The sequence below is a fragment of the Chryseobacterium sp. CFS2 genome, assembly GCF_036543225.1.
Classification (GTDB): Bacteria; Bacteroidota; Bacteroidia; order Flavobacteriales; family Weeksellaceae; genus Chryseobacterium; species Chryseobacterium culicis_A.
In genome coordinates this window covers 115,343-173,013 of the sequence record NZ_JAZHQU010000008.1, presented here as the reverse complement: position 1 = coordinate 173,013, position 57,671 = coordinate 115,343, and the positions used below count along the sequence as shown (strand labels likewise).

The window sequence follows — 57,671 nt, the reverse complement described above, 5'->3', positions numbered from 1 at the left end:
GGAACAAGTAGTGGAAGAAGATATTTCCCAAGCTTTCCACTAGTTATGAATGGAATTCTTACGAACAAAACTGATGCAGCAAATAATCCAAATCCAAATTGGGAGACTGTATCTTATATTCCTAGAACTCTAAGTTATGCTGTAACGGTCAGAGACCAAAATGCACAAAGACCAATGTTGTCTTCTTCAGAAGTTAATACAGTCATTGGAAACGACGGACCTTTTAAATTTAATGGTCTTACTACATCATCAGTTCTGTATAAAAATGCCAATAACATTATTCAGTGGGAAGTAGCCAATACTAATACAGCTCCTTATAACTCACCTAATGTAAAGATTGATTATACTTCAGATAATGGAGCAACCTGGACAGATTTAGTTGCTTCTACACCTAATACAGGGAGCTACACAGTACAAATGCCAAATACAATTACGACACCAATTAAGTTGAGAGTATCAGCAATTGGTAACGTTTTCTATGCTGTTTCTCCTCAAGTTACTGTTGCAGATGCACCTACATCTACAACTGCGGCTCCAACCGGACTTACAACAATAAGCACAGAAGTGTTCAAGACAACAGCCAGAGCATCATGGAATAGCGTAACCGGAGCAACATATTCTGTTAACTATAGAAAACAAGGGACATCAAACTGGTCAAATACAACAAGTACAACAAATTCAGTGGTATTAACAGGTCTTGAAGATGAAACAAATTATGAAGTGCAGGTTGCAGCTGTTGTAAACAGTGTTCCTGGTGCATTCTCCAATAATTATGTATTTAAAACAAACGGCTTAAAGACCGGAATTGATTACTGTATAATGAATTCAGGAACATCTTATGTTGGAGCTATTAGAAAAGTAACAGTTTCAAATCTTGTTTATGATGATCCTTCATTAAGATCATATAAAGATTTATCTGAAGATCCTAGTAAGATTGTCAATTTGGTTCAGGGAACTACGTACGCTATTACACCTGTAGTAAGACAAGCATTTAGCAGTTCCAACGTTCCTTTAAATCTTTCTGTTTGGATTGATTATAATAGAAATGGGGTATTTGAGATATCTGAAAGAATAATTAGCCTTTCCGGAGGTGTTCCTGCAGGAAGTGTAAGTTTTGGAGCACAAAACTTTACAGTACCTTCAACTACATATGCTGGAGATAAGCTTCTAAGAATGAGAATTGTTACGAAGTATAATACGGCTGCTTTAGCAAGTGCATGTGGAGACATCACAACAGGAGGAGGTTCAGTAATGGATCTGCCTGTAAAAATTACAAGTACTCTTGCTGTAAACGAAACAAAAGATGTAAAATCATCTGAAATTTCAATTTATCCGAACCCTGCAGATACTTTCGTAGAAGTGAAAAATCTGAAAGGAAAAGCAGACTATAAAATCTATACTGCTGATGGAAGATTAGCTCAGGAAGGACATATTGACGGACAAAGAATTAATGTAGCTTCATTAATCAAAGGTATGTATGTAATCACGATAAAAGATGACAAAAATACTTACAATACGAAGCTTATCAAAAAATAAGCATACTATTTACTAATAGGAAAGGCCGGGCATTTGCCCGGCCTTTTTCTTTTCATAAATTTAAGGAAAACAGAACGTTAACAGAAGTTTCGTGTTTCGCTCAAAAAAATTAACTTTACGGGGACAAAAATAATTGGAATGCGAAAGACAATTTCTGTGAAAAAACCGGATTTTAATGTATCAGCTCAGGAAAGAGAGATTTACAATTTTGAAAAAGACGGACTTGAACTCAAATCATCCTATGAAAAAAAAGATGTAAAAGATGAATCATTAACGCAGACTTCTCCAGGAATTGCACCCTATCTTAGAGGTCCGTATTCCACCATGTATGTTCAAAAACCATGGACAATCCGTCAGTATGCCGGATTTTCTACAGCTGAAGAATCCAATGCATTTTACAGAAGAAACCTTGCTGCAGGCCAGAAAGGACTTTCAGTAGCATTTGACTTAGCAACACACAGAGGATATGACTCTGACCACTCAAGAGTAGTAGGAGATGTAGGAAAAGCAGGAGTGGCTATCGACTCTGTGGAAGATATGAAAATCCTTTTCAATGAAATTCCCCTGGATCAGATTTCAGTATCTATGACTATGAATGGAGCAGTACTTCCTATTTTGTCTTTCTACATCGTAGCGGCAGAAGAGCAGGGAGTAAAGCAGGATCAGCTTTCAGGAACGATTCAGAATGATATCTTGAAAGAATTCATGGTAAGAAATACCTACATTTATCCGCCGGCACCTTCCATGAAGATCATCGCAGATATTTTTGAATACACTTCGCAAAACATTCCAAAATTTAACTCCATTTCTATTTCCGGGTACCACATGCAGGAAGCAGGGGCTACACCAGTACTGGAAATGGCTTACACCCTGGCAGACGGTCTTGAATATGTAAGAACAGGAATAAAAGCAGGAATGAACGTAGACGATTTCGCTCCAAGACTCTCTTTCTTCTGGGCAATCGGGATGAATCATTTCATGGAAATTGCTAAAATGCGTGCCGCAAGATATATCTGGGCAACCCTTTTAAAACAGTTTAATCCTCAGAATCCAAAATCTCTGGCATTAAGAACCCATTCACAGACTTCCGGATGGTCTCTGACGGAGCAGGAACCTTTCAATAATATCACAAGAACAGCTATAGAAGCTTTGTCTTCAGCATTAGGAGGAACGCAGTCTCTTCACACCAATGCGCTGGATGAAGCCATTGCCCTGCCTACAGACTATTCAGCAAAAATTGCAAGGAATACACAGATCATTCTTCAGCAGGAAAGCGGAATATGCGATGTTGTAGATCCAATGGGTGGAAGTAATCTTGTGGAAAGCCTTACTCAACAAATGATCGAAGAAGCGATGAGATACATTGATGAGGTAGAGCAGGAAGGTGGAATGACCAAAGCTATCGAAGCCGGAATTCCGAAAATGAGAATTGAAGAAGCTGCAGCTAAAAAACAAGCTAAGATCGACAGTGGAGAAGAATTCATTATTGGAGTGAATTCCTTCAAATCCTCATTAAAACAGGATCAGATAGAAATATTAGACATTGATAATACAGAAGTTCGCAGAAAGCAGATCGAAAGGCTGAATACCATTAAAGCAGAACGAAATGCTGACGCTGTAGAACAAATCCTGAATGAAATCCGCAAAAGTGCTCAGACAGGGAAAGGAAATCTTCTGGCATTATGCATCGAAGCAGCAAGAAGAAGAGTTACCCTTGGAGAGATGAGTGATGCCATGGAAGAAACCTTTGGAAGATATAAAGCAAATATTAAAACAATCTCTGGTGTATACGCTATGAATGCCGGTAAAAACGAATACTTTGAAAAAGCCCTTAATCTGACTCAGAAATTTGAAGAAGAAGAAGGACGCCGCCCAAGACTTATGGTCGCCAAAATGGGACAGGACGGTCATGACAGAGGTGCAAAAGTAGTGGCAACAGCATTTGCTGATATGGGATTTGATGTGGATGTAGCTCCTTTATTCCAGACACCTGAAGAAGTGGCTAAACAAGCTGTAGAAAACGATATTCATATTTTAGGAGTATCATCATTGGCTGCCGGACACAAAACATTAGTTCCTCAGGTAGTAGAAGAATTATCCAAACTGGGAGCCGATGATATTACCATCGTTGTGGGGGGAGTAATTCCTCAGCAGGATTATGAATTCCTTTATGCCAATGGTGCAGACTTTATTTTCGGGCCTGGAACCAACCTTCCGAAATGTGCAGTAGAAATTCTGGAAAGATTTTTAGAAAAATAAAAAGAAAAGTTTTAATTTCATCACAGAGATTAAAACATACCCCATGAATCTAAAAAATATAATAAAGCCTACGAGGAAAAAAATGTTTCTTCTCGTAGGCTTATTTGTTATTACAGGTGTCTTCTTGCTGGGTTCAGGGAAGAACAATAGATCAATGCAAAGCTCGAAGGTTGTTGCAGATACTGCTTTGGTTAAAAAGCATTTGACCGCAATGACTCAAACCCCACAATTTAGAAACCATAAAAATATAGACCAGCTGAATGCGGTTGCAGACTATATCCATCAGACTTTTAGTACTTATGGTGACAGCACTGCTTACCAGGAATACAAAGTTGATGGAAAAATATATAAAAACGTTATTTCATCCTTTGGAACAGAAAATAAGAAGCGGATCATTATAGGTGCTCATTACGATGTTTGTGGAGATCAGCAGGGAGCAGACGACAATGCTACAGGAGTTACTGCTCTTCTGGAGCTCGCAAGAATGCTTAAAGGACAGAAACTGAATTACAGAGTAGATCTTGTTGCCTATACCTTGGAAGAACCTCCTTATTTCAGGACTGAAAATATGGGAAGCTATGTCCATGCAAAATATTTAAAAGACAACAAGATCGATGTCTATGGAATGGTCAGTGTAGAAATGATCGGTTACTTCAAAGATGAAAAAGATTCCCAGAGTTTTCCTGTAAGTATTCTTTCCTGGATATATGGTGATCAGGGAGATTTCATTACATTGGCGAAAAAAATCAGTGGAGCAGGTCCTTTCGTAAGAAATTTCATAGGTAATTTTAAAGATTCAGGACAGATAAAAACAGAAACGTTCTCAGCCCCAAAATTTGTAGCAGGAATAGACTATTCCGACCATCTGAACTATTGGAATTTTGACTTTCCCGCGCTCATGATCACGGATACTTCCTTCTTCAGAAATAAAAATTATCACGAACCCTCGGATACGCTGGAAACGCTCGATACAAAGAGAATGACAAAAGTTATTGACGCCATTTTTCTCAGCATTATTCACCTTAAGTGAAAAAAATATTTTGATTCTCAGAAAAATTTATATATTTGCACCTGAAAATCAAGTTTAACCAAATAAAAACAACGAAGCAATGTTCAGAACTAAACAGAATTCTACAGTTGGATTACCCCTTATGGTGGTAAGGCTTCGCGGTTTGGTACATTCTTAGAATAACAGTACAATGAAATATCAAAACCCGAAGTCGTAGAGATTTCGGGTTTTTTATTGCGCAATATTTCAAACTCCCAAGTTTACCCGAAATCTTTTTAGTGTCATTACAGACATGACAGGAAGAGGTATATTCCTCAGAACTGTTACGGTCTACTATTAATCCATTCAACTAGTATTTTAGTTGATTAAAAGTTGCGTGAGATAAAATAAATAAACTTTTACGATCTCACATCATACTTCTGTTAACAATGGAAAATGATAACCTTCTGTTTTCCCGCCTGAGAAGTGCAAGAAGCAGAAAAAGAACAATTAGAAAAGATGTAGAAAAACAGATCAGAAAAAAATATCGACGTAGTGATAAACTTAGGGATATCAGACGAAATACCCCATGGATTCCTTTGGATAAGCCTTATCAAAGAGGATTTGTAAGATTCTTTGTAGTAAGAGAAGATGTAATGAGATCTAAATACGGAGAGTTCTTTGAAGGAATTCTGAAGAAAATCAATACTTACATGTATTCTGAAAGCAGAAAATTTCTTAAAAAGAAAAGAAAATCCGGAAGAAGAATCTATGTGGAAAGAGAACAGAAGCTCAATAGAGTTTCAACATATGCCTGGAATGATCCGAAATTCGGACTTACACCAATGGAAAGGCAGTATTTTTTGCAAAAAGAGGAATATTGCCCTTTAAGGAAGAGGTATGATATTTACTACGAATTCATTGAACCATGGAGGTTTATCCTTAGAATAAGACCCAATATGATTACCCATTATAAGCCTGTAGATTTCGAACTTGAAAAAGAATATGCAGAGCTGGAGTCCTATTTGAGACAACATAAGGTTGCTGGGATTATCCATAAAACAATATATGGAAAGCCAAGTTCATGGAAGATGAAATACAAATCTGATCAAAATGAAAGTACAAAATATTTTCACTATAAAATGTCTGCAACAGAGATTGCAGAAAGCTTACAGGACGTATAAGTAAGTCCAACTGTTATTTAAAACAAAAACAATGGGAAATTTAAAACTAAAAGGAAAAGATATATTAAAACTGGGCTATCCAAATAATCAAAGCGTAAACGTAGCATTGGAAGTCATGAAAAGAAATTTTGCAACAAAGAATATTCACCACGTAAAATCTCTTTTAAAGGAAATCCTGCTGAATCCAGAAGAATTTGAAAAAGATCTCACCTTCGGACAAATTGCAGAAACCCTGCTTTCATCCAAAAAGACAGAAAAAAGAATGCTGAATTCACAGCGTGCTTCATTTCAGATTTTTGGTAACAATATCTCTGAAGAGGCGAAAAATCAGTTGTATACTGCTTTGAAGCTGCCTGTTTCTACTCAGGGAGCATTAATGCCCGATGCGCACAGCGGTTACGGACTTCCGATAGGAGGAGTTCTGGCAGTGGAAAATGCTGTAATCCCTTACGGCGTAGGAATGGATATTGGCTGCAGAATGAGCCTTAGTATTTTGGATACACCGGTTTCATATCTTGAAGGAGCAAGAGATAAATATGAAAAAGCGCTTGCTGAACATACAAAATTCGGAATGTATGAAACGCATAAGTCTCACATTGATCATGAGATTTTCGAAAGAGATACATTCGATATGATCCCGATCTTAAGAAGATTAAAGGGAAAAGCAATCAAACAGATGGGTTCCTCAGGCGGAGGAAATCACTTTGTGGAATTCGGAGAAGTGGAAATCACTGAAGAAGATGAGCAAATTGGTCTGCCAAAAGGAAAATATCTGGGAATCCTTTCTCATAGCGGCTCAAGAGGTCTGGGAGCGGAGATTGCCCAGTATTACTCAAGAGTGGCAACAGAACAATGTCCATTACCAAAAGAAGCTCAAAACTTTGCCTGGCTGGATCTTAGTACCCACTTGGGATTGGAATATTGGACAGCAATGAATCTTGCCGGAGATTATGCCTCTGCCTGTCATGATGATATTCACAGAAGGCTGGTAAAAGCTGTTGGCGGAAGGGTAAAAGCCAGAATTGAAAACCATCACAACTTTGCCTGGAAAGAAATCCATAACGGTAAAGAAGTGATTGTTCACCGAAAAGGAGCAACACCTGCCAATGAAAATGAACTGGGGATGATTCCCGGATCCATGACGGAAAAAGGATTTATCGTCCGCGGAAAAGGAAATCCTGAATCCCTGAATTCAGCATCACACGGCGCAGGAAGAGCGCATTCAAGAGGAGAATGCAGAAGCCTTTTCACTCAGCATGATATCAAAAAAGAACTGAAATTGAAAAATGTAACCCTGATGGGCGGAAATGCAGAAGAAGCCCCTATGGCTTACAAAGACATTAATGAAGTGATGAATGCACAGAGCGAACTGGTAGATATTCTGGGAACTTTTCAGCCGAGAATTGTGAGAATGGACAGATAATTGGGTTGATGGTTTGTAGTTGTCAGTTGAAACACCGGCTGTCAACTATAAACTCTCAACTTTTAATTTTAAAAAACAAAAAAATGGGAGCACCACATAACATAAAAAGATATGGTGAAGTCTGGCCGGAATTCAGAATCCGGTTAGGACTCGAAATTTTAAATAGATTAAAAGATAAAATCATTATATCAGGAGGCTGGGCATGGCATTTTATGTCGGAAAAAGGACATAGAGAATACAAACATGCCCACGATCATAAGGATATTGATGTTTTTGTAAAGAAAGAGAATGTTGCAGACGTGGTTATCATTCTTCAGCAGGAAGGATTTCAGAAAGTCTGGACCCGATATGACCATCTGCCGAGTGAGGAAAACTTTCGCAGGTACGAGAAAACGGTGGAGTTGGAAAATGAAAAGGTCTGCAGAATTACCATTGACTTCTTTGAGAAAGATGATCTTGAGACTATTGAAGCCAATGGTTTTACCGTTGTGAAACCTGAAATTTTACTTTCTTTTTACAGAAATATCCACTCCAGCGACAAATGCTGGGCAGTAATGGCTGCAAAAAATTTATTAGAAAAAGGAATAGATCCGGTAGGACATCCTTTATTAAGCAAAATGCCAACATAAAATGGAAAAATTAATACAGATCACTTCAGGAAGAGGGCCTTTAGAATGCCAATGGGTAGCAGCCAAGGTTCTGAAGACCTTTCTTGAAGAGGCAAAACAAAATACAATAGAATACGAAATCATTCATCGTGAGAACGGTGATGAGAACCTGACATTAAAATCAGTGACCTTGCTTTTAAAAGGGAAAGATCTAATCCCGTTTTTAAAAAACTGGCTGGGAAGTGTTTGCTGGACAGGGAAAAGCACATTCAGGAAACTGCATAAAAGAAACAATTGGTTTATCGGAATCTTTGAACTTGAAAATATAAAAATGATTGATTTCAATGAAAAAGATATCCGGTTTCAGACCGCCAGAAGCCAGGGAAGCGGAGGGCAAAACGTAAACAAGGTGAATACCGCGGTACGGGCTACCCATATTCCTACTAACGAGACTGTTTTTGTACAGGATTCCCGTTCACAGCTGGAAAATAAAAAACTATCCATTATCAGATTAAAAGAAAAAGTAATGACGGTTTATATCCGGCAGCTGGAAAGAAAGCTGAAAGATACCTGGTATCTTCAGATGCAGGTAGAACGCGGAAATCCGGTTCGGACATTTTCAGGAACAGATTTTAAAAAGAATTATGAAGACAAGACATTCAAAAAACAGAGGAATGCCTTGAAAAATGAATTAAAAAACTACAACAATGACCTTAACTAAAAATAAATATTATTTTGAGGCCTTAGATAATTATCCATACAGCCTTCCCTCATGCTTAGAGGCATTAAACTATGCTTTGTCATATGATCCGGAAGATGCAGACAGTTTGTGTCTGATGGGAAGAATTTATAGTGAAATGCTGTTTGATTATGAAAAAGCTAAACTGTATTTCGAAGAAGCGATGCAATGCAATATTTCTAATCTGAATACACCACAATATCATATCAAGTGCCTTTTAGACAATGAAGACCTGGATGATGCAGAAAAACTGATTGACTATTCTTTAAAGATAAAAGGAATAGATAAAAGCAGAATCCTTATCCATCAGTCTTTACTGTTTGAAATCAGATTAGAATATAAACAAGCTTTGAAACCTTTAAAGCTTGCCCGAACATTTGCCTATGATCAATGCATGCTTGATTTCTTAAAAAGCAGAGAAAAATTTATAAAAAGTAAAATGTCACAGAAAAAGAAGAAAAAAATAATTGAAAAAATTAAAAAACATTAATTAATTTCACTTTTTGATAAAAAAATCTAAATTAATATTTTAATATCGCAAATAATTTATAGTTTTGTTGTATAAAAACCAATCTTATGAACAAAAAATTATTTTTATTACCTGTATCTGTAGTGTTTCTTTTCTGTTTTGGGAAAATAAATGGCCAGAACTCCAACAGGATTATTCAGGATTATTATCAAAAAAGTGGAAAGCTAAACCAAAATAAAGTGGGGGTTATCATTCTGAACGAAGATATGTCCAATAGTTTAGGTGCAAATATTGTGAATGTACAGCAGACTTATAATGGGCTGAGAGTATATAATGCATTGGGAAAAGTCATCATTAAAGGGGATCAGATACTCTCTGAAAATAACGACTTTAACAGAAATATTGTTGCTGCCAGTACAGCAAAAGTACATGAGAGATTTTCAGATGACCTTCTTAAGCAAAAACTGGGATTAAGTGCTATTTCGGATACAGACTATTTACCTGATGTCTATTTTGAGAAGAATGGTAAGTATATTCTGGCTAAAGAACTGTTTGTTTCAGATCAAAATTCTTCAGATGTGTGGCATGTACTTGCTGATGCTGAAAGTGGAGAAATACTCAGTAAAGATAATATGACACTAAACTGCAGCTTTGAAGATCACGGTCGTTCTCATGAAGCAGTATCCAATGAATGGGAGAAAACATCAGCAGGGGAGAATCAAAGTAAGCTGTTAAATGCCATGTGGGCACCTACAAATGCATCTTATAATGTTTTTCCATTGCCAGTGGAAGCTCCTACGTTTGGGGCTCGCGCATTGGTAAATAATCCATGGGACTTAGTTGCATCACCGGAAGGCTGGCATTCTGATGGAACGAACAGCTATACCAATACAAGAGGAAATAATGTATATGCATATTCAGATCAGGATAATACGAATAATCCGGGATATTCCCCGGACGGAGGAAGTTCCCTCACTTTCAATTTTCCTTTTGCCGATGGGAGATATGATAATCCTATAACCTATAGAGATGCTGCGATTACCAATCTGTTTTACATGAATAATAAGATGCATGATATCTTTTATAAATTCGGATTTACAGAAGCCGCCAGAAACTTTCAAACGAATAATTTTGGAAAAGGAGGTATACAGGGAGATGCTGTAAGAGCTGAGGCTTTTGACGGAAGCGGTCTTAATAATGCCAATTTCGCTGCAGGCTATGAAGCGGTCATTAGTGGAACTACTTATCTTTCTGTACCAAGAATGCAAATGTATCTTTGGGACAGAACACAGCCAGCCAATGATCCTATCTTACGATATCAGTATAATGCTCCGGCTGCTATTGTAAACCGACCTAAAGTGGCAACCGGAGGGGCGAGTTTTGGCCCTCTTCTGTTAGGTGGCCAAACGGTAACAGGAGATCTGAAAATTGCTACACCGGATGATGCCTGTACAGCTCTTGCAGCAGGAAGTATGACAGGAAAAATAGGAATTGCCAAAAGAGGAACCTGCAGTTTTGCCACCAAGGTTAAAAATATGCAGCTTGCAGGAGCTTTGGGAGGAATTATCTATGATCCTAATAATGTGGATCCTATTTCAATGGGGGGAGATAATGCCGTGACAGGAATTACCATTCCTTCCATTATGATGGGGAAAACAGAAGGCGAGTATATTGTAAATCAAATTAATACAGGAGAAACTGTCAATACAACATTAAATTTCGACTATAATGGCTTTAAACATTCCAGTCTGGATAATGGAATCGTTGCCCATGAATATGGACATGGCATTTCAAACAGATTAACAGGGCAGGGATATAGCTGTCTTCAAAGTGCTGAGCAGATGGGTGAAGGATGGTCAGATTATTTTGCTTTAATGCTTACAACAAGACCTGGAGATACATCAGCGCTGGCGAGAGGAATTGGAACCTATACAAGTAGCCAGCCTATTACAGGAGGTGGTATCAGACCTGCCAAATATTCACCAGACTTTAGTGTAAACAATTATACGTATGGCAAAACCAATACTGTTTCAGGACCACATGCCATTGGGTTTATCTGGGCAACAATGTTGTGGGATCTTACCTGGAAGTACATTGAAAAATATGGATATAACAGTGATGTCATGGCAAGCAGTACTTCCGGAAATGCTAAAGTGCTGCAAATAGTAATGGACGGACTGAAATTACAGGCTTGTAACCCTTCATTTATTGATGGAAGAAATGCAATTCTTCAGGCTGATGCTGTAGGTAATGCAGGTTTGGATAAATGTATGATCTGGAACACCTTTGCTAAAAGAGGTCTAGGGGTAAATGCTTCAGCAGGAAGTAGTTCTGCGGCTAATGATCAGGTGGAAGACTTTACGGTACCGCAAGAATGTATTACGGCACTGGCCACTCAGGATGTTAAACTTTCAGATCAGAAATTTATTATTTTTCCTAATCCTACTTATGATGAATTCTTTGTAGGAAATATAGACAAATCTTCTAAAGAAGTTAAGATCAGAATGTTTGATATGTCAGGAAAACTGATATTCTCTGATACCAGAGAATCAGGTTCTAAAAAAGCCATTTCTACTCAGGGATTCCAGAAAGGAGTTTATATGGTTCATATCCAGCAGGGAGAGAAAGTTCAGGTTGAAAAACTAATGGTAAGATAAGTTGTTAAGTACTATTTTCAACAAAAAATACCCTTGATATATTACAAAAGAAGGCCTCATTTTTGAGGCCTTCTTTTATTTCTTATTTACAGAGATCAGATAATCATACACCATTTGATGCTGGTCATCAGTTAACTTAGCCTTTGGAGCCATTCTGCTTAACGTGTTGATCCATCCCTGGTTGTCATGCTTGGTAGGTTCTGGCAGCTTATGACATTTTGCACAGGAATTTTCAAAAATGGTTTTTCCTTGTGCCAACTGCTCAGATGAGGTATACTTTGGCCCTGTAACAGCCACACTTTTTGGCCCGCAGGACACCAGAAATGCTGATGCTGCGATACCGGTTAAGATGAGTTTTTTCATACCATATTTTTGTTTGATGATTACTTTTTCACAGAAACAATATAATCATACACCCATTGGTGCTGTTCGTCCGTCAGTTTTGCTTTTGGAGCCATAGAATTCATGATTCCTACCCATTGTACAGGATTGTGTGAAGCAGGATCAGGTAATTTATGACATCTTCCACAAGAGTTTTCAAAAATAGTTTTCCCCTGAGCAATCTGTTCTGCAGTAGATGTAGATGTTCCTGCAGTAGTGGCGGATGTAGAAGCTTTCGGCGTACAGGAAACCAGCAAAATAGCAGTAAACGAAGCCGCAGCGATGAGTTTTTTCATGTTTCTTCTTTTTGATATATAACAAATGTAATAAATTCCTTAAGCCTTTGATACAGGGCGTTCTAGTTTTAATTTAGAAGAAATAAAAATTGAATTCATGAAAAATCGTTAATTTCCAATGAAAACAATTTAGATCTTTTGTCTTATCATTATGAGCGGGCTATTGACCATTCGCATTTTAATTGTTAATTTTGAATTAATGAAATTTACTACAGAAGAGTTAATAGAAGGAATACAGTCAGGAAATAAACGCCTGATTGCAAAAGCTATTACATTGGTTGAAAGTAAAAAAGCAGAACACAGAGTACAGGCAGAAGATCTATTGAAGAAAATTATGCCTCTTACCGGAAACTCTGTGAGAGTAGGAGTAACAGGAGTTCCCGGAGCGGGAAAATCCACTTTTATAGAAAACTTTGGCCGCTTGGTTATTGCTCAAGGTAAAAAAGTAGCTGTTTTAGCAATTGATCCCAGTTCGGCAATCAACAAAGGAAGTATTTTAGGGGATAAAACCAGAATGGAAGAACTTGCCAAAGAAGAGAATGCATTCATACGTCCTTCTCCTAGTTCGGGTTTTTTGGGTGGAGTAGCCAATACTACCTTTGAAACCATGATGATTTGTGAGGCTGCAGGGTATGATTATATTTTGATAGAAACCGTTGGCGTAGGGCAGTCAGAAGTATTGGTTGCCGATATTACCGATGTTTTTCTATTCCTTAAAATCATTGGTGGTGGAGACGAACTTCAGGGTATAAAAAGGGGAATCATGGAAATGGTAGATCTTATTTTCATCAACAAAGTAGATCAGGACAATCTTCAGAAAGCCAAAAATACAAGACTTGAATTAAAAAGAGCGCTGGATTTTATTCCACCTAAAGAAAAAGGATGGAAAATCCCAGTTTTATTAGGCTCTGCCCTTTACAATGAGGGATTACAGGAAGTTTATGATACAATTTTCGAATTTATTGATCTGAAAAAGAAAAGCGGACGTTTTGAAGAAATTCGTGTTCAGCAGGCTGAAAAACGCTTCGAATACTGGGTTCAGGAATATATTTTATCACTGATGAAAAAGAGCGATGCAGTAGAGGAAGCTTACCATATGCATAAAAAAAATGCTTCAGCTATGGTTTCGAATCCAAGTACTGAAGCAAAATTATTTGTTGAAAAATTTTTATCTAACGAAAAAAGAGATTAAAGTTTCTCTTTTTCCTGTTTTACCTCTGTTTTAGAAATATATCCGTCATAAGTAATGGGCTGTCTGTCGCTACTTCTTACAGAAACGAAAGCTTTACCGTTTTTAAAGACTTCAATATTAAGTTCATCAACATTTCTTGCATCTTTAGGCTTGAACTTTAAAGTCCAGGTTCCTTTTTTATTTTGAGTTTTAGTTACTGTAAAATCTTTGGAAGTAAATCGGTAACTGTTATCACTTGCTCCTCCATAAGTTGGATTGAACATCCTTCCAAAATAAGGAAGCACTACATCCAAAGTGTTTTTGCTTACATCAATGGTATACTCTCCATTGAGATTAAGTACTCTCGTCGCAGTAGAATTAGGCATTGAGTTCAACACATTAATAACATCATAATTCGTCGGGTTGGCTCTTTGTGCATAAAAAGTAAACTCCTGAGAATCTATCAAATTATCCACTGTTTTCGGATCTAATGATCCTTGTGAAGCACAACTCTGAAAGAAGAACAGGAATCCAAAAATCGTCAGTAAAGAAATATACTTTTTCATAATGAGATAATTATTAAATTTAGACAGCAAAATGTATGCAAATATATTCTTTCTGGAATATTTTGGAATAAAAATTGTTAAGGTTGAATTATTAACACTCAAACTATGAAAGTTACACATCTATTTGGAATAGGAGCTATTGCTCTGTCGGCTGTTGCCTGTACTACGAACCCAATTACTGGAAGATCGTCTTTACAGCTGGCCAATAACTCGGAAATTTTAACAATGTCTTCACAGGAATATAGAACGACATTGTCTAAAGGTAAAGTAATTACCGGTACGGCAGATGCAAAGAGAGTGGTAAATGTAGGGAACAGAATTAAAAGCGCTGCAGAAAGATATTATCAAAGTATCGGTAGATCAGCAGATCTTGCCAGCTACAGCTGGGAATTCAATCTTCTGCAAAGCAGTGAGCTGAATGCCTGGTGTATGCCTGGTGGTAAAGTAGCCGTTTATACCGGAATATTACCGATCACAAAAGACGATAACGGTCTTGCGGTGGTAATGGGACATGAAGTTTCCCACGCGCTGGCAGGCCACGGAAATGAAAGAATTTCTCAGGCAATGGTAGCTCAGTATGGAGGTGCAATCCTGGGAGGAACCATCTCAAATTCACAATGGGCAAGTGTTTTCCAGAAGGTATATCCTATTGGTTCACAAGTGGCTTTATTGAAATATGGAAGAGGTCAGGAATCTGAGGCAGATGAAATGGGTCTTTACCTGATGTCTATGGCTGGATATGATCCAAGAGCGGCTATCCCTTTCTGGAATAGAATGGAAGCTGCATCTTCAGGAGCAAGACAGCCGGAATTCTTATCTACCCACCCAAGTCCGGAAACCAGAATTTCAGATATCAATAAAGATCTTCCGAAAGCTTTAGAATACTATAAGGCTGCGGGAGGAAAAATATAATTAGAATTTTAATCTTGAGTAAGGCCTTATTAAATTTTTAGTAAATTTGGTAAGGCTTTTTTATAAAATCACCTAAACACAATATTATGAAGAGTTTATCAATTACCGGACTTATACTTTTAGCTGTTTCAGCATTACTTTTCTATTTAACGACTGATTTTGCCGTAGAACAAATAAAAATCTCTCATATTATGGGAATCATGGCAGGAGTTGGGATAGGGCTTATCATTGGAGGAATGGTAGGGTATTTAAGTAAGGGAAGCGCTATCAAAGAAGAACAGAAGAAAAAAGAATTTAAGCAGCTACAGAAAGATAAAGAAGAGCTTGAAAAGCAGGCTGCAGAAATTGCAAAACGTCAGGCTGAACTTGAAAATCAAAATAAAAACCCTCAAATTTAAATTTGAGGGTTTAAAGTTGTTATTTTCGATAATTCATTAGAATTTATATCCTAAACCTACCATAAACAGGTTAGGTCTGTTGTCATACCTGATTTCAGAACCGGAAACTTTATTGATGAAATTTCTTTCGTCTTTACTGAAAGCTCCTTCATATCTTGCATTTACAATAAGCTTTTTAATTTCAAGCTGCGCACCAAACTGGTAGCCTACTGTAAAGTCATTCTTAGCATTTTCTTTGAAATCATTGTAAGTATTGTCTTTGTTTAAGTTAAAACTTCCAACGGGTCCTACAAAAACTCCCAGCATATTCCCCAAAAGATTATATCCTAAAAGAACGGGAACATCAATACGGTTGCTTTTTACATCAAAAGTAGTGTTCTCTGTAGTAAACTCATTTTTGAAGTGAGTATAATAGATTTCAGGCATCACGAACAATGAAGTAGGAAGTCCTACTTTTAATGAAAGTCCTACGTTAAAACCTACATTATTTTTACCTGTTCCATCAATGGCATCATTCACTGTTCCTTTGATATTGGACCATGAAGGCGAGCCTGTTGGAAAAATTAAGTTAGCCTTACCTGCCAGTGAAATCTGTGCAGAAGCCCACATTGAAAACCCTAATAACGCTATACTAAGTACCTTTTTCATTATCGTCTATTTTTGTATTTGTAGTTTCAATCGTTTTATTATTCTCAAGTAAATAGTCTCTCAGCTCTTTAAATAGTTCTGAAGAATAAACGAAATCAATCAGATTTTTATTGCCTGCAGTAATCAGAATGTCTTTGTTGCCTTCCCATTCTTTGATTCCCAGTCTTAGGTATACAATTTTCTCGCCAATCGTCATTACAGAGTTCATATCGTGGGTATTGATGATGGTTGTAGTATTGTATTCTTTTGTGATTTCATAAAGAAGATCGTCAATGATCTTTGAGGTATACGGATCGAGTCCGGAATTGGGCTCATCACAGAACAGGTATTTGGGATTATTTACAATAGCTCTGGCAATAGCCACCCTTTTTTGCATTCCTCCTGAAATCTCGGACGGATATTTTCTTTCCGCTTTGTCAAGATGTACTCGTCCTATTACTTCAAAAACTCTTTTCTTTTTTTCTCTGTAGGTAAGGTTGGTAAACATATCCAGAGGAAACATAATATTTTCTTCCACAGTTAAGGAATCAAATAAGGCACTTCCCTGGAATACGGTTCCGATTTCTGAACGAAGATGCTGTTTTTCATCTCTCGTCATGGTATTGATATCCTTACCATCAAAAAGGATTTCTCCTGAGGAAGGCATATAAACATTCAATAAACTCTTTAAAAAAACAGTTTTTCCGGAACCACTCTGCCCAATGATTAAGTTTACTTTTCCTTTATCAAATGAAGTTGAGATTCCCTTCAATACTTCAACATCATCAAAACTTTTCTTAAGATCTTTTACCTCAATCATCAGCTTAATATTAATTGGGTTAAAATTAGTTCAGAAATGATAATGAATACCATTGTCCATACCACGGCCTGCGTACTTGCTCTACCAACTTCCAGCGATCCTCCTTTTACATTGTATCCGAAATAAGAAGGAACTGTTGCAATGATAAAGGCGAAAACGATTGTTTTGGTAAATGCATAGTAAATAAATAAATTCGGCATATACATTTGAATACCAACGATATAATCGTTTTCTGTCCAGTTTCCTGTTAAAATCCCGGCAATATATCCACCACCAATACCAAATACGATACTGATAGCAATAAGAAGGGGATTAAACAGCATACAGGCGATAATTTTAGGAAATATCAGAAAATTGGGTGAGTTTACTCCCATGATATCCAATGCATCAATCTGTTCGGAAACTCTCATAGTTCCAATACTTGAAGCAATATAAGAACCTACTTTACCCGCCAGAATAAGACTGATAATGGTGGGTGCAAATTCCAGAACCAAAACCGCTTTCGTAGCATATCCTACAAATGAAGGCGGAATAGGAAAAGAAGAAGCATCAAAGTTGTTGAACATCTGAATAGCCACTACAGCTCCAACAAATATGGATGTGAAGATGACAAGTCCGAAAGAATTTACTCCCAAATCATTAATTTCTCTCATGAACAGCTTCCAGAAAACCCTCATTTTCTGAGGTTTCTGCAGGGATTTTCCCAAGAGGATAATGTATTCCCCTACTGCTGTGAAAAACTTTTTTAACATACTGCTAAATTAGACTTTTTTATTTAATTGGGCTACAGTCAAGAATAAGACTAAAGCCTGGTTTTGTGTTAAATTATTTCAATATAAACCTTATTCGGTTTATTATTTTGCATTTTTATCTCCTCCTATCACCAATAAAACGGTTTTCAAAATAATAACCAGATCGAGTACAAAACTCCAGTTTCTTACATAGAAAGCATCGGCCAGAACCCTTTTTTTCATCTCTACTTCCACGTCTCCGAAGTCACCACGCAATCCATTCACCTGAGCTAATCCCGTAATACCAGGATTGACCATGCTTCTTAAGCTGTATCTTCCGATTTTGGGTTTATAATAATTATCAACAGCCAGCATATGCGGACGCGGACCTACCACAGACATTTCACCCTTCAATACATTAATGAATTGGGGAAGCTCATCAAGACTGGTTTTTCTTAAAAATCTACCCACTTTGGTAATCCTGGAGTCGTTTACTGATGTGGTTTTAGTTGTAGATTCATCATTAACAACCATGGTTCGGAATTTAAAACAATGAAAGACTTCTTCATGAAAACCATATCTTTTTTGAAGGAAAAAAACCGGACCTTTGGAAGTGGTTTTGATTAATATGGCAATGATTGGAAATACCCATGAGCAAATTAAAACCAATATAATGACAGAAAAGAAAATGTCGAACGTTCTTTTCATCAGGAAATTAGAATAATAATCTAAGGGATATCTAGCCTGATTCAGTACTGGCTGAGTCTGTATATATCCAAGATCATACAAGAAAAAATCACTTTGTGTGATACTTGGAATAAGTGAAATATGAATCTTATTATCTTCTGCCAGTTTGAAAAGTTCATTCTGAATCCATTCATCATAAGAGTTTTCCAGAGATAAAAACAGGGTATGAATCCCGTTCTTTTTCCAGAAAGCAACCAGTTCATTAATATTGATATCAGAATTTTCGTATTCAAATATTCTGTATCCATAATCTTTACGTTCTGTGAAGATATTCTTAAGGATCTCTGTAGAATGATTATCTCCCAAAAACATTACATTCCTGTAGTTGGCTCCAAGGGATCGTAAGTATTTAATGGCGAAATAGACCAGTGATTTTGCCAGGAAAATAGAAATAAAAAGATAAAGGGAAAGCCAGTAAATATCCGAATTAAAAAATACATTATAACTTACCTTTCCTATAAGCAGTACGCCAAGTATAAAAAAGAGGAAATGGATTAAAAGGCGTTCAAGAAACAACGTATAAGTAAGGTTCCTCGGAATATTGTATATTTTTGTCCTACCACTCAGGAGCACCCAGAACAAAAATAACAGAATCAGAGAAAAACTATTCTGATACCAGGTTTCTTTATTGTATTTTAAACTTTCGTTTCTGCTTATAAAAAAGAATATGAAGATAGATGCAATAACCATGAGGTCAAGCAACATAATGATTGATTTCAGGTATCTAGAGTATCGAATTCTCTGCATCTATCAGTATTATAGCGGATAAGCCCGGCTAATTTACACTTTTTTACGGTATATTCAGATATTTGTGCGTCTGAACAGAAGCCTGCCATTCCGGATTTTCCAGGATAAAATCTGTTATCTTAGGATACATATCATCTCTCTTGCTCCATTCACTCTGAAGATAAAGCTTACAGTTTTCAGAAACTTTTGAAGCCTGTTCCTGAGCAAACGTAAAGTCATGCTGATTGAAAATGATTACTTTAAGCTCATGGGCCTTTTGATAAATCTCTTCTTTAGGCAATCCTGTTTTCTTTGGCGAAAGAGTAATCCAGTCCAACTGTCCGCTCATAGGATAAGCTCCCGAAGTTTCGATATGTACTGTACATCCCAGTTCTTTCAATCTGGAAGTCAATATATCCAAGTTCCACATTAGAGGTTCACCACCCGTAAGAACAATTGTTTTACAATGTTTTGCAGCTGTTTCTGCAATTTCTACTGTATTCATCAGAGGATGGAGTTCCGGATCCCAGCTTTCTTTTACATCACACCAGTGACATCCTACATCACAACCTCCAAGTCTGATAAAATAGGCTGCTTTTCCGGTGTGTGCTCCTTCTCCCTGTAAAGTGTAAAAATGCTCCATTACAGGGAGCATTTTACCTTCTTTTAATAAAATATCTTCTTCTTTATTCATTTTAAAATTAGTCGTTATAGACCGAAGTTTTGTAGGCAATGATGGTATTTTTCATCAACATTGCTCTTGTCATAGGGCCTACTCCTCCAGGTACCGGTGTAATCCAGCTTGCTTTTGCAGCACAGCTGTCAAAATCTACGTCACCTGCAAGGTAATATCCTTTTGGAGAATCATTATCTACTCTTGTAATACCCACGTCAACAATTACAGCTCCTTCTTTGATCATATCTCCTTTCAGGAAATGGGGATCTCCCAAAGCAGTAATAACGATGTCTGCCTTTCTTGTATATTCTTCGATGTCTTTTGTGTATGAGTGTGTAAGGGTAACGGTAGAGTTTCCTGGGAAATCTTTTCTTCCCATAAGGATACTCATTGGTCTTCCTACAATTTTACTTCTTCCGATAATTACACAGTCTTTCCCTTTAGTTTCAATATTGTATCTTTCCAATAATGTTAAAATACCAAAAGGAGTTGCCGGTAAGAAAGTATCCATTTCAAGAGCCATTTTTCCAAAGTTTTCAGGGTGGAAACCATCCACGTCTTTTCTAGGATCAATCGCATTGATAATTTTCTCCTGATCAATCTGGTCTGGTAAAGGCAGCTGAACGATAAATCCGTCTACTGCTTTAGATTTATTAAGCTCATCAATTTTTTCCAATAATTCAGATTCAGAAACTGTGCTTGGAAATTTGATTAAGCTGGATTGAAACCCTACTTCCTCACAGTCTTTCACTTTAGAGTTTACATAAGCCTTGCTTGCTCCGTTATTTCCTACAAGAATAGCCACCAAATGCGGAGCTCTTCTTTTGCTAGCGAGAATCTTTTCTACTTCAACCTTGATCTCTGCTTTAATTTCCTTGGATACTTTAAGTCCGTCAAGAATTTCTGCCATTTTTACTTTTTTACTTTATAGATTTACTTTTACTTTCTTTTTACTTACTACTTGTTTTCCTTATAGTAATTGATCAATCCGTTGGTAGAACTGTCATGAGAGCTTATTGCTTCATTGTTTTCAAGCTCAGGAAGGATTTTATTGGCTAATACTTTTCCTAATTCCACTCCAAACTGGTCAAAGCTGAAAATATTCCAGATCACACCCTGAACAAAAATTTTGTGTTCATACAGAGCAATCAACTGACCTAGTGAAAAAGGAGTTAATTCGTTGAATAGTATCGAGTTAGTTGGAGTGTTTCCATGGAAGACTTTGAAATTGATTAGTCTGTCTATTTCTTCATCAGATTTGCCTGCATTTCTCAATTCTTCTTCTACTTCTTCTTCCAGTTTTCCGAAGGCAAGTGCTTCAGTCTGAGCGAAAAAGTTCGCTAATAATTTATCCTGATGATCCGAAACTTTGTTTGGGCTTTTTGCATAGGCAATAAAGTCTGCCGGAATTAATTCTGTTCCCTGGTGGATTAGTTGATAAAATGCGTGCTGGCCGTTTGTGCCTGGCTCTCCCCAGATTATAGGTCCGGTTTCATATTCTACAAATTCACCGTTTCTGTCTACACATTTTCCGTTACTTTCCATATCTCCCTGTTGAAGATAAGCTGCAAATCTGTCCAGATATTGAGAATAAGGTAAGATTGCATAAGTAGTTGCTGCATAGAAGTTACGGTACCATATTCCCAAAAGCCCCATTAATACCGGAACGTTTTCAGAAAAGTCTGCAGTCTGGAAGTGTTGGTCAGTATCAAAAGCACCTCTTAAAAGCTGCTCAAAGTTTTCATATCCTACAGAAAGTACGATACTTAGTCCGATAGCACTCCAAAGAGAATATCTTCCACCTACCCAGTCCCAGAATTCAAAAATATTTTCTTCTGCGATTCCGAACTTTTTAACTTCTTCAATATTAGTGGATAAAGCAACGAAATGTTTTGCTACATCTTCCTGTTTCCCAGCTTTCAGGAACCAGTCTTTTGCTGAATTGGCATTCGTCATTGTTTCCTGAGTCGTAAAAGTTTTGGAAGCAATGATGAATAAAGTGGTTTCAGGATTTAAGCTTTTTACCACTTCTGCGATATGATTTCCGTCTACATTGGAAACAAAATGAACGTTGAGTCTTGTTTTAAAATGCTTTAAAGCCGAACAAACCATAACAGGTCCCAAGTCTGATCCTCCAATTCCGATGTTTACGACATCTGTGATCTCTTTCCCACTGAAACCTTTATGCTCTCCTGAAATAATTTTTTCAGAAAAAGACTTCATGTGCTCAAGAACTCTTTTGATTTGTGGTTTGATATTTTCCCCGTTCACAATAATTTCACGGTCTGAGAAATCTCTTAATGCCGTGTGCAGCACGGCTCTTCCTTCTGTTTCATTGATTTTATCTCCGGAGAACATTTTAGAAATAGCATCTTTTAGCTGGCTTTCTTCCGCCAATTGCAATAAAAGCTCCTTTGTTCTTGAATCAATTAAGTTTTTAGAATAATCAAAAAGATAGTTGTCCTTTTGCAGGGAAAACTCATTAAAACGGTTCGGGTTATATTGGAAAAGGGTTCTAAGATCAAAGTCATTTCCACCGAAGTGTTCATCAAGTGCTTTCCAGCTGTTAGTTTGTGTTGGATTTATTTTTGATAGCATATTACAGAATTTTTATCGTTCAGAAAATCATGTATTGGATGGAAATAGCTCATAATCCATAATGATTTATTTCTGATCTGCAAATTTACGGAAAAATAAAACCTCAGATAAATTTGAAGATGATAAATAACGATTTTTTAAAAAACAAAACCTCAGAAAGGCTCTGAGGTTATATAAAAAGTGTTCTGTGATAGATGTTTAAATGTTATTCATCCATTTCGTTCAGGATATTTTCCAATTGTTTGGCGCTAGGTCCGTAAAAATATTTTGTCCATAAAATAATACTTGCTACAACAGAAAGAACGCCTATCAATACTAATAAAATAAGGGATATTTGATGTTGATGGCTAATATCCGCCAACGATTCACCTTTTTTCTCCAGAAGATTATATGCCACTAAACCTAATGTTATTATAAAATGGGGAAGTAACAAGAATCCAAATGACTGGTATCTTTCCATATTTAATTTGAGTTCGTGGTAGATCTTCCAAAGACTATTTCTTGTGTTTCCGGTATAAAGTTCCGCTTGTTTGTAAAATTGGTAAAATCCGAATAAATAATAACAGGATACTACTACCAATAAAGCATAAGATATATAATAAATGGTATACTGTGAAGGCGGAAATTGGAATAGCATCGGAAAGAAACCAATCAGGATGATGGAAATAACCTGCGCAGGAAATTCCTTTTTCATACTCTTTTGAATCTTTTCTATAGGATGTTTACTTTCCTTTAATTGTTCTATGGTATCAGGAATATGGACATCACTGTCTTCTTTATTCCATTGTTCTTTTAATTGATCAAAATTCATAACCTGATTTTTTTATGATGTGTTGTATTTTTTCTTTTGTTCTGTTGAGTTTTACGCGGGCATTGCCTTCACTAAGTCCTAAATTATTTCCTATTTCCTTGTGTGACATCCCTTCCATGAAATAAAATATGACTGCTTTTTCTAAGGAGTTCAGCTCCTGAACAGCATTGTAGAAAATTTCCAGCTGCCTGTCCTTTGTAGGATTGTAATCCTCCTGCTGTACTTCAAAATGAGCAGGAGCATCTGTATGATTGTTGGATCTTTTCTTTTCTTTTTTTAAATAGGTGATTGCAGTATTGATGGCAACCCGATACATCCAGGTAGAAAACTCACTGTTACCCTTAAAATTCTGATAGGATTTCCAAAGCTGGATAAGAATCTCCTGCTGAAGGTCTTCGCGGTCTTCTACAGAATCTGCATAGATCCGTGAAGCTTTGTATAAAATACCCTTGTGCTGGTTAACGAGCTTTAAAAAAGCGGTTTCAGTTGGATTGCTCACAATAGTTTCATGGTTTGGTTATGGTTATAAGCTCGATACAGGTTTTACCGTGTAGCCTTTTGCCTGTAGAAGAGGAATAATTCCGTTTTCACCCATAAGATGAGAGCCTCCAACGGCAAAGAAAGAACTTTCTTTTTTCATCATGTCCGGCATTACTTTTACCCAGTTTTGATTTCTGTTGGTAAGCATAGCCTTTTCCTGCTGAGCATTCATGAATCTTTCATCCTTAAAAAGACTGTATAGAGATTGTACATTTTCATTTTTAAAAGCTTCAATCATCTGTCTGAACAATATTTGATATTCTTTGTCCATTTTAAGCTGAGAGATTGTGCTTTTCAGATCATACGCTTCATTGATTGATTTCATTTGATCTTCCACTTTTTCAAGTCCTTTGATGCTTTTTTTATCTTTCATTGCTTTTTGAAGAAGTTCCATTTCGTAAAGTTTTACTTCGGTCTGAGGGCAGGGGATTGCTTTGGTAGAAAGCAGTGCATACAGAGCCTGAGGACTTGAAGAATCTATACTTTTCAGATCTGTTCCATAATTAGCGAGAACAGTATTCAGTTCTTTAGCTTCTTCGGGAGAAAGCTGATCCGATATTTTTTTATCTGCTTTAAACATTTTCTGTAATGACATCATTTCAGCGGGATCTGTATAATTGATTTCCATAACAAAGTTGTCAGATTTCTCAAGTGCTTTTAGTACCTTAGGTTTGATCTCAAAATCTTTACTGCATAAGATATGAAAAGTTCCGCTAATGTAAGATGGTTTAGAAAGACCGTTTCCGGAAACCTCCCAAAGAAGACTGTTTTCTTTGTTCGTATTGTTGCTTTGCGCTTTTGCAGTTATTGTGCTTATTGATAATAATGCTGCGAATCCAAGTTTTATTAAATTTTTCATTGTATTAATTTTTTTGATTTTCTGTTCTTTTAAAGAGTAGGTAAAGCAGGCATTACAATCGTTACACTTTTTTATTAAAAAAAATAAAAACCTCTCAAAAAGGAGAGGTTGTAAAATCTAAAATTATGATGATAACCAATTGGTTAGGAGTGTTTTTTTATCCCTGAATTTTGGACTGTTCAGATTTTAAAGTTTTTCTTTTTCTTAAAAAATAAATGATGGCTGCTGCAATTAACAGAATAGGCCAGACATTGATAAGTCCAATTATAATTCTCTGAATCAGATAGAATCCGTAAACAAAGCCATCTTTAGCATCATAAATGAAATTGTATTTATATTGATTATCGATGTTTGTGGTATTGGTAACAGCAATTTCAGCGATACGTAATTGAGGTTCTTTGATGTAGATATTAATAGTACTGTATTTCAAATCATCTGTCATATTCATACTTGACAGTTTTTGAAGGTTTCCTTCAGACATATTCTCGTCATCAAGCTTTACCTTGTCCTTATTTGTTTTCAGTTTGTTAATGTTCTCAGAAGTTTTTTGATTTCTTTTTCCTTCCAGTTCAGAATATTTGATATTCGCAGTCACGTCCTCCGCATTGATAGATCTTGAATTCAAAAATAATTTGTTTGTATTGATTGCCGTCAGCAGTTCACCAAGCTTTTCCGTAGGAATACGTACCTGCATTCTATTCTCTGTCTGATATTTTTTGACCAGCATAGCTTCTTCACTAGATGTATTGTAGGTGTTTTCAGAAACTACGTTACTTTGAAGATTGCTATTGGTGACAAAACCTCCAAGCTCCTGTACAGATTTTTCAATGGCAATAGTGGTATTATACACATCTTTTACCTCCATATTGACATCTGCAGTCTTGATAAACTGTTTGTCTTTTACTTTCATACTGGCTACCGAGGAGATGCTATCCGAAACAACAACAGCAGCTGAGTCTGTAGTAGCATAAGCTTCAAGATCCGTTGAGGCAACTTCACCCTTTTTACATGAATAAATTCCTAATAAAAGAGCAGCAGCCAGAGATAGTTTAATGTAAGTAGTTTTCATAACGTTAATTTTTATTGTTTTCCTGAGATCAAAGTTCAGTCAGGATCTTTTGTAACGCTTGAAAATCAAAAGTAAAAAGCTTGTAAACAAAATAGGTTGTTTTAATTCGTTGAAATTAAGTGTTTTGTAAAACTATGGTAAGCTTTGCCCTTTGTTTTCGGAGCAATTTTTGCTTATCTTTTACAAACCAAAACTACAATCTATCATTATGTCGAATACTTTTTCCAAAATCAGAAACGCAATAGAATTATTTACTTCCATAGATTTCGATCAGTTGAGTGCCATTTCTAAAAAGGTAGATCTGCCCAAACTGATGCAGAATTTCTCAAAACTGGATGATAAACAGCTTTCCGGGCTTATGAAAATGCTTGATCCCGAAAAGAAAAAGAAAGAACTACCTCCCATAGATGGAGACTTTTATGATATTTACCATACGCTTACTCCGGAACAGCGTGAAATTCAGCTTAAAGTGAGAGCATTCATGGAAAAAGAAGTAAAACCTTTGGTAAACCATTACTGGCTCAGAGATGAATTCCCTTTTGAACTGATTCCTAAATTCCAAAAACTTGATATTTGCGGCGTTACCTATGAAGGTTACGGTTGCCCGGGAATGCCTTTCCTGATGGAAGGAGTTATTGCGATGGAAATGGCAAGAGTAGATGCTTCCATTGCAACATTTTTCGGAGTACAGTCTGGATTGGCGATGGGTTCTATTTATATCTGCGGATCTGAAGAACAGAAACAAAAATGGCTTCCGCAGATGCAGAAGTTTGAAAAAATAGGCGCTTTCGGGCTTACGGAACCGGAAGTAGGTTCAGGCGCAGCAGGAGGACTTACAGTGACCTGTAAACAAACACCGGAAGGCTGGGTTCTTAACGGCCAGAAAAAATGGATTGGAAATGCCACATTCGCGGATCTGATCATAATCTGGGCAAGAGATCTGGACAGCGGAGAAGTGAAAGGATTTATTGTAGAAAAAGATAATCCGGGATATGCTGTAGAAAAAATCAAAGGGAAAATGGCTTTAAGGATTGTCCAAAACGGATTAATTACTTTAAAAGACTGTCTGGTAACCGAGGAAAACCGTCTGCAGAATGCCAATTCCTTTAAAGATACCGGAAAAGTCCTGAGAATGACCAGAGCAGGAGTAGCATGGATGGCTACAGGTTGTGCACGTGGTGCCTATGAAAGTGCTTTGGACTATACCCGAAAAAGAGAACAGTTTGGAAGACCTATTGCCTCATTTCAAATGATACAGGGACATTTGGTAGAAATGCTGTCTAACCTTACTGCCATGCAGACTATGGTTTTCAGACTGTCCGAAATGCAGGATGAAGGAATTTTAAAAGATGAACATGCTTCGCTTGCAAAAGTTTTCTGCACACTCAGAACAAGAGATATTGTTTCCAGAGCAAGGGAAGTGATGGGAGGAAACGGAATTCTGCTGGAATATGATGTTGCAAGATTTGTTGCCGACGCAGAGGCTATTTATTCTTATGAAGGGACAAAAGAAATTAATTCGCTCATCGTAGGACGATCGATTACAGGTTTCAGTGCTTTTGTATAGGGAGCAGGTGGCAGATAATAGGTTACAGGTAGTGAAAAGCAACAATAGGCTTCATCTGAAGTTTACTGGTACTGCAACCTGCAACCTATTACCTACAATCTATTGTCTGCAATTACGAAACTAAATGGTCGTATTTTTCCTTATTATCAATAATCATCCAAAGGTTAATCAGAAACATAATTCCAGCAATGCTCATTCCCATGGGAGATTTATCCATCGTGAAAACATGGGTGACAATTCCCACCATGACAGGCAGAATAACAATGGCACCTAATGCTCTTGTTTTTGGGAAAATAAATAATAATCCGCCAATGATTTCCACGATACCTACCAAAGGCATCAGCCAGCTGATTTCTCCAAAAGCAGCGAAGAGTTTCATCTGCTCAGGAGTGGGTTTCTCCATGGGCATATAATTAAAAAACTTGTTAAGCCCGGCATTAATAAACATAAGCCCGAAAAGCAAACATAAAATGAATTTTATTACTTTCATGATTGATGATTTTATATCAAATGTAAAATAAAAATAGGATATATTGTATTTTATTTAACATGAAATATGAAATCAATCATTAATGTGTGTTAGTGGTTGTTTTTGTGTAATTTCTCCTCCATTATCCACGGTCAATCCATTTCCTTCAGCGTAATATTCTTGGAAATCTTATAACTTTTCTTCTTTTTATGAGGTTTTGGTTCTTCTCCGAGCAATCTCCCCCAAGGTTTGAGATCATCCACTCTTTCACAGATAATCTTAATAATAGCAATGGCCGGAATACACAAGAACATTCCTGCAATTCCCCAAAGATGTTCCCCTAAAAGGATTCCAATAAAAGAAAATAAAGCATTGATTTTTACTTTAGAACCCACAACAAATGGAAGAACAATATTACCATCTACAGCATGAATCGCAATATATCCTAAAGCAACATAAATACATGTTGAAGGAGTAGAAGTGGCAAATGCTATAAAACAGGAAATTAAAAGTGAGATAAAGATTCCCAGATATGGAATAACGTTTAGTAATCCTGTCAGAACTCCTAATAGAATTGCATATTTCACTCCCAGAATCGTAAGGAGGGTAGAAGTAAGAACAGATACGATAATTACCTGAAGAAAGAGCCCGAAGATATATTTCTTGGTCATGATTCGAATCTCATTCACGGCTTCCTGTACACTCGCTTTATGTCTTTCGTTAAAAACGGTAACGATGAAATTATTTAAAAGTCTTCTGTAATTTAAAATAAAGATAAAAAACAAGGTGAAAAATATAATGAAGCCGAATCCTGTTGAAAAAATCCCAAATGTAAAACCTAAAATGACTCCCGAAGAAGACAGTAGTTTAGTTAATCCCTGGTTAATGTAATCCACCTGTTCATCCACTTTCACATTAAATGTTTTCGAAACCCAATGTTGAAGGCTGTTAAAAACAGTAGTAAACTGTTCCTTGAGGTGTGGAAGATCCTTACTGAAATCAGAAAGCTGATTGGTAAAGAAATAAATGATACCACTTAGAATCATCAGCATAATAAACACTGAGGTCATGGTAGACATTGATCTTGGAAATCTTAACTTTCTTTCCATAAAAGTTGCTGCTGGCAAAAACAGCATAGCCATAAGGAATGCCAGAAAAAACGGAGCTAAAATACTCTGTCCTAATGCCAGAAGATAGCCAAGTCCAATGATGGAAACCACCACGAGCGTAAGCTTGACAAGGAAAGGAAGTCTAAGAAAATTCATAATGTAAAAATATGCAGTGTGGAATAAAAATAAGAAAACCCGTGTGAATTGAAAAATTTTTTATTCAATCCTTCAGGATTTTCTTGTATTGTATCAAATTTTATTCCACCCAGCCAGGTTGATTGTGATTTTTTACCTAAAACAGAAACACGCTCTGAATTTCAGAACGTGTTTCCTTATTGAGAAGTTAATATGTTATAAGTTGTTTTATTCTTCAATGGCAATGTCAATGACTTCTTCCATTCTGTTGACGTAGTGTACCCTCAGGTTTTTCAGATAATCTTTTTTGATCTCTTCTACATCTTTTCTGTTGGCTTCACAAAGAATAACATCTTTGATACCGGCTCTTGTTGCAGCCAGCAGCTTTTCTTTGATTCCTCCTACCGGAAGTACTTTCCCTCTTAATGTAATTTCTCCCGTCATGGCAAGGTGGGGTTTTACCTTTTTGTTTTTGAATGAAGAAACCATAGAAGTCAGCATGGCAATACCCGCAGATGGTCCATCTTTAGGGGTCGCTCCTTCAGGAACGTGCACGTGGATATTTTTCTTTTCAATGTCTTCCTGAGGAATTCCCAGCTCATCATGCTTAGCTTTAATATATTCCAAAGCAATAGTGGCAGATTCTTTCATCACCGTTCCCAGGTTTCCTGTCATCGTTAAGGCTCCTTTACCATTGCTTAAAATACTTTCAATATAAAGAATATCTCCGCCTACACTTGTCCATGCAAGCCCAGTCACTACACCAGGAACTCCTGTGATTTCAGATAAGCTTTTCGGTCTTGGAACGCCAAGGATTTCATCTACTTTTTCCAATGAAATTTTTGGATCATATTCTTTTACCAGTGCTGTCTGAAGCGCTACCCATCTTCCAACGGCCGCAATTCTTTTTTCCAGCGTTCGTACTCCACTTTCTGAAGTATGTGCTTCAATAATATGTTTAAGCTCTGCATTTCCGAGTTTAAATGATTTTGCATCCAGACCATTTTCCTCCTGTTGCTTTTTAATTAAATGTCTTTTAGCGATCTCAATCTTTTCTTCCAAAGTATAACCGGCAATCTGAATAATTTCCGTTCTGTCTAGAAGAGGAGTTTGTATCGTTGAAAGTGAGTTAGCCGTAGCAATGAACATTACTTTAGATAAATCATAACCCATTTCCAGGAAGTTATCGTAGAAAGATTTATTCTGCTCAGGATCAAGAACTTCCAAGAGTGCTGAGCTTGGATCCCCGTGAAGACCCTGTCCGATTTTATCAATTTCATCAAGAACAATCACCGGGTTTGAAGTACCAGATTTTTTGATAGACTGCAAAATTCTTCCCGCCATAGCACCGATATAGGTTTTTCTATGTCCGCGGATTTCACTTTCGTCATGAAGCCCTCCTAAAGATAATCTTACATACTTTCTTCCTAAAGCATCTGCAATGGATTTTCCTAAAGACGTTTTACCTACTCCGGGAGGCCCTACCAATAATAGAATTGGAGATTTCATGTTGTTTTTTAATTTTAAAACAGCCATGTGCTCCAGAATTCTCTTTTTAATATCTTCCAATCCGAAGTGAGCTTTATCAAGCACTTTTTCAGCCTTAGCAATATCAAAAACATCTTTTGTGTATGTTTCCCAAGGAAGATCCGTAAAGAAGTCCAGGTAATTTCTCTGTACATTATAGTCCGGAGAATTAGGATTCTGACGTTGCAGTCTGCCGATTTCTTTCTGGAAATGTTCCTCTACTTCCTTACTCCATTTTTTGGTTTTTGCCTTGGCTATCAGGTCCTCAACATCGCTTTCAGGTCCGCCGCCCAATTCTTCCTGGATGGTTCTGATCTGCTGATTCAGAAAATATTCTCTCTGTTGCTTATCAAGATCCTTTGAGGTTTTCTGATGAATCTGATTTCTCAATTCCAGCTTTCTGAAATCCTCATGCATCATTTCATAACACTGATTAGCTCTGGTCATCAAACTTTTCTCTTCAAGAAGCTTTTGCTTTGCTATGGAAGAAAAATTAGCATTGGTACAGATGAAATTCAGAAGATCATCATTGTTATTAATATTTTTGATGGCAAAGTTCGCGGCATTGGGAATATTAGGATCCAATTCAATAATCTTTAATGCAAGATCCTTGATGTTCTCCAGCAATGCTTCGTACTCTTCCTGATCTTTAGGTCGGGTATCTTTTAATTTTGATATTTCTGCTTTGAAATAAGGTTGGTTATCAATGATCTTTTTAATCTTAAACCTGTGGAATCCTTTGGTAATAGCCGTAATATTGCCTTCCGGCAGCTTAATGATCTTAATGATCTTAGCCAGCGTACCTGTAGAATAAATATCTTTTTCGGAAGGTTGTTCCAGATCCGAATTTTTCTGGCTTACAATTCCAATAAAATCCCCGTTCTTCTGTGCTTCCTCAAGAAGCTGTATCGAGGTTTTTCTTCCTGCAGTAATAGGGATTACCACGTTAGGGAACATAACCATATTTCTTACCGGAAGTATAGGGAATATTTTCTGCTCGGAATTTTTATCAGTCTCTGCGAAGTCGGAAAGATTGATTTCTTCAGCTACGATATCAAATCCGTCACTGATCATTTCTTCTAAACTAATATCTTCAAATTCTGTCATAGTCAATCGAATGACAAATTGTCATTTTCGTTTTTTATCGTTATAAGGATTTTTTATAATATACTCTGAAAACGTGTGGCATATTATAATATTCTAAAGATGCACAATACTTATGCCATTTGTTTTTTACTTAAAAATACGGTCAAAATTTCCTTTTTTAGTTAATCTTTGCATTAAAAATCAAAATAAAGCAGTTCTGTTTCTGTAATTTCTTAAAAATGTGTATTTTCGCAAACTGATAAAAAACTATAATTTATAAAATGGCAATTTTAGGACAGATTAGGAGTAAGCCTTGGCTTTTAATGGGAGTAATAGCCTTAGCGCTTTTGGCGTTCTTGGTGAACCCGGATAGTATCGACAAGGTTTTTGGTAAGAATCCTGACGTTTTAGGAAAAGTAAACGGTGAGAAAATCACCCGCGAAGAGTTCAATGATCAGCTTTTCGTGTTGCAGCAGCAGGCTGAACAGCAAGGTCGTCCGAAAAACGGTCTTGAAGAGCAGGCTTGGCAGTTACTTGTACAATCTAAACTTATCAAACAACAGTTTGAAAAATTGGGCTTTGAAATGACTGATGATTATTTCTGGAATCAAATCCAGTACGATCAGATGTTTGCCCAGAATCAACAGTTTTTTGATGAGAAAGGTAATTTTAAAACTCAAGAGCTTAAAAAAGAAATTGAAACATTACAAAACACCAATCCTCAAGGATATACTCAATGGTTGAAAACAAGAAAGACAATCGAGTACAGACTTATGGCAAGACAGGTGTTTACTAATCTTTCAGCAGGTATTACTACAGGTAAGAAAGAAGCTGAAGAATTGATGAAGCAGAGAGATCAGCTTGCAGATATCGACTTTGTAAAAGTAGATTATGCAGCGTATCTTCAAAAAACAAAGATCAATGTTTCCACACAAGATCTTGCTGATTACATCAAGCAGCACCCTGTAATGTTCAAAGCAGAGCCAAGCAGAAATATCGGTATTGTATTTTTCCCATCTAAACCTAGTGCAGCAGATGATGCCGCAGTTCTGAAAGAAATTACCAAATTATATTCAGGAGGTACAGATGCAAGTGGAGGAACTGAAAACTTCCAGAATACTAAAAACGATTCTATGTTTGTGGCGGCAAACTCTGATGCTCCATTCAATCCCCAGTATTTGAATCCTGCTCAATTGCCCCCAACAATCAAAGATCAGATCACGGCAGCAGCAGTTGGTCAGACTTTTGGTCCTTATAAAGAACAAGATGTATATGTAGTCTCTAAATTGGTTGGTAAAAGACCTTCAGATTCTACTTTATCAAGACATATCCTTATTGCATTCAAAGGAAGTCCTGCAGGTGAAGGAGTAACAAGAACCAAAGAGCAGGCTAAGAAATTGGCAGACTCTATCGGGGCTATTGTAAAAGCGACTCCTGCTAAATTTACAGAATTCCTTAAGCTTTCAAGCGATCCGAATTCTGCAGCACAAGGCGGAAGCTTAGGATGGACAACTCCGGAAACACCTTTTGTTCCTGAATTCCTTGCTTATCTTGCAAGCAATCCTAAAGGAGCTACAGGTGTAGTAGAAACACAGTTCGGTTATCATATCATCAATATTGAAGATAAGAAATCAGGATCAATGGGGTATAAAGTTGCTAACCTTGTGAAAGCAATCAAACCTTCAGATGCTACTGAAGCTGAAACAGACAAAAACTCAAGAAAATTCATTCAGCAGGTTCAAGGGAAATCTTTCAACGATTTCGTGAACATTGCTAAGAAAGGAAACTATCAGTTCTCCAATCCAAAAGCAGCAAAAAGATTTGAAGGTCAGCTTCAGGGCTTAGGTACTGAAAAAGATGCTGATATCCTTACTTGGGCTTTCGATAAGAAAAGAACAAAAGGAGATACTGAATTATTTACAGTAGACGGAACAGGAGATAAAATTGTAGTATATCTGAACGGAAAACAGGATGCAGGTCTTGCTGATCCGGAATCGGTAAGAGACCAGATTGAAGTTCTTGTTAAAAATAAATTGGCAGCAAAACAAATCTCTGATAAAATTGCAGCAGCAAAAGCTTCTAGTTTAGATCAGATTGCTAAGTTGTTTGCCGCTCCAAAACAATCTGCTCAGGTAAATCTACTGAACCCTTCAGTAGCTGGTGCTATGGAACCTAAAGTAGCTGGTGCAGCATTCGGTGTTGCAAAAGGTAAACTTTCTAACCCGGTTGAAGGAGGAACAGGAGTTTATGTTTTGATTAAGAAATCAGAAACAGTAAACAAACAGCCTGGAGATCTTAAGCAGTTTACAGAATCTCTTACTCAGAGAAATGCAGGAATGTTCGGACAGGCTTGGATGAAGAGTCTTCAGGACAATGCAGATATCGAGGATTACAGAATTGAGATCTGGAATAAGCTGGGAAATCAGCAACAATAAGAAATTCATTTCTATAAATATTAAAAGCGACAAATTTTTTTGTCGCTTTTTTTGTATTTAACGCAGAACAATAAAGGAAAAGATTTATTTAAAATGTATTATATTTGCTTATTAGAAAAAAATTAGCAAGTGAAGTTCAGTAAAGAATTAAAAGCTGGTGTGATTGCACTTCTAGCTATTGTAGGCTTTGTGGTGTTGTTTCAGTTTATGAAAGGGAAAAGCCTTTTTACTACCGACAATATATTTTACGCAAAATATGATAATGTAGAAGGTCTGGCACAGTCTTCGGCAGTCTCTATTAATGGTCTGAAAGTAGGACAGGTAGATAAGATTATTCCTATAACTGCAAAAGATGGAAAAATTAATTTTGTCGTAAAAATTACAGTTGATAACAAATTCGAGTTTTCAAAAAATTCATCATTGGAGATTTTTGAACCAGGATTAATGTCTGGTAAAGAAATGAGAGTAAACCTTATGTATGGAGGCCCTACTGCAAAGGACGGTGATACCCTGAAAGGAGCTTTCAAACTTGGAACACTGGGAAGTCTTTCTTCTCAGGTAGGTCCGGTAAAAGATCAATTACAGGTAGTATTACACAGAGTTGACTCTTTAATGGCCAATGCAAACCAGGTTTTTGACGCTCAGAACAGAGCTGAAATAAAAGCTTTATTAGCCAACCTTAATAAAACAGTAGGAGCATTACAGTCTACCGCAGGAAGTGTAAATACACTGGTAGGACATAACGATCCTAAATTGCAGAAAGTATTGGATGATGCAAGTCTTACCATGCAAAGCGGAAAGGTGACTTTGGATAAATATGGAAATCTGGCTCAGAGTATTGATACTAAACAGTTGAATGCTACTATTGCCAATTTAGATGCTACTGTAGGTAAATTGAACCAGGTAATTGGCGGTATAGATAAAGGAGAAGGAAGCTTAGGCAAACTAATGAAGGATGAGCAGCTTTATAACAACCTGAATTCAGCTTCTTCCAATTTAAATTCATTGATCGAAGATATGAAAGCGAATCCGAAGAGATACATCAACTTCTCGGTTTTCGGTAAAAATAACAAAGACTAATACGCCTTATGCAGTACATCGATAACATTATTTTCCTGATTTTATTAGTGGCAGGATTCGGACTTTTTGCCAAAAGCCTGCAGAAGATCTATAGAAATATCAGATTGGGTCACGAAATCAATAGAAACGACAGAAAAGGAGAACGTTGGGAAACTATGGCTCGTGTAGCTATGGGACAAAGTAAAATGACGGCACGTCCTGTAGCTGGAGTTTTACACCTTTTTGTGTATGTAGGTTTTGTGATTATTAATATCGAATTAATAGAAATTGTTGTTGATGGAATATTTGGTACACATCGTTTTTTATCAAGTATTTTCGGACATACATTTTATAATTTCTTTACTGCAACCTTAGAAGTTTTAGCACTTTTGGTGGTTATTGGGGTTGTCATTTTCTTTATTCGTAGAAATTTTTACGGAGTGAAGAGATTGACGATGAAAGAACTTTTTGGATGGCCTAAAAATGATGCAAACTGGATTTTGATTATTGAATTTGCTCTGATGATGGCTTTCTTTATGATGAATTCATCAGATTTTATTTTACAGTCGAGAAGTGTTTTACCAGAACATGGAAGCTTCCCGATCAGTGAGATGACATTGGTTCCGTTTTTAGAGATCTTCAGTTTTGATAACGGATTTTTGATGTTCACTGAGAAAGCGGCATGGTGGTTTCACTTTGTAGGAATTCTTTTCTTCATGAACTACCTTTACTATTCAAAACACCTGCATATTATCCTTGCGTTTCCAAGCACATGGTATGCAAATCTTGATAAAAAAGGAAAATTCAACAACCTTGAATCTGTTACAAAAGAGATCAAATTAATGATGGATCCTAACGCAGATCCTTATGCTGCTCCGGCTGAAGGAGCAGAAGCAGATGTACCTTCTAAATTCGGTGCTGAAGATATCTTTGACCTGAACCAGGTACAGTTGCTGAACGCCTATTCTTGTACAGAATGCGGACGTTGTACTTCTGTTTGTCCTGCTAATATTACCGGGAAAAAACTTTCTCCAAGATTAATCCTTATGAAAACAAGAGATCGTTTGGAAGAAGTAGGGAGAAATATCGATCAAAATGGAAAATTTGTTGACGACGGTAAAAAACTATTGAACGACTATATCACAAAAGAAGAACTTTGGGCTTGTACCACATGTAACGCATGTACAGAAGCCTGTCCGGTATTGCTTGACCCGCTTTCCATTATTTTTGAAATGAGAAGATTCCTGGTGATGGAACAATCTGCTGCTCCACAGGAACTGAATCTGATGATGACCAATGTGGAAAATAACGCTGCTCCTTGGCAGTATAACCAGGCTGACCGTCTGAACTGGGCAACAGAAAACTAGATAATTAATCAATTTGAATATTTGAAATTGATACCAGTCTAGATCATTTTCAAATCTCCAAATTCTCACATTTTCAAACTGAAAAAGAAATGGATTTCAATATAAAAACAATGGCAGAATATGCTGCCGAAGGAAAAGCCCCGGAAGTTTTATTTTGGGTGGGATGTGCGGGAAGTTTTGATGACCGTGCTAAAAAAATTACAAAAGCATTTTGCAAGATATTAAATAAAATAGGTGTTGAATTTGCAGTTCTGGGACAGGAAGAAAGCTGTACCGGAGATCCTGCAAAAAGAGCCGGAAATGAATTTGTTTTCCAGATGATGGCTCTTACCAATATCGAAGTATTGAATGCTTACGAAGTAAAGAAAATTGTAACGGCTTGTCCACACTGTTTCAATACTTTGAAAAATGAATATCCAAGCTTAGGTGGACACTTTGACGTGGTACACCATACTCAGTTCCTTAAAACATTAATGGAAGAAGGAAGGCTGAAAATTGAAGGAGGTGCATTCAAAGGGAAAAAAATTACTTTCCATGATCCATGTTACTTGGGACGTGCCAATGACGAATATGAAGCGCCAAGAATGCTTCTTGAGAAATTGGATGCAGAACTTGTAGAAATGAAACGTTGTAAAACCAACGGACTTTGTTGTGGAGCAGGAGGTGCACAGATGTTTAAAGAGCCTGAAAAAGGAAATAAAGACATCAATATTGAAAGAACAGAAGAAGCTTTATCTTTTGAACCTAAGGTAATTGCTACAGGATGTCCTTTCTGTAATACCATGATGACAGATGGGGTAAAACATTTTAACAAAAATACTGAAGTAGCCGTAAAAGATATTGTTGAACTTCTTGCTGAAGCAGAAGACTTATAATCTTATAAAAGGTTATGAAGGTGAAATGGAGACTCTCCTTTTTATTGATCATTTCAATACTTGCTCTTCTTACATTCTGGAATTATCAAAACAGAGTATATGATTGGGATATGCCGGGCTACATGGGAAGTATGTATACATCTGAGTTCCCGGATTCACCAGATAAAGTTCGAATCATTACCTATCAGGAAATAAAAAAAGAGGCTCCTGCAGAACATTATACAGACATCATCGGAATAAAGCAATGGGATATTCCAAGGCAGTATTTCGTAAAAAATACACAATCTTTTACAGAACAATTACCCTATTTTCAGATTAAAGTAGGGTATATTCTTGTTATCACTCTGTTTTATAAGCTTGGGCTTTCATCTCCAATGGCAGTCCTGTTTACCAGTCTTATTTCGTACTTTTTTTCAGGGGTATTATTATTTTATATTCTAAAACTGCTGTTTCCGAAGAAATATTGGCTTGCGGTAGTATTAACGGTTGCTTCCATGCTATTACCACCCATGACCTACATGTCCAGAGTTTCTACACCTGATATGTTTATTTTTCAGTTTATGCTGATCTTTATTATTGGTTTGCTCAAAAAATGGAGTAAATGGGCCATGTTTGTGCTTCTTTTTGGGATTACTTTTATACGGCCGGATTATATTACATTCACTCTCACCTATATTATCGCTGTTTTCTTTTTCCAGTATTTTCGGGAAAAGAAAATTGATGTTTCCTTTATCGCACAGGGAACAGTTCTTCTGATCATGTACCTGATCATTATTAAGTTTTATCATTATCCTGGATGGAAAGATCTCTTCTATGATACCTTTATTGATAGAAGACCTATTATCTCAACACATCCTATTGATGTTAGTTTAAAAGACTATCTGAGTATTATTTACATTAAAATTATCTACTTTAAAAAAGTAACGCTATCCGTAGCCATTATGATTGGAGTTATATTTTGGCGCTCCAAAGATGTTTGGGTAAGAATGATCTCAGTTCTTTTTCTGATCAATGTGTATATCAAATTCTTTTTCTTTCCGCAGTCAGCAGCGTTAAGATTTTTCTTTCCGTTTATTTTTCCGCTTTTCATGATGATGCTTTATGTGCTGAGCAAAAAATACAATGATCTTAAACTGGAGAAAATTGCGTAATTTTGTCTTTTAGAAGATAGGGATTTTACCATCACTGTTCAATTCATATTCTGTTCAATAACCGGAATTGATGATACGTGTTCAGGTTCCTGAAAAATAAATATTTACATTATGAAAATCGAAGAATCTAATATTGTAGAAACCAACGACTACAGAGTTATTATATACCCGGCTTCAAGACCTTTTGAAACCAAAGAAGCAAAAGCTATCACTGAAAAACTTTTTGATTTCCTTGCCACATGGGCTGCTCATGGAAAACCGCTTTCTTCTTCATTTAAAATTGAAAAGAATCAGTTTATCATAGTATGCGTAGATGAAGAAAAAGAAATGGCTTCAGGATGCAGTATTGATGCTTTAGGGAAGATCATGAGAGAAATTGATGAAGAGTATCAACTAGGGCTTTTTGACAGAATGAAAGCAAGTTTTGTTGAAAATGGGGAAGTGAAAACTTTAAAATTAATAGATTTCAAAACGAAGCTGAGAGCTGGAGAATTTTCAGAAGATATACAGGTTTTTGACTTCTCAAAAAATACCTATCTGGACTTTTTGAGTCACTTCCTGCTTCCTTTGGATAAGAGCTGGGCGGCTTCTATAAAATAATCGCTGTTATCCTGATACAGTAGAATAATCATAAAGTGGAAAATATATTTCCACTTTTTTGTTTTAATGTATATTTGTATAGATTCGAGTAGAGACTAATGCCTAAAGTACTTTTTTTAACGACTTCCCATAGCTATAATGATGACCGGATTTTTTATCATCAGGCCAAAGCTCTTAGAGATAATGGGTATGAAGTAAAAATATGCAGTTTACAGGCAGAGTATAAAGGTTTTATAGATGAAATAGAAATAGAATCTTATGCAGTCCTGGAGGAAAGTATAGACCATAAAATGGAGACTTTCCGGAAAGTCTGTAATGATTTTCAACCCCAATGTATCATCTGCTCTGAACCTCTGGCTATTGTAGCAGTAAGGAACTTTGTAAAAGAAAACAAGATAAGCTGTATCTATGATGTTACAGAATGGTATCCTTCCCTGTCTATGCTTCAAAAGTACCGGTTTCCGGCTAAAATTTTTCAAACCGTAAAATTTTCTCTTATCCAGTTGTATGCTGGTTTTTTAAGCACTCATTTCATTTTTGGAGAAACAACCAAAAAGTTTCCGCTGGCTTATTTTTTTGGATTCAAAAAACAAATGATTCTTCCCTATTATCCGGATTCTATTTATATCAAGGAAAGCATAAAACAGCTGGATACAGATACGATTACGCTCTGCTATACCGGTCAGATTTCTAAAGATAAGGGTATTGAAAATTTTTTCAGTACAATAGATAAGCTTCGTCAGAAAATGCCCACGCTTCATATCAGGATTCTGATTATCGGATCAACGGTAGATAGAGAGGATGAACTTTATTTTTCAGCATTACTGAAGCAATATTCTTTTGATCATATAGAGATCCGAAAGCCAACAGCTTTTGAAAGGTTTACAGAATCATTGGCAGAAGCAGATATATGCTTTGATCTTCGGGAAATTAATTTTGAAAACAATCATTCTCTGCCCATAAAACTGTTTTATTTTATGGGAGCAGGAAAACCGGTGATTTATTCAGATTTAAAAGGAATCCGGAAGCATCTGGGCTCACTTTCGTTTGGCCGTCTTGTAGATCCTCATCATGCCGAAGCTATTTCGGAGATTATCATCAATTATATCAGGAATCCTGAGTCATATCATGCACATGCTCTCAATGCCAGGAAAGAATTTAAAGAACAATATAATTGGGATAGAATAAAAGGTTCCTTCGTTGATTTTGTGAAAAGATCTATTGATAAATAATCACCATGCAGCTTACTATCATTAAAACATTTGTCTCCCGTTTTCTTATTCTGATCCTGAGTTTCGGATTGGTGATCTATTCTACGAATATGTGGGGTAGTGAAGGAAAGGGAACCATTTCTATTGTGGTTGCCAATGCTGCTGCTGTGAGCTTTTTCAGCAGTATTTTTTCGGGGAGCAGTGCTTCTTATTTTGCTTCAAGATTTAAAATAGAAAAAGTCTTATTGTATGCTTATCTGTGGTCTCTTCTCACAGGACTTCTGATCCCGTTTTTATTCAGTCTGGCTTCTATTCAGAGTGAATATCTTTTTTATCTTATCGGAATCTCTGTTTTTTCTTCCCTTTTGTCTACTAATGTCAGTTTGTTTATTGGAAAACAGGATATTAGAAAGTTTAATGTGTATACCGTTTTACAGCAGCTTGTACATATTATCTTTATCGGAATACTCGTATACTTGATTGGGAAAAAAGACGTTTCAGTTTACTTTCTTGCACAGATTGGGTGTCTTGCTCTTCTTTTCCTGACCAGCTTTTTTCAGATCATCAGAAAATGTAATATTTCCGAAATATCATTCTGTAAAGAGGTTGCCAGAAATATGTTTGAATATGGCTGGAAAACCCAGCTGAGTGCTTTCGTTCAGTTTCTTAATTACAGGCTTTCATTTTATTTCCTGGAATACTTTGAAGGCATCGCCAGCGTAGGGATTTTTTCCATTGGGGTCACTTTTTCAGAAGCCATATGGACGATTACCCGTAGTATCGCTGTCGTTTTATACTCTGATGTCGTTAATAGTAAAAGTAAGGAAGAATCCGTAGGGAAAACTAAAGAGTCTTTAAAGCTGACATTTATTTTAATGATAGGCTTTGTACTGGGAATCATTATTATCCCTTCCCAGGTTTATGAGATGATTTTTGGGAAAGAATTCAGAGAAACCAAAGAAATTATGCTCCTCTTATCACCGGGAATTTTTGCCATAGCCGTAAGTGATATGGTTGGGCATTACTTTTCAGGAATGAGAGAACTTAGAATTCTCAATGTTAAATCAATTCTCGGATTGGTCGTTACAGTGGTCTTTTCTTTCATTGCAATACCCAGATGGGGAATTTTAGGAGCATGTATTGCTACTACTTCATCTTATTTGGTTTCAGCTTTTCTGTTGTTCCGAAAATTTTATAGTTCCACCTCATTGAGTTGGAAAGATTATATGGTTTCCAAAGAAGAAATACAGCTTTTAAAACAAAAATTTTTGAAGAAATAATTACTCATTACACGAACGGAAAATAAAGTCATTTCCCTATTTTTACAAAACTATTAAGTCTTTACTATGTGCGGAATCAGTGGTTATTATTCATTTCATAAAAGTATTTCCTCAAAAAATATTCTGGAAATGAATCAGGCAATCAGACATCGCGGACCGGATGATGAAGGTTTCTGGTTATATGATCATAGCCATGGACTTTGTTTTTCAGGAAATGATTCTACTCAAAAAATTCAAGAACAGTTTCCGGTTTTACAGGAAATAAATTCCAATATTGCCTTAGGTTTTCGCAGGCTATCCATTATTGATCTTTCTGAAAAAGGCCATCAGCCCATGCTTTCAGAAGATGGGCAGATTGTTATTACATTTAATGGAGAGATTTATAATTTTAAAAAATTAAGAAAAGAACTTGAAATTTCAGGACATACTTTCCACAGCACTTCTGATACAGAAGTTATTCTCAAGGCTTATAAAGAGTGGGGAAATTCAACCTTTGCAAAGCTGGATGGGATGTTTGCGATTTGTATCGTGGATCTTATCTCCCAAAAGCTTATACTGGCAAGGGATAGAGTAGGGATGAAACCTTTATTTTATCATGAGAGTGAACAAGGGCTGGTTTGGGCTTCAGAAATAAAAGCATTACTGAAAAATGAATGGGTAAAACCAGAAATCAACTGGGATGGAGTGTATACCAATTTTCTTTTTCAGACCACACTGGCTCCACAAACCTGCTTTCAGCGTATTTTCTCTCTGGAACCAGCTTCCTTTATGAGCGTTGACTTAAAGAATCAAAAAATTATCAAAGAAAAATTCTGGAAATTACCTTCACCGTCTGCGGAGAATATTTCTCAGGAAGAAGCGGTAAAAAAAATAGACGAACTTCTTTCCGAAAGTATTTCAGAACAATTATATGCCGATGTTCCTGTAGCAGTTATGATGAGCGGTGGAATAGATTCTACCTTAATTGCTTCAAAATCAAAATCTTTTAATGCCAATATTAATACATACACCATCTCTTATCCGTTTTCTGAGGAAGAAGTGAAAAATGCGTCTCTGGCAGCTCAGCATTTTGGGGTTTCCCATGAAGTGAAGGAAGTAAGTGATGAAGAAGCGCTGGAACAGCTTAAAGAAAATATTCAGCATTTTGAAGAACCTTACAGCAGTTTTGAAGTCTTACTCAATGCAGCAAAATATGCACATGATAAAGATTTTAAAGTGGTGTTAAGCGGAAACGGAGCCGATGAGCTTTTTGCAGGCTATTCCCATACACTGAAGCTCAACAGATGGCTTCTGATGAGGAATTTTAATTTTCTGAGTCCATTGATCCTCACAAAAGACAAATTTTCGCAACGGGTGAAAAACTATTTCTCTCAGGATGATATGTTTGACTTTTTCAGACAAAGCCAGATCAGTATGATGCCTTTGGAAGCTAAAAGCCTTATACAGCCAGATATTTATAATAAAATTAATTCAGAACTTTCAGAGTATCATCTTTCGGAAACAAAAAACTATTCCGGATATTTTGAATATGATATGAAATATTCACTGTCTTCTCACCACGTTTTTCGTGATGACCTGAGTGCCATGAAATACAGCGTCGAATTTCGTTATCCCTATCTGAGTAACAATCTTATTAATTATGTATCAGCTCTGCCCCAGAATATTAGGTTTAATGGCATTCAGAATAAACCCTTATTACGTAAAACCGCGGAAAAATATCTTCCCGAATCAGTTTTGAATATGCCTAAAAAAGGGTTTTCATTTCCTGTTAATTATTTCATTAAAAACGAAAAAAGAGTAAGAGATTTTATTGTTGAAAATCTTGAAAGTTTAAAGAAGAGAAACTTCTTCAATGCTGCAGTGATTGATGAGTGGTGGAATCATCAGGAACATGAATACGACTGGGTGAAAATATGGCAGCTGGTTACTTTTGAGCTATGGTATCAGAAATATTTTGAAAAATAAAGAAGCTGCCTAAAGATTAATATTTTACCTTTGTATTTATGATGAAATATTTTTGGAGTATACTTGTTGCGGTTTTTGCACTGATCAGTTGCAAAAGTGATGATGATTCTTTACAGAGAATAGATCAGGTACTTAATATCTACATGAAAAACAGCGCTGGTCAGGATCTTCTGAACAGTAAGAAAACAGGATCTTTTACAGGATATTCTGTGAATGATGTTTTCGGAGCTAAAGATAATTCTCCGGTGAGCATTTCATTGAGAATGACAACTGATTCTCTGTTTTATATGGAATATCTTGCAGGCGCAAAAAGAAGACGTATGGATTCTATCAGCCCAGACAATCCGGGAACAGGAACTTCTTATTTCTCCAGAATGCAGATTACGTTTACTAAAAGTACGAATGTAGCTGATAATGTTATAGGATTACTGGAGGTTCAGTATCGTAATACGCCCACCGCATTTCAGGTTTCAAAGGTATTATATGACGGAAATGAAGTGTTTTCAAAAAATGCTGATGCACCAACTTCGATAAATACCGTTACGATCACAAAATAATTTTTAAATTTGTACAACTGTTAGCTGATTATAAGCTAAACATCTAATATTTAACATCTAAATAAAATGTTACAAGTCAATTTTTTGCGCGACAATAAAGAACGCGTTTTAGAAGGTCTTAAGAAAAGACAATTCAAAAATCTTGAGTTGGTAGACGAGGCTATCGCTGCCGACGAAGAAAGAAAAAGAATCCAGTTTGAACTAGATTCCCAGCTTTCCGAAATCAACAAAATCTCGAAAGAAATCGGACTTTTGATGAAAGAAGGGAAAAAAGAAGAAGCGGAATCGGCAAAGTCTAAAACAGCACAATACAAAGAGTCGAGCTCAGAATTGAAATCCCAGTTAGAAGGTAAAGAAAATGACTTACTGAATATTCTGTACCAGCTTCCCAACATTCCCAATGAATTGGTGAAGAGTGGTGCTTCTGCTGATGATAACGAAATTATTTTCCAGTCTCATCCTGTAGAAGGTCTTGGGGAAGGAGCAATTCCTCACTGGGAACTGGCAAAAAAATATAACCTTATCGATTTTGAATTAGGAGTAAAAATTGCCGGAGCTGGTTTTCCTGTTTATTTAGGAAAAGGAGCAAGACTACAGAGAGCTTTGGTGCAGTATTTCTTAGATAAAAACGTTGAAAAAGGATATACAGAAGTAAATCCTCCTCATGTTGTGAATGAAGCATCTGGGTTTGGTACCGGTCAGTTGCCGGATAAAGAAGGGCAGATGTATTATATCAACGAAGATAAATTATACCTTATTCCTACAGCAGAAGTTCCTGTAACAAATCTTTACCGTGACGTTTTGCTTGATGAAAAAGATCTTCCGATCAAAAATACAGCATTCTCTCAGTGTTACAGAAGAGAAGCAGGAAGCTACGGAGCTCACGTAAGAGGGCTAAACCGTCTTCACCAGTTTGAAAAAGTAGAGATTGTTAGAATTGAAAAACCTGAAAATTCTTATGCTGTTTTGGAAGAAATGGTAGAGCATATCAAAGAAATCCTTACAGATCTTGAACTTCCGTTCAGAGTGTTAAGACTTTGCGGTGGTGATACAGGTTTTGCATCTGCAATGACCTATGACTTCGAAGTATGGAGTGCTGCCCAGGAAATGTGGTTAGAAGTAAGTTCTGTATCTAACTTTGAAACATTCCAGGCGAACAGATTGAAATGCCGTTATAAAGGAGATGGTAAATCTCAGCTGGTTCATACTTTGAACGGATCAGCCATGGCATTACCAAGAATTATGGCTGCGTTGCTTGAAAACAATCAGACAGCAGAGGGCATCAAACTTCCTAAGAAGGTTGCAGAATATGCAAGATTTGATGTAATTAATTAATCAATAATGTTTTAAGATAAAAAAGACCACCATTTCGGTGGTTTTTTTATTTAAAATCTTCGGAGATACTGGTGTAGTATAAGTTAGCCATTAATTCGTGTACAGGTTTTCCTTTCTAGTTTTTTATTCTACATTTTTAGATATAATGTTTATTTTATTATTTCGTTAATCGATTATAATTTGAGTTTTATAAATTATTCAACTTTGTGAGAGTTAAATTATGTTTTTTTTATTCATTTATTTAGTTTTGTTGAGTCATTGATAGGATGACTAATTTTTTTATGTAAGTAATTAGTTACCAATACTTTATTAATATTAAAAATAAACACATTCAAATGAAGAAAAATTTTATTTTCGGAGGATTTCTGCTGTCATTAACAATGTTTGGACAGGTTGGGATCAAAACGGATACGCCTCAAAAATCTTTGCATGTTAATGGTTCATTACAGATTACGAACGAATTCAATGTAGGAGGAGATGCCAGAACGGCAGGTTCTGCAGGATCACCGGGACAGGTTTTAACGTCTCAGGGCGCTGGAATAGCACCCACCTGGAATTCTTTGCAGGCACTAAGTGGTCAAAGTTCTTTAGCCTTCAATATTTTTAGTACTGGAAAGACGGTGAATGGCTCTACAGTATTTAATTCAGTCCCGGGACTCAACTATACCTATACAGCTCCGGCTAATGGTGTTCTACTTATCCAGGCTAATATTTATACAGCATTGGGGGAAAGCTCCGGATCTGGAAGCCTTGTTTTCACCAATACGCAGATCGCCATAAAGGTTAATGGTATTGAAACATTTTATGGAATGTCAACACCAATAGGTAGCGGTAATCCTCCAGTGGCGGGAATGAACCCTGAAACGACAGGTATTATTGGTAAAATAAATGTTACCAAAGGAACTGCTTATGCTTTCGATGTGGTTGCAAAAGATGTTTATAAATATAATGGTACAACCGGTGCTTATGCAGGTACATTTACCTGGAATGTGTATTCTTCACAATCTTCTATTATAGCAACGTTAATTACTAATTAAACACATTATTTAATAAAAAATAAAGGCCCTGATCACTGATCCGGGCTTTTGTTTTTTTATTATTTTTTATTCAGTAATGATAATGATCTTTCTATCTGCGTTTTTGAATTTTGAATCTTTGTTATTCAGGGCTTTCAGATCATATTCTATCCTTACAGAATAATCGTCAACCTGTTTCAGCCAGTCATGTTTACCGGTGATTGATTTTATTTTACTTTCAAATTTTAAAGTTGTTCCGATATTTTTGAAAAACATCATCATCATTCCTTCCATTTTTTCCGTTTCCTCTTTAGAACCTTGAGAGCGAAGTACTTCCTCAATATTATTAAGATTGAAAAAATCGGTGTTAATGGTTAGTGTTTTACCATCCCAGGTATTGAGTAAATTTTGATCAAAGGGTAATTTTTCGTCTTTATTGAAATTTTTAATGATCTCATAATCATGGGGAGTAAAATGATCCATTTTAAAGGAAAATCCAGCGGGAATAGGATTGTTGCCATCTTTTGTGGATTTCAAAAAAACTTTTTTCAGCATTCTGAGCGTATCCTGATTTTCCGTTTTCAGTTTTCCTTCTTTCTTTAGAATATCGTGCATGCTGGTCCAGACTGTTGGGAATCGATCAAGCTCATTAAATTTCTCCTGTTTCAGGGAATCAGGAGTCATAGCCTGCATCTCTGCCATAAATTCTCTGGTATCTACATCAGTAATCATAGAGGTGGCTGTATCCTTATGATAGATTACTTCGGTATTAATGCTGCAGGATTGTAGGGTAAACAGACTTATTAAAAATAAGACGATTGTTTTCTTCATGGTATATTATACATTCTAATTAATGGCAGTTCACCGCTCCGTTGGGGTCTTTAATAATCGTCATTGCTTCAGCTTTCGGAGAAATATAAGGAATACCCAGTTCAAGACCTCTCAGGATGAATAATCCTCCTAAAATAATCATGATCACCGGAACAGCTTTTAGAACTTTTACCCTAAAGGCCTGATTCATGAGATTCCCGGCCAAAACAATGGCAAACATGAATGGAAGGGTTCCCAGACCAAATAAAGCCATGTATAAAGCTCCCTGCCATATTCCTCCGCCTGCTAGACTGGCGGTAAGTGCCATGTACACCATTCCACAGGGTAAGAAACCATTCAAAAGTCCTGTAGAGAATCTTGAACGATAATCTGCTTTCTGAAGAAGTTTTCCCAGGTTCATTTTTACACTGTACAGGAATTTGGAGAGGAAAGGAATTTTTGAAGCAAAATCTTTCCCGCCAAAGGAAAATACAGCCATAATAATCAGAAGAACACCAGCTGTAATAGTCAGATATTTCTGAAAACCTGCCATTTCAAATCCCTGTCCGATAATTCCCAGAAGCGCACCCAATAATGAATAGGTGAAAATTCTTCCGAATTGATAAGTAAGGTTCTGAAGATAGAAGTTAGCGGCCTGCTTTTTAGTTAATCCCATCGACAAGGCAATAGGGCCACACATTCCGATACAGTGAAAGCCGGAAGCAAAGCCTAAAGCAATAGCCGATACAATAAGTCCTATTTCCATATCACATCATAATCCATTCTATAGTCTGTTTTATCTTTGCTCCAACTTAATCTTAACGTGTAGTTTCCTACCTTCAATACCTGTGCAGGAATTGTGAAAGACTGGCTGGCATCAAGCTGTACAGATTTTTTGATGTCTAAATTCTGGTCGTCGGTTCTGTTCAAAACAAATTTTACCGTAGTATTTGAGTTATTATATTCTTTAGGAAAAGTAATTTTAATTCCCTTGGTGTCCTGGCTGTATACAGGTTTTTCCTGCAGATCATCAGCTTTTTTCTTGGCATCAATCACATCCTGGTACTTCAACTCTTCTTCGTAATAGTTATCTGTTACCATTTCAGAATTCTTCTGCCCGTTCGGGAAAAGAAACATCATGGATAATATAAAAACTATGAATGCAAGTAATGCAATTACAACACCGTGTCCCCAACTAAAGTTCTTCATTTTTTTCTAATTAAAATTGCAGTTTGAATGGTCCCTCAAAATATGTCTGGTATGAGTCTATCAATTTACCTTTCATATCATAAACACCAATGGTAATATTTTGTTTAGAGAGCTTCATATCATTTTCCGGGAAGCTGATATTGATGGTTCCCTTAGAAATTTTGTCTCTGTCTACCTGAATTTTACTTGATGCACTGTAAGTGATCTCACCATGGGCAGGATCTATTACTTTGATGGTGACGATTTTTTTCTCGTTCGTTTTATTAAGGAAGGTATAATTATAGGTATTGGTAATTTTACCGTCTCTTACAAAGAATGTACTTCCTGCAGGTTTGATGAATTTAGCCTCCATCTCACCACGGCTATACAGTAGATATCCCAAGAAACCTACAAGAAGGAAAAGAAATATACTGAAACCTTTCATTCTTCCTGTAAATTTGAACTGAGTTTCTTTTTCAATTTCGTTCTCAGAAGCATATCGGATCAGTCCTTTTGGAAGACCTACTTTTTCCATGACTTCATCACAGGCATCAATACAGGCAGTACAGTTGATACATTCCAACTGCTGTCCGTCTCTGATATCAATTCCGGTAGGACATACCACTACACATTGATGGCAGTCTATACAGTCTCCTTTGCCGGCCGCTTTTCTGTCTTCCCCTTTTCTCCATTTTGATCTGTTTTCTCCTCTTTTGAAATCGTAGAAAACATTGATGGTATCTTTATCAATCAATACTCCCTGAAGTCTTCCGTACGGGCATACCAGTGTACAAACCTGTTCTCTGAACCATGCAAATACAAAATAAAATGCAGCGGTAAGAAGAATCATGACAATAAAATTAGTTGGATGGGCAAATGGCCCTTCACCAATAATTTTAAATACCTGTTCATATCCTACGATGTACATGAACATAAAGTGAGTAATAATCAATGAAATGATAACATAAACCGTCCATTTCAAGCTTCTTTTCCAGATTTTCTCACTGTTCCACTCCTGTCTGTCCAGCTTCATCTGCTTGTTTCGGTCACCCTCAATCAGATATTCGATTTTACGGAAAATCGATTCCATAAAAATTGTCTGAGGGCAAATCCACCCGCAGAAAATTCTTCCGAACGCAATCGTAAAAACAATAATGAAGATTAAAGATGCGATAGCACCCAAAGTAAGGATAAAAAAGTCCTGTGGATAGAAAGGCTGTCCAAAGATGAAAAATTCTCTGTCTATGACGTTGAATAGTAATAATGGGTTACCATTGATCTTGATAAATGGTAATGCAAAATAAATGATTAATAAGAGATAGCTTACAATGTTTCTATAGTTGGTGTATTTTCCTTTAGGTTTTCTTGGAAATACCCATCTTCTCTTTCCGGATTGCTCCATTGTCCCTATAGAATCTCTGTAAGTCTCAGGGTCCAGAACCTGTCCCTGTCCGCCGCGTACTTCTATTTCTTCTATGTCTGACATATATAATAGGTTTTAAAAAAGAAAAAACATAATTCGTTACTATTTTAATCTAATAACAAATTATGTTTTTTTCATATGTTTTCTAATTTTTTAAATTATTCTTTTTCCCAATGCGCTTCAGTTCCTTGAGGAGCTGCTCCTCCTTGAGCTTGAGTCACTGGTGGTTGTTCCTGATTGATGTGATATACATATGCTGCAATCTTTTCAATCTCTGCACCTGAAACTTCTCCGTTTTTACCGAATGCTCTCATCGCAGGGTTAGTAGGAGAACCATTCCAGTCCATGTGGAATACGTTTTTAAATAACGTTTTCTCAGGCTGGTTGATCCAGTAGTTATCAGTAAGGTTTGGTCCGATACCTCCACTACCATCTTCTTTGTGACAAGATGCACAGTTTGTTTTGAATAATTCTTTACCTTCTGCAATGTTATCAGCTGAGTATTTAGCTGTTTCAATCGTTACAGGAGGCTGGTTTGCTTCAAATTCTTTGATGCTTGCCATTTGTTCTTTATATTCTTTTTCATATTCGCTTAACGGGTGAGCGAAGTCTGTGAAAGAGTATGCTGCAATATATACAATACAAAAAGCGGTCCCAAAATAGAATAAACCTACCCACCATTTTGGTAACTGGTTATCCAGCTCCATGATTCCATCGAAACCGTGGTCAATAAGGATATCTTTTTCTTCCGTTTCAGATTGCTTTTTGAAAGCTGCATCATACATTCTTCTCAAGAAAGGTACTTTCTTTTCAGCTAAGTAAGCTGCTTTCTCTTCCGGAGATAATTTTTTGAATTTGTTGTTCTCAATCAGGTCTCCAATAGCACTATGAATATAGGCAAGGATACCAGCGATCACAACTGTTCCCCAGAAGTAAGGCGAAGCTAGGAACGCGTAGCTTTGTACAAACAAATAATAAAAAACTATTAAAAGTCCTATTATTATTAAGATGTTTACGACAACAGGTGTTCTTTGTTTCATAAAAATAGTTTAATTTTTTAAATTAAAATTGTCATCCTCATCATCCCCAAGTGGTGCCTCTTCCTCTTCTTTGTAATATTTTTTAGGCCTGCTAAAAACATAGATTACCAGAGCAACGAAGAAAAGCATAAAGAAAATCAGAGCCAACGTCTGGTAAAAGCCAGCGTTTTCTGTATTGGATAATATATCTTTAAAGTTCTGAGGAATCATATGAACCTTTTAATGTTTTAGTTATTACTTGCTGTTTTGATTTCAGTTGTTTTGATATCAGTTCCTAATCTTTGAAGATAAGAAATAAGAGCTACAATTTCTTTTTTCTCTAGTTCTCCCTGAGGTCTCTTTGCATAAGCCTGCTTAAGGTCATTTGCTTCAGAGAAGATATCTTTTACAATTTTTGCTGATTGGTTATTAGCCCATTTGTCTGCAGAATCGATTTGAGCCTTAGTATAAGGTACATCGAATACATTTTTCATCAGCTTCATTTTGTCTACCATCTTAGTTCTGTCTAAGTCAGTAGCAATTAACCAAGGGTAACGAGGCATGATTGAACCAGCAGAAGTAGATCTTGGGTTATACATGTGCTTGTAGTGCCAAGAACTTGGGTTTTTACCACCTTCTCTATGTAAATCCGGTCCTGTTCTCTTAGAACCCCATAGGAATGGTCTGTCGTATACGAATTCTCCAGCTTTGGAGTATTGTCCGTTCTTACCGTTGAATCTTGTGATCTCATCTCTGAACGGTCTGATCATCTGAGAGTGACAAGCATTACATCCTTCACGGATATAAATATCTCTACCTTCAAGTTCAAGCGGTGAATAAGGCTTCACTGCAGAAATGGTAGGTACACTTTTCTTAAGAGATAGTGTAGGGATAATTTCAATTGAACTACCGATAGATATTGTAATGAAAGATAAAATACCTAGTAATACAGGAGTTCTCTCTAACCAAAGGTGAGTTCCTTCTCCTTCTTTTCTGTTCTTGCTGATGTTTGCCAATGCAGGAGCTTCAGCAGGAACTTCTTTCTGGAATGATCCTTTTCTTACCGTAGCAATTACGTTTACGATCATTAAGATAGATCCTGAAATATAGAATAAACCTCCTACGAATCTCATTTTAAAGTAAGGAATAATTGCCGTTACAGTATCCAACCAGTTTTTCCATAATAATGTTCCATCCGGGTTGAATTGCTTCCACATTAATCCTTGTGTAAATCCTGAAATATACATTGGTACTGCATAGAAGATAATTCCTAAAGTACCTAACCAGAAATGCCAGTTAGCTAATTTTACAGACCAAAGTTTTGTTCTCCACATAATTGGTACCAAATAATAGATAACCCCGAATGCCATGAAACCATTCCATCCAAGAGCTCCTAAGTGTACGTGACCGATAACCCAGTCCGTAAAGTGACCAATTTTGTTGATGTTTTTAGTTGCCAAAAGCGGCCCTTCAAACGTTGCCATACCATAACAAGTAACAGCTACTACGAAGAACTTAAGGATAGGATTTTCTCTTACTTTATCCCAAGCTCCTCTTAACGTAAGAAGACCATTTAACATTCCTCCCCAAGATGGTGCAATAAGCATGATAGAGAACCCTGTTCCTACCGCCTGAGCCCAAGCTGGAAGAGCTGTATACTGAAGGTGGTGAGGACCAGCCCAGATATATACGAAAATTAATGACCAGAAGTGAATAATAGACAGTTTATAAGAGAATACCGGTCTGTCTGCAGCCTTCGGAAGGAAGTAATACATCAAACCTAGAACCGGTGTCGTCAATACGAATGCAACCGCATTGTGACCATACCACCACTGTACAATAGCATCTTTTACCCCTGCATATGCTGAATAAGATTTCCAGCCTGTGAAAGATAAAGGTACTTCAAGGTTGTTGAAGATGTGAAGCATTGCTACTGCAATCCATGTACCGATGTAGAACCAGATGGCTACATAAAGGTGTCTTACTCTTCTCTTCGAAATAGTCAGGAACATATTGATACCAAAAATGATCCATGAGAATGCGATCAATATGTCGATCGGCCACTCGTGTTCAGCATATTCCTTAGAGGTATTGATCCCCATAAAGAACGTAACGAACGTAGCAACGATCATAAACTGCCAAGTCCAGAAATGTAACCAAGACAAGGTGTCACTGTACATTCTTGTTTTTAATAATCTTTGTAATGAGTAATAAATACCCGTGTAAACGATGTTACAAACGAATGCAAAGATTACGGTATTGGTGTGCAACATTCTGATTCTACCAAAACCAAATGCACCATGAGTGTTTATTAACCCTTCAATATTACCCGATGCCAAACTTTTAATGGTTGTGTCATCTGTCCCGAAAAAGAATTCAGGTAATTCAGGGTAGAAAAGCATTAATGCCGCCGTAAGCCCGAACGTAAATCCAATGAGACCGAAAACTAAGGTCGCATAAAGGAACGCACGGACAATACTATTGTCATAACTAAACTTCTGTGTTTCCATATCAACTATTCACTATTTTTCTCAATTTTTATTATTTTCTCCTATTTCTTTCTCGTCTTTATTTTTGTCGCCAGTTTCATCATTTTCTTTGATTTTTTCATCATCAAAAAGGATTCTGACAGCAGGAGATTCATCATCTTCAAACTGTCCTTTTCGGGCATACACTATAAATACGACCAAGAAAATCGCAGCTAAAGAAACACTGCAGAGGATCATTAAATATAGAATATCCATTGGACAACAAAATTAACCTATTTTCGGGGTTCAAATTTAGTGAAAAATAATGACATTCATCACGAAATGCCGATTTCAGCTAATTTAAAATCAGTCTAAATAAGGGCTTTTACGCCTGTTTTTTGAAATGTTTACGACCTAATATCCAGGTTGAAAGTGTAGTAAAGGTAACCACCGTGATCGAGCTGATTGGCATGATGATTGCAGCAAAAAGCGGATGCATATGTCCTGTAACAGCGTAACTTAAACCAACGATATTGTATAGGAAACTGATTATAAATGTCATTTTCACAATGGTGATAGAGCCTTTGCAAACGTTCAGGTAATGGTCAAGAGTTACCACTTTATCACCGTTCATAATGACATCAGAAGATGGGGTGAAACTATTGGTGTCGTCTGCAATAGCAATTCCTACATTACTTTGTTTTAAAGCTCCTGCATCATTAAGACCATCTCCAAGCATAGCTACTTTCATATGCTGATCCTGAAGGTTTTTGATATAATTCAGTTTGTCTTCCGGGCTCTGATTAAAGGCCATTCCTTTGTAATTCGGGATAAGCTCTTTCAGCTGGTTTTCTTCTGAGGAATTGTCTCCGCTCAGGATAAATATTTTGTAGTGGGTGAGTTTTGTGAAAAGTTCTCTCAGTTTCGGGCGGTACTCGTTTTTAAAGATAAACTTACCTAAATATGCACCGTTTTTGCTGATATAAACTGCTGTTTCAAGGTTTTTAGGCTCCTGGTTGTTATAACGGGCAGAACCAATTTTATAAAGATTTCCTCTTACGCTGGCTTCATATCCTTTTCCGGAAATTTCAACATAATTCTCTACCGGAAAATAATCATCATTTACTTCAATGAATTCATACAATGATTTTGAAAGCGGGTGATTGGAGTTCTTTAATAATGTTTTAATATTCAGAGAATCAAATTCATTAATTTCATCTCCCTCGTATTTGATATTGGATTTCTTTCTGTGGGTAATCGTTCCGGTTTTGTCAAAAACAATGGTATCGAGCTTCGCGATTTTTTCAATCGTTAAAGTATCTTTTACGTAAAACTTATTTCGACCTAAAATCCTCATAATGTGTCCGAAAGTGAACGGTGCAGACAACGCAAGAGCACAAGGACATGCAATGATCAGGATGGCTGAAATAACCTGGAACATTTTATTTAAATCAATAAAATACCAATATGTTCCGGCAACTAAAGCGATACCTAAAATGATGAATGTGAAATATTTACTGACGTTATTTGTTAACGTGTCAAGTCCTGTTTCGTGTTTTTTAAATGCTTCTTTATTCCAAAGCTGGGTTAAATAACTTTGGTCTACGTTTTTAATCACTTCAAGCTCTAAAGAAGATCCGATCTGTTTTCCTCCCGCGAAAATTTTATCTCCGGGTTGTTTGCTGATGCTTTCGCTTTCTCCGGTGATGAAACTGTTATCAATATTACCTTCTCCGTTGATCAAAATTCCGTCAACAGGAATGATTTCCTGATTTCTAACTAAAATTCTATCACCCACTTTTATTTCAGACAGTAAAATATTATCCTGTTTTCCTTCGAAATCAACTTTCGTTACGGCGATCGGGTAGAAAGATTTGTAATCTCTGTCATAGGAAAGAGCATTGTACGTTCTTTTCTGGAAAATTTTCCCTAGAAGCATGAAGAATAAAAGTCCGCAAAGGGTATCGAAATATCCTGGACCATAATCTGTTACCACTTCATAAATACTTCTTCCGTAAAGAACAAAAATTCCTAAAACAATCGGCACATCAATGTTGACGATCTTGTTTTTTAAACCATACCATGCAGATTTGTAATAATCTGAAGCTGAGTAGAAGACCACAGGGGTTGCAAGAAGGAATATTAAAGTTCTGAATAAACCTTTATAGTGTTCCATCCAATAATCTTCTCCTCCGATATATTCAGGAAAGGCAAGGAACATTCCGTTACCGAAAGCAAAGGCTGCAATGGCAAATTTTACTAATAAAGACTTATCGAGATGATCTTCATTTTTATCGGCAGTTTCAAGGCTGATAACGGGTTTATATCCAAGATTGGTTAAAAATTTAGCGAGTTCGCTTAATTTCAGATCGTTATGATTGAATGAGATCTGTAAGGTCTTCCTTGTAAAGTTGACCTGCGAATATTTGATGTGGGTATTTAAAGTATGAAGACTTTCCAATAGCCAGATACAGGAAGAGCAGTGAATTACAGGGATTTTGAATGTAACAAGACTGGTGCTTCCTTCAGAAAAATCAGTAACTTTTTCAAAGATTTCCGGCGTATCCAGATAGTCAAATTGAGTAGAATTTTCATCATTCGGACGAATTCCCGCTCCTTTATTAAGCTCATAGAAATTGCTTAAATTATTTAAATTTAGAATTTCGTAAACAGACTTACATCCATTACAACAGAAAGTCTTTTCATTAAATAAAATTCTCTCTTTTTCTATCCCTTGACCACAATGAAAACAGTTCTCGCTCACCCCATAAAATATTGAACTACAAAATTATAACAAATTTTTTTGTTTATCGTGTTAAAAAGTTCTATTTTTGTGATAAATATCATATAAAATGCCGCAGGAACAACAGATAGCAATTGAAGAGAGGTTCGCCAGAGTTTTTAATGATAAATCATTTAAAGAAAGACTTTCTAGCGCAGATTTTGAAAAATACATTAATGGCAAAAAGAAACTGAGTTTTCAGAAACATGATACCATTTTCGAGGATGGTGAAACTCCAAAAGGAGTATATGTTCTGGAAAAAGGGGCTGCCAAACTTTCAAAATCAGGAGCATTCGGGAAGGATCAAATTTTAAGATTTATCAAAGAAGGGGATATCATCGGCTATCGTTCTTTGCTTTGCGGGGAAAATTTCCAGGCCAAAGCAGAAGCAATGACAGATATTGAATGTGTTTTCTTACCAGCGGATATCTTTATGTATCTTTTGGAAGTAGACCCACAGCTGTCTTTCGTAATGCTTCAAAAAATTTCTTACGAATTAGGAGAATCGTCCAATACCATTACTTTCCTTGCCCAGAAGACGGTAAGAGAAAGACTGGCAGAAATACTGCTACTTCTGGAGCAGAAACTGGGGGTAGATCCTGAAGGTTTTATCAAAATCTCATTAACAAGGGAAGAAATTGCCAATATTATCGGTACTGCTACAGAAAGTGCCATCCGCCTCATCTCGGAATTCAAGCAGGATAGTCTGATTGAAGTGGACGGAAGAAATATCAAGATTTTAAACCACGACAAACTCATGAAACTCGGTCACGTAGTTTTATAAATCATACAAAAACTTAAGTCGGCTGAAGGCCGACTTTTTAACTTTTAAAAATAGATAAATTATGTCTGTTCACTCTGAAATTAAAAAAGTTACGACTGAAACCTTGCGTAAGATGAAATTCGACAAGGAAAAAATAACAATGCTTACAGCCTATGATTTTACCACGGCAAAGATGGTAGATGCAGGTGGAGTAGATGCTATTTTAATTGGAGACTCTGCAGCGAATGTAATGGCTGGTTTTGAAACTACATTGCCTATTACGCTGGATCAAATGATCTATCATGCCCAAAGTGTGGTAAGAGGAACCGACAGAGCTTTGGTGGTAGCAGATTTACCTTTCGGAACTTATCAGAGTAATCCTGAAAAAGCATTGGAATCTGCGGTAAGAATGATGAAGGAAGGTGGAGCACATGCTGTGAAAATTGAAGGCGGAAAGGAAATTTCCAAGTCTATTAAAAAAATTATCAATGCCGGAATTCCGGTAATGGGACATTTGGGGCTAACACCACAGTCCATTTATAAATTCGGAACGTATAAAGTAAGAGCTAAAGAAGAGGCAGAAGCTGAAAAACTGATTGCGGATGCACAGCTTTTGGAAGAATTAGGCTGTTTTTCTGTCGTATTGGAAAAAATACCTGCAGAATTGGCGAAAAAAGTTACAG

At 36.6% G+C, this 57,671-nt stretch carries 53 protein-coding genes (2 of these 53 running past the window's edge); 27 read left to right on the top strand and 26 right to left on the bottom strand.

Annotation, left to right across the window (positions count from 1 at the left end; genetic code table 11):
• From ODR02_RS18500 to ODR02_RS18460, 9 genes are all read left to right on the top strand, one after another.
• A protein-coding gene (locus ODR02_RS18500; protein ID WP_309513015.1) for a reprolysin-like metallopeptidase crosses the window boundary here: on the top strand, nt 1-1,536 show its 3' portion. The gene continues 1,518 nt to the left of window position 1, outside the view; the window shows 1,536 of its 3,054 coding nt (coding positions 1,519-3,054); its start codon lies off the left edge, out of view; its stop codon occupies nt 1,534-1,536.
• Nucleotides 1,537-1,674: 138 nt separating this feature from the next.
• Nucleotides 1,675-3,795 carry a methylmalonyl-CoA mutase gene (scpA, locus tag ODR02_RS18495; RefSeq protein ID WP_309513014.1) on the top strand — a complete coding sequence of 707 codons (2,121 nt, stop codon included), beginning with the start codon at nt 1,675-1,677 and terminating at the stop codon, nt 3,793-3,795.
• 154 nt (nt 3,796-3,949) lie between these two features.
• A complete protein-coding gene (locus ODR02_RS18490) occupies nt 3,950-4,825 on the top strand; it encodes a M28 family peptidase (protein ID WP_309513013.1) in 876 nt (291 codons plus the stop codon).
• A 407-nt stretch (nt 4,826-5,232) separates the two neighbouring features.
• On the top strand, nt 5,233-5,967 hold the full coding sequence (locus ODR02_RS18485) for a hypothetical protein (protein WP_309513012.1): 735 nt from the start codon (nt 5,233-5,235) through the stop codon (nt 5,965-5,967).
• Between the two features lie 31 nt (nt 5,968-5,998).
• Nucleotides 5,999-7,390, top strand: coding sequence for an RtcB family protein (locus tag ODR02_RS18480; protein WP_309513011.1), 1,392 nt, complete (start codon nt 5,999-6,001; stop codon nt 7,388-7,390).
• An 83-nt stretch (nt 7,391-7,473) separates the two neighbouring features.
• On the top strand, nt 7,474-8,019 hold the full coding sequence (locus tag ODR02_RS18475) for a hypothetical protein (RefSeq protein WP_309513010.1): 546 nt from the start codon (nt 7,474-7,476) through the stop codon (nt 8,017-8,019).
• Between the two features lies 1 nt (nt 8,020).
• A complete protein-coding gene (prfH, locus tag ODR02_RS18470) occupies nt 8,021-8,719 on the top strand; it encodes a peptide chain release factor H (RefSeq protein ID WP_309513009.1) in 699 nt (232 codons plus the stop codon).
• Entirely contained in the window at nt 8,706-9,227 is a 522-nt protein-coding gene (locus tag ODR02_RS18465) for a hypothetical protein (RefSeq protein ID WP_309513008.1), read from the top strand. Before prfH ends, ODR02_RS18465 begins: the two co-directional genes overlap by 14 nt.
• An 86-nt stretch (nt 9,228-9,313) precedes the next feature.
• Entirely contained in the window at nt 9,314-11,863 is a 2,550-nt protein-coding gene (locus ODR02_RS18460) for a T9SS-dependent M36 family metallopeptidase (RefSeq protein WP_309513007.1), read from the top strand.
• Between the two features lie 75 nt (nt 11,864-11,938).
• Here ODR02_RS18460 and ODR02_RS18455 read toward each other — a convergent pair whose 3' ends face one another.
• Nucleotides 11,939-12,226: a c-type cytochrome gene (locus ODR02_RS18455; RefSeq protein ID WP_209786689.1), complete on the bottom strand. Its 288-nt coding sequence runs from the start codon at nt 12,224-12,226 to the stop codon at nt 11,939-11,941.
• 20 nt (nt 12,227-12,246) lie between these two features.
• On the bottom strand, nt 12,247-12,540 hold the full coding sequence (locus ODR02_RS18450; protein ID WP_062676044.1) for a c-type cytochrome: 294 nt from the start codon (nt 12,538-12,540) through the stop codon (nt 12,247-12,249).
• 199 nt (nt 12,541-12,739) lie between these two features.
• Between ODR02_RS18450 and meaB the strand changes: the two genes are divergently transcribed.
• On the top strand, nt 12,740-13,732 hold the full coding sequence (gene meaB / locus ODR02_RS18445; protein ID WP_309513006.1) for a methylmalonyl Co-A mutase-associated GTPase MeaB: 993 nt from the start codon (nt 12,740-12,742) through the stop codon (nt 13,730-13,732).
• Here meaB and ODR02_RS18440 read toward each other — a convergent pair.
• A complete protein-coding gene (locus tag ODR02_RS18440) occupies nt 13,729-14,277 on the bottom strand; it encodes a DUF4251 domain-containing protein (protein WP_209786691.1) in 549 nt (182 codons plus the stop codon). The genes meaB and ODR02_RS18440 overlap by 4 nt on opposite strands.
• A 105-nt stretch (nt 14,278-14,382) precedes the next feature.
• Between ODR02_RS18440 and ODR02_RS18435 the strand changes: the two genes are divergently transcribed.
• Entirely contained in the window at nt 14,383-15,189 is an 807-nt protein-coding gene (locus ODR02_RS18435; protein WP_209786692.1) for a M48 family metallopeptidase, read from the top strand.
• 86 nt (nt 15,190-15,275) lie between these two features.
• A complete protein-coding gene (locus ODR02_RS18430) occupies nt 15,276-15,587 on the top strand; it encodes a hypothetical protein (protein ID WP_105684091.1) in 312 nt (103 codons plus the stop codon).
• A gap of 36 nt (nt 15,588-15,623) precedes the next feature.
• Here the strand turns inward: ODR02_RS18430 and ODR02_RS18425 are convergent, their stop codons facing one another.
• The 11 genes from ODR02_RS18425 to ODR02_RS18375 all read right to left on the bottom strand — a co-directional run bounded on the left by ODR02_RS18425 (nt 15,624) and on the right by ODR02_RS18375 (nt 25,791).
• Nucleotides 15,624-16,235, bottom strand: coding sequence for an outer membrane beta-barrel protein (locus tag ODR02_RS18425; RefSeq protein WP_105684092.1), 612 nt, complete (start codon nt 16,233-16,235; stop codon nt 15,624-15,626).
• Nucleotides 16,219-17,034 (bottom strand): ABC transporter ATP-binding protein, encoded by an 816-nt coding sequence (locus tag ODR02_RS18420; RefSeq protein WP_309513005.1) that lies wholly within the window; start codon nt 17,032-17,034, stop codon nt 16,219-16,221. The genes ODR02_RS18425 and ODR02_RS18420 overlap by 17 nt, the downstream gene beginning before the upstream one ends.
• On the bottom strand, nt 17,034-17,786 hold the full coding sequence (locus tag ODR02_RS18415) for an MlaE family ABC transporter permease (protein ID WP_209786693.1): 753 nt from the start codon (nt 17,784-17,786) through the stop codon (nt 17,034-17,036). Before ODR02_RS18415 ends, ODR02_RS18420 begins: the two co-directional genes overlap by 1 nt.
• Before the next feature lie 102 nt (nt 17,787-17,888).
• Complete coding sequence (locus tag ODR02_RS18410) at nt 17,889-19,259, bottom strand: exopolysaccharide biosynthesis polyprenyl glycosylphosphotransferase (protein ID WP_209786694.1); 1,371 nt, start codon at nt 19,257-19,259, stop codon at nt 17,889-17,891.
• 43 nt (nt 19,260-19,302) lie between these two features.
• Nucleotides 19,303-19,932 (bottom strand): 7-carboxy-7-deazaguanine synthase QueE, encoded by a 630-nt coding sequence (locus ODR02_RS18405; RefSeq protein WP_209786695.1) that lies wholly within the window; start codon nt 19,930-19,932, stop codon nt 19,303-19,305.
• Nucleotides 19,933-19,939: 7 nt separating this feature from the next.
• On the bottom strand, nt 19,940-20,824 hold the full coding sequence (locus ODR02_RS18400; RefSeq protein ID WP_034692667.1) for a bifunctional 5,10-methylenetetrahydrofolate dehydrogenase/5,10-methenyltetrahydrofolate cyclohydrolase: 885 nt from the start codon (nt 20,822-20,824) through the stop codon (nt 19,940-19,942).
• A gap of 47 nt (nt 20,825-20,871) precedes the next feature.
• Entirely contained in the window at nt 20,872-22,512 is a 1,641-nt protein-coding gene (gene pgi, locus ODR02_RS18395) for a glucose-6-phosphate isomerase (protein WP_309513004.1), read from the bottom strand.
• A 205-nt stretch (nt 22,513-22,717) separates the two neighbouring features.
• Nucleotides 22,718-23,323 carry a hypothetical protein gene (locus ODR02_RS18390; protein ID WP_209786697.1) on the bottom strand — a complete coding sequence of 202 codons (606 nt, stop codon included), beginning with the start codon at nt 23,321-23,323 and terminating at the stop codon, nt 22,718-22,720.
• The gene (locus ODR02_RS18385) at nt 23,313-23,822 is read right to left on the bottom strand and encodes an RNA polymerase sigma factor (protein WP_209786698.1); all 510 of its coding nucleotides are present in this window, start codon (nt 23,820-23,822) and stop codon (nt 23,313-23,315) included. Before ODR02_RS18385 ends, ODR02_RS18390 begins: the two co-directional genes overlap by 11 nt.
• A 24-nt stretch (nt 23,823-23,846) precedes the next feature.
• Nucleotides 23,847-24,722, bottom strand: coding sequence for a TraB/GumN family protein (locus ODR02_RS18380; protein ID WP_309513003.1), 876 nt, complete (start codon nt 24,720-24,722; stop codon nt 23,847-23,849).
• Between the two features lie 157 nt (nt 24,723-24,879).
• Nucleotides 24,880-25,791, bottom strand: a complete 912-nt coding sequence (locus ODR02_RS18375) for a DUF4349 domain-containing protein (protein WP_309513002.1) — start codon at nt 25,789-25,791, stop codon at nt 24,880-24,882.
• A 208-nt stretch (nt 25,792-25,999) separates the two neighbouring features.
• Between ODR02_RS18375 and ODR02_RS18370 the strand changes: the two genes are divergently transcribed.
• On the top strand, nt 26,000-27,358 hold the full coding sequence (locus ODR02_RS18370) for an acyl-CoA dehydrogenase family protein (protein WP_309513001.1): 1,359 nt from the start codon (nt 26,000-26,002) through the stop codon (nt 27,356-27,358).
• Nucleotides 27,359-27,470: 112 nt separating this feature from the next.
• Here the strand turns inward: ODR02_RS18370 and ODR02_RS18365 are convergent, their stop codons facing one another.
• From ODR02_RS18365 to lon, 3 genes are all read right to left on the bottom strand, one after another.
• A complete protein-coding gene (locus ODR02_RS18365; RefSeq protein ID WP_209786702.1) occupies nt 27,471-27,848 on the bottom strand; it encodes a DoxX family protein in 378 nt (125 codons plus the stop codon).
• A gap of 131 nt (nt 27,849-27,979) precedes the next feature.
• Nucleotides 27,980-29,092, bottom strand: coding sequence for an AI-2E family transporter (locus ODR02_RS18360; protein WP_034692644.1), 1,113 nt, complete (start codon nt 29,090-29,092; stop codon nt 27,980-27,982).
• 207 nt (nt 29,093-29,299) lie between these two features.
• Nucleotides 29,300-31,705 (bottom strand): endopeptidase La, encoded by a 2,406-nt coding sequence (lon, locus tag ODR02_RS18355; RefSeq protein WP_209786703.1) that lies wholly within the window; start codon nt 31,703-31,705, stop codon nt 29,300-29,302.
• Nucleotides 31,706-31,965: 260 nt separating this feature from the next.
• Between lon and ODR02_RS18350 the strand changes: the two genes are divergently transcribed.
• The 12 genes from ODR02_RS18350 to ODR02_RS18295 all read left to right on the top strand — a co-directional run bounded on the left by ODR02_RS18350 (nt 31,966) and on the right by ODR02_RS18295 (nt 46,556).
• Entirely contained in the window at nt 31,966-34,119 is a 2,154-nt protein-coding gene (locus ODR02_RS18350) for a SurA N-terminal domain-containing protein (RefSeq protein WP_309513000.1), read from the top strand.
• Nucleotides 34,120-34,248: 129 nt separating this feature from the next.
• Nucleotides 34,249-35,199, top strand: a complete 951-nt coding sequence (locus ODR02_RS18345; protein ID WP_309512999.1) for an MlaD family protein — start codon at nt 34,249-34,251, stop codon at nt 35,197-35,199.
• Nucleotides 35,200-35,207: 8 nt separating this feature from the next.
• A complete protein-coding gene (locus tag ODR02_RS18340; RefSeq protein ID WP_309512998.1) occupies nt 35,208-36,545 on the top strand; it encodes a (Fe-S)-binding protein in 1,338 nt (445 codons plus the stop codon).
• 89 nt (nt 36,546-36,634) lie between these two features.
• Complete coding sequence (locus tag ODR02_RS18335; protein WP_047377320.1) at nt 36,635-37,420, top strand: (Fe-S)-binding protein; 786 nt, start codon at nt 36,635-36,637, stop codon at nt 37,418-37,420.
• Between the two features lie 20 nt (nt 37,421-37,440).
• A complete protein-coding gene (locus ODR02_RS18330) occupies nt 37,441-38,571 on the top strand; it encodes a hypothetical protein (protein WP_309512997.1) in 1,131 nt (376 codons plus the stop codon).
• Between the two features lie 111 nt (nt 38,572-38,682).
• On the top strand, nt 38,683-39,171 hold the full coding sequence (locus tag ODR02_RS18325) for a hypothetical protein (protein WP_209786707.1): 489 nt from the start codon (nt 38,683-38,685) through the stop codon (nt 39,169-39,171).
• A gap of 98 nt (nt 39,172-39,269) precedes the next feature.
• Entirely contained in the window at nt 39,270-40,403 is a 1,134-nt protein-coding gene (locus ODR02_RS18320) for a glycosyltransferase (protein ID WP_309512996.1), read from the top strand.
• Nucleotides 40,404-40,408: 5 nt separating this feature from the next.
• The gene (locus tag ODR02_RS18315; protein WP_309512995.1) at nt 40,409-41,662 is read left to right on the top strand and encodes a polysaccharide biosynthesis C-terminal domain-containing protein; all 1,254 of its coding nucleotides are present in this window, start codon (nt 40,409-40,411) and stop codon (nt 41,660-41,662) included.
• 66 nt (nt 41,663-41,728) lie between these two features.
• A complete protein-coding gene (gene asnB, locus ODR02_RS18310) occupies nt 41,729-43,627 on the top strand; it encodes an asparagine synthase (glutamine-hydrolyzing) (RefSeq protein WP_309512994.1) in 1,899 nt (632 codons plus the stop codon).
• Nucleotides 43,628-43,665: 38 nt separating this feature from the next.
• On the top strand, nt 43,666-44,184 hold the full coding sequence (locus tag ODR02_RS18305; RefSeq protein WP_209786711.1) for a hypothetical protein: 519 nt from the start codon (nt 43,666-43,668) through the stop codon (nt 44,182-44,184).
• Between the two features lie 66 nt (nt 44,185-44,250).
• Nucleotides 44,251-45,519 (top strand): serine--tRNA ligase, encoded by a 1,269-nt coding sequence (serS, locus tag ODR02_RS18300; RefSeq protein ID WP_209786712.1) that lies wholly within the window; start codon nt 44,251-44,253, stop codon nt 45,517-45,519.
• Nucleotides 45,520-45,854: 335 nt separating this feature from the next.
• Nucleotides 45,855-46,556: a hypothetical protein gene (locus ODR02_RS18295; RefSeq protein WP_309512993.1), complete on the top strand. Its 702-nt coding sequence runs from the start codon at nt 45,855-45,857 to the stop codon at nt 46,554-46,556.
• Between the two features lie 66 nt (nt 46,557-46,622).
• Here the strand turns inward: ODR02_RS18295 and ODR02_RS18290 are convergent, their stop codons facing one another.
• From ODR02_RS18290 to ODR02_RS18250, 9 genes are all read right to left on the bottom strand, one after another.
• Nucleotides 46,623-47,366 (bottom strand): hypothetical protein, encoded by a 744-nt coding sequence (locus tag ODR02_RS18290; protein WP_309512992.1) that lies wholly within the window; start codon nt 47,364-47,366, stop codon nt 46,623-46,625.
• A 19-nt stretch (nt 47,367-47,385) separates the two neighbouring features.
• Nucleotides 47,386-48,111: a sulfite exporter TauE/SafE family protein gene (locus ODR02_RS18285; RefSeq protein WP_309512991.1), complete on the bottom strand. Its 726-nt coding sequence runs from the start codon at nt 48,109-48,111 to the stop codon at nt 47,386-47,388.
• On the bottom strand, nt 48,102-48,554 hold the full coding sequence (locus tag ODR02_RS18280; protein ID WP_309512990.1) for a FixH family protein: 453 nt from the start codon (nt 48,552-48,554) through the stop codon (nt 48,102-48,104). The genes ODR02_RS18285 and ODR02_RS18280 overlap by 10 nt, the downstream gene beginning before the upstream one ends.
• Nucleotides 48,555-48,564: 10 nt before the next feature.
• Complete coding sequence (ccoG, locus tag ODR02_RS18275) at nt 48,565-50,019, bottom strand: cytochrome c oxidase accessory protein CcoG (protein ID WP_309512989.1); 1,455 nt, start codon at nt 50,017-50,019, stop codon at nt 48,565-48,567.
• Between the two features lie 95 nt (nt 50,020-50,114).
• Nucleotides 50,115-50,996: a cbb3-type cytochrome c oxidase N-terminal domain-containing protein gene (locus ODR02_RS18270; RefSeq protein WP_209786718.1), complete on the bottom strand. Its 882-nt coding sequence runs from the start codon at nt 50,994-50,996 to the stop codon at nt 50,115-50,117.
• Nucleotides 50,997-51,005: 9 nt separating this feature from the next.
• Entirely contained in the window at nt 51,006-51,206 is a 201-nt protein-coding gene (locus tag ODR02_RS18265) for a cbb3-type cytochrome oxidase subunit 3 (RefSeq protein ID WP_103232097.1), read from the bottom strand.
• A gap of 17 nt (nt 51,207-51,223) precedes the next feature.
• Entirely contained in the window at nt 51,224-53,485 is a 2,262-nt protein-coding gene (gene ccoN / locus ODR02_RS18260; protein ID WP_209786719.1) for a cytochrome-c oxidase, cbb3-type subunit I, read from the bottom strand.
• A gap of 21 nt (nt 53,486-53,506) precedes the next feature.
• A complete protein-coding gene (gene ccoS / locus ODR02_RS18255; RefSeq protein WP_209786720.1) occupies nt 53,507-53,719 on the bottom strand; it encodes a cbb3-type cytochrome oxidase assembly protein CcoS in 213 nt (70 codons plus the stop codon).
• 109 nt (nt 53,720-53,828) lie between these two features.
• Nucleotides 53,829-56,207 carry a heavy metal translocating P-type ATPase gene (locus ODR02_RS18250; protein WP_209786721.1) on the bottom strand — a complete coding sequence of 793 codons (2,379 nt, stop codon included), beginning with the start codon at nt 56,205-56,207 and terminating at the stop codon, nt 53,829-53,831.
• An 88-nt stretch (nt 56,208-56,295) separates the two neighbouring features.
• Here ODR02_RS18250 and ODR02_RS18245 point away from each other — a divergent pair, with 88 nt between their 5' ends.
• Both ODR02_RS18245 and panB read left to right on the top strand, forming a co-directional pair.
• A complete protein-coding gene (locus tag ODR02_RS18245; RefSeq protein ID WP_209786722.1) occupies nt 56,296-57,009 on the top strand; it encodes a Crp/Fnr family transcriptional regulator in 714 nt (237 codons plus the stop codon).
• 61 nt (nt 57,010-57,070) lie between these two features.
• Nucleotides 57,071-57,671 carry the 5' portion of a 3-methyl-2-oxobutanoate hydroxymethyltransferase gene (gene panB / locus ODR02_RS18240; RefSeq protein WP_047381678.1) on the top strand. 215 nt of this gene lie beyond the right edge of the window, so 601 of the gene's 816 nt are visible here — the first part of the coding sequence; it begins with the start codon at nt 57,071-57,073; its stop codon lies beyond the right edge, outside the window.

Bases quoted from the DNA above. Each gene is read 5' to 3' on its own strand.
- ODR02_RS18340 (WP_309512998.1), top strand. From the start codon at position 35,208: ATGCAGTACATCGATAACATTATTTTCCTGATTTTATTAGTGGCAGGA.
- ODR02_RS18305 (WP_209786711.1), top strand. From the start codon at position 43,666: ATGATGAAATATTTTTGGAGTATACTTGTTGCGGTTTTTGCACTGATC.
- ODR02_RS18490 (WP_309513013.1), top strand. From the start codon at position 3,950: ATGCAAAGCTCGAAGGTTGTTGCAGATACTGCTTTGGTTAAAAAGCAT.
- ODR02_RS18400 (WP_034692667.1), bottom strand. From the start codon at position 20,824: ATGGCAGAAATTCTTGACGGACTTAAAGTATCCAAGGAAATTAAAGCA.
- ODR02_RS18450 (WP_062676044.1), bottom strand. From the start codon at position 12,540: ATGAAAAAACTCATCGCTGCGGCTTCGTTTACTGCTATTTTGCTGGTT.
- prfH (WP_309513009.1), top strand. From the start codon at position 8,021: ATGGAAAAATTAATACAGATCACTTCAGGAAGAGGGCCTTTAGAATGC.
- ODR02_RS18290 (WP_309512992.1), bottom strand. From the start codon at position 47,366: ATGAAGAAAACAATCGTCTTATTTTTAATAAGTCTGTTTACCCTACAA.
- ccoN (WP_209786719.1), bottom strand. From the start codon at position 53,485: ATGGAAACACAGAAGTTTAGTTATGACAATAGTATTGTCCGTGCGTTC.
- ODR02_RS18270 (WP_209786718.1), bottom strand. From the start codon at position 50,996: ATGAAACAAAGAACACCTGTTGTCGTAAACATCTTAATAATAATAGGA.
- asnB (WP_309512994.1), top strand. From the start codon at position 41,729: ATGTGCGGAATCAGTGGTTATTATTCATTTCATAAAAGTATTTCCTCA.
- ODR02_RS18295 (WP_309512993.1), top strand. From the start codon at position 45,855: ATGAAGAAAAATTTTATTTTCGGAGGATTTCTGCTGTCATTAACAATG.
- ccoG (WP_309512989.1), bottom strand. From the start codon at position 50,019: ATGTCAGACATAGAAGAAATAGAAGTACGCGGCGGACAGGGACAGGTT.
- ODR02_RS18245 (WP_209786722.1), top strand. From the start codon at position 56,296: ATGCCGCAGGAACAACAGATAGCAATTGAAGAGAGGTTCGCCAGAGTT.
- ODR02_RS18430 (WP_105684091.1), top strand. From the start codon at position 15,276: ATGAAGAGTTTATCAATTACCGGACTTATACTTTTAGCTGTTTCAGCA.
- ODR02_RS18485 (WP_309513012.1), top strand. From the start codon at position 5,233: ATGGAAAATGATAACCTTCTGTTTTCCCGCCTGAGAAGTGCAAGAAGC.
- scpA (WP_309513014.1), top strand. From the start codon at position 1,675: ATGCGAAAGACAATTTCTGTGAAAAAACCGGATTTTAATGTATCAGCT.
- ODR02_RS18315 (WP_309512995.1), top strand. From the start codon at position 40,409: ATGCAGCTTACTATCATTAAAACATTTGTCTCCCGTTTTCTTATTCTG.
- ODR02_RS18410 (WP_209786694.1), bottom strand. From the start codon at position 19,259: ATGCAGAGAATTCGATACTCTAGATACCTGAAATCAATCATTATGTTG.
- ODR02_RS18415 (WP_209786693.1), bottom strand. From the start codon at position 17,786: ATGTTAAAAAAGTTTTTCACAGCAGTAGGGGAATACATTATCCTCTTG.
- ODR02_RS18475 (WP_309513010.1), top strand. From the start codon at position 7,474: ATGGGAGCACCACATAACATAAAAAGATATGGTGAAGTCTGGCCGGAA.
- ODR02_RS18350 (WP_309513000.1), top strand. From the start codon at position 31,966: ATGGCAATTTTAGGACAGATTAGGAGTAAGCCTTGGCTTTTAATGGGA.
- ODR02_RS18455 (WP_209786689.1), bottom strand. From the start codon at position 12,226: ATGAAAAAACTCATCTTAACCGGTATCGCAGCATCAGCATTTCTGGTG.
- ODR02_RS18320 (WP_309512996.1), top strand. From the start codon at position 39,270: ATGCCTAAAGTACTTTTTTTAACGACTTCCCATAGCTATAATGATGAC.
- ODR02_RS18480 (WP_309513011.1), top strand. From the start codon at position 5,999: ATGGGAAATTTAAAACTAAAAGGAAAAGATATATTAAAACTGGGCTAT.
- ODR02_RS18405 (WP_209786695.1), bottom strand. From the start codon at position 19,932: ATGAATAAAGAAGAAGATATTTTATTAAAAGAAGGTAAAATGCTCCCT.
- ODR02_RS18440 (WP_209786691.1), bottom strand. From the start codon at position 14,277: ATGAAAAAGTATATTTCTTTACTGACGATTTTTGGATTCCTGTTCTTC.
- ODR02_RS18435 (WP_209786692.1), top strand. From the start codon at position 14,383: ATGAAAGTTACACATCTATTTGGAATAGGAGCTATTGCTCTGTCGGCT.
- ODR02_RS18420 (WP_309513005.1), bottom strand. From the start codon at position 17,034: ATGATTGAGGTAAAAGATCTTAAGAAAAGTTTTGATGATGTTGAAGTA.
- ODR02_RS18285 (WP_309512991.1), bottom strand. From the start codon at position 48,111: ATGGAAATAGGACTTATTGTATCGGCTATTGCTTTAGGCTTTGCTTCC.
- pgi (WP_309513004.1), bottom strand. From the start codon at position 22,512: ATGCTATCAAAAATAAATCCAACACAAACTAACAGCTGGAAAGCACTT.
- meaB (WP_309513006.1), top strand. From the start codon at position 12,740: ATGAAATTTACTACAGAAGAGTTAATAGAAGGAATACAGTCAGGAAAT.
- ODR02_RS18365 (WP_209786702.1), bottom strand. From the start codon at position 27,848: ATGAAAGTAATAAAATTCATTTTATGTTTGCTTTTCGGGCTTATGTTT.
- ODR02_RS18380 (WP_309513003.1), bottom strand. From the start codon at position 24,722: ATGAAAAATTTAATAAAACTTGGATTCGCAGCATTATTATCAATAAGC.
- ODR02_RS18280 (WP_309512990.1), bottom strand. From the start codon at position 48,554: ATGAAGAACTTTAGTTGGGGACACGGTGTTGTAATTGCATTACTTGCA.
- ODR02_RS18370 (WP_309513001.1), top strand. From the start codon at position 26,000: ATGTCGAATACTTTTTCCAAAATCAGAAACGCAATAGAATTATTTACT.
- ccoS (WP_209786720.1), bottom strand. From the start codon at position 53,719: ATGGATATTCTATATTTAATGATCCTCTGCAGTGTTTCTTTAGCTGCG.
- ODR02_RS18390 (WP_209786697.1), bottom strand. From the start codon at position 23,323: ATGAATTTTGATCAATTAAAAGAACAATGGAATAAAGAAGACAGTGAT.
- ODR02_RS18360 (WP_034692644.1), bottom strand. From the start codon at position 29,092: ATGAATTTTCTTAGACTTCCTTTCCTTGTCAAGCTTACGCTCGTGGTG.
- ODR02_RS18325 (WP_209786707.1), top strand. From the start codon at position 38,683: ATGAAAATCGAAGAATCTAATATTGTAGAAACCAACGACTACAGAGTT.
- lon (WP_209786703.1), bottom strand. From the start codon at position 31,705: ATGACAGAATTTGAAGATATTAGTTTAGAAGAAATGATCAGTGACGGA.
- ODR02_RS18425 (WP_105684092.1), bottom strand. From the start codon at position 16,235: ATGAAAAAGGTACTTAGTATAGCGTTATTAGGGTTTTCAATGTGGGCT.
- ODR02_RS18465 (WP_309513008.1), top strand. From the start codon at position 8,706: ATGACCTTAACTAAAAATAAATATTATTTTGAGGCCTTAGATAATTAT.
- ODR02_RS18335 (WP_047377320.1), top strand. From the start codon at position 36,635: ATGGATTTCAATATAAAAACAATGGCAGAATATGCTGCCGAAGGAAAA.
- ODR02_RS18460 (WP_309513007.1), top strand. From the start codon at position 9,314: ATGAACAAAAAATTATTTTTATTACCTGTATCTGTAGTGTTTCTTTTC.
- ODR02_RS18265 (WP_103232097.1), bottom strand. From the start codon at position 51,206: ATGATTCCTCAGAACTTTAAAGATATATTATCCAATACAGAAAACGCT.
- ODR02_RS18375 (WP_309513002.1), bottom strand. From the start codon at position 25,791: ATGAAAACTACTTACATTAAACTATCTCTGGCTGCTGCTCTTTTATTA.
- serS (WP_209786712.1), top strand. From the start codon at position 44,251: ATGTTACAAGTCAATTTTTTGCGCGACAATAAAGAACGCGTTTTAGAA.